At 62.4% G+C, this 53,750-nt stretch carries 60 protein-coding genes and 3 tRNA genes (1 of these 63 only partly in view); 22 read left to right on the top strand and 41 right to left on the bottom strand.

Annotation, left to right across the window (positions count from 1 at the left end; all coding sequences use genetic code 11):
• The 8 genes in view from pseC to pseI are tightly spaced (at most 53 nt apart) and all read left to right on the top strand, a layout consistent with a single transcriptional unit that may run on beyond the window.
• Positions 1–295 carry the end of a UDP-4-amino-4,6-dideoxy-N-acetyl-beta-L-altrosamine transaminase gene (gene pseC / locus PVT67_RS05695; protein ID WP_301498751.1) on the top strand. It extends 845 nt beyond the left edge of the window, so 295 of the gene's 1,140 nt are visible here — the last part of the coding sequence; the start codon falls outside the window, past its left edge; it ends in the stop codon at positions 293–295.
• Complete coding sequence (locus PVT67_RS05690; RefSeq protein WP_301498749.1) at positions 292–1,137, top strand: aldo/keto reductase; 846 nt, start codon at positions 292–294, stop codon at positions 1,135–1,137. The genes pseC and PVT67_RS05690 overlap by 4 nt, the downstream gene beginning before the upstream one ends.
• On the top strand, positions 1,127–1,681 hold the full coding sequence (locus tag PVT67_RS05685) for a GNAT family N-acetyltransferase (RefSeq protein ID WP_301498747.1): 555 nt from the start codon (positions 1,127–1,129) through the stop codon (positions 1,679–1,681). Before PVT67_RS05690 ends, PVT67_RS05685 begins: the two co-directional genes overlap by 11 nt.
• Positions 1,678–2,415 (top strand): cytidylyltransferase domain-containing protein, encoded by a 738-nt coding sequence (locus PVT67_RS05680; protein ID WP_301498745.1) that lies wholly within the window; start codon positions 1,678–1,680, stop codon positions 2,413–2,415. Before PVT67_RS05685 ends, PVT67_RS05680 begins: the two co-directional genes overlap by 4 nt.
• Before the next feature lie 4 nt (positions 2,416–2,419).
• On the top strand, positions 2,420–3,703 hold the full coding sequence (locus tag PVT67_RS05675) for an aminotransferase class III-fold pyridoxal phosphate-dependent enzyme (RefSeq protein ID WP_301498743.1): 1,284 nt from the start codon (positions 2,420–2,422) through the stop codon (positions 3,701–3,703).
• A 53-nt stretch (positions 3,704–3,756) separates the two neighbouring features.
• Complete coding sequence (gene pseG, locus PVT67_RS05670; protein ID WP_301498741.1) at positions 3,757–4,755, top strand: UDP-2,4-diacetamido-2,4,6-trideoxy-beta-L-altropyranose hydrolase; 999 nt, start codon at positions 3,757–3,759, stop codon at positions 4,753–4,755.
• Positions 4,745–5,380 carry a formyltransferase family protein gene (locus tag PVT67_RS05665; RefSeq protein ID WP_301498739.1) on the top strand — a complete coding sequence of 212 codons (636 nt, stop codon included), beginning with the start codon at positions 4,745–4,747 and terminating at the stop codon, positions 5,378–5,380. The genes pseG and PVT67_RS05665 overlap by 11 nt, the downstream gene beginning before the upstream one ends.
• Entirely contained in the window at positions 5,377–6,426 is a 1,050-nt protein-coding gene (gene pseI, locus PVT67_RS05660; protein WP_301498737.1) for a pseudaminic acid synthase, read from the top strand. The genes PVT67_RS05665 and pseI overlap by 4 nt, the downstream gene beginning before the upstream one ends.
• A 45-nt stretch (positions 6,427–6,471) precedes the next feature.
• Here the strand turns inward: pseI and PVT67_RS05655 are convergent, their stop codons facing one another.
• The 24 genes from PVT67_RS05655 to PVT67_RS05540 all read right to left on the bottom strand — a co-directional run bounded on the left by PVT67_RS05655 (position 6,472) and on the right by PVT67_RS05540 (position 28,845).
• Positions 6,472–6,732, bottom strand: a complete 261-nt coding sequence (locus PVT67_RS05655; RefSeq protein ID WP_301498735.1) for a hypothetical protein — start codon at positions 6,730–6,732, stop codon at positions 6,472–6,474.
• A complete protein-coding gene (locus PVT67_RS05650; protein ID WP_301498733.1) occupies positions 6,729–8,027 on the bottom strand; it encodes a motility associated factor glycosyltransferase family protein in 1,299 nt (432 codons plus the stop codon). The genes PVT67_RS05655 and PVT67_RS05650 overlap by 4 nt, the downstream gene beginning before the upstream one ends.
• Positions 8,028–8,138: 111 nt before the next feature.
• Positions 8,139–9,077 carry a GNAT family N-acetyltransferase gene (locus PVT67_RS05645; protein ID WP_301498731.1) on the bottom strand — a complete coding sequence of 313 codons (939 nt, stop codon included), beginning with the start codon at positions 9,075–9,077 and terminating at the stop codon, positions 8,139–8,141.
• 42 nt (positions 9,078–9,119) lie between these two features.
• Positions 9,120–9,803 carry a class I SAM-dependent methyltransferase gene (locus PVT67_RS05640; protein ID WP_301498729.1) on the bottom strand — a complete coding sequence of 228 codons (684 nt, stop codon included), beginning with the start codon at positions 9,801–9,803 and terminating at the stop codon, positions 9,120–9,122.
• Between the two features lie 23 nt (positions 9,804–9,826).
• Entirely contained in the window at positions 9,827–11,995 is a 2,169-nt protein-coding gene (locus tag PVT67_RS05635; RefSeq protein ID WP_301498726.1) for a motility associated factor glycosyltransferase family protein, read from the bottom strand.
• A 12-nt stretch (positions 11,996–12,007) separates the two neighbouring features.
• On the bottom strand, positions 12,008–12,331 hold the full coding sequence (gene fliT, locus PVT67_RS05630; protein ID WP_301498724.1) for a flagellar protein FliT: 324 nt from the start codon (positions 12,329–12,331) through the stop codon (positions 12,008–12,010).
• 2 nt (positions 12,332–12,333) lie between these two features.
• Positions 12,334–12,756: a flagellar export chaperone FliS gene (gene fliS, locus PVT67_RS05625; RefSeq protein ID WP_301498722.1), complete on the bottom strand. Its 423-nt coding sequence runs from the start codon at positions 12,754–12,756 to the stop codon at positions 12,334–12,336.
• A gap of 30 nt (positions 12,757–12,786) precedes the next feature.
• Positions 12,787–14,163: a flagellar filament capping protein FliD gene (fliD, locus tag PVT67_RS05620; protein WP_301498720.1), complete on the bottom strand. Its 1,377-nt coding sequence runs from the start codon at positions 14,161–14,163 to the stop codon at positions 12,787–12,789.
• Positions 14,164–14,189: 26 nt separating this feature from the next.
• Positions 14,190–14,591 carry a flagellar protein FlaG gene (locus PVT67_RS05615; RefSeq protein ID WP_301498718.1) on the bottom strand — a complete coding sequence of 134 codons (402 nt, stop codon included), beginning with the start codon at positions 14,589–14,591 and terminating at the stop codon, positions 14,190–14,192.
• Between the two features lie 73 nt (positions 14,592–14,664).
• Positions 14,665–15,480 (bottom strand): flagellin N-terminal helical domain-containing protein, encoded by an 816-nt coding sequence (locus PVT67_RS05610; protein ID WP_301498716.1) that lies wholly within the window; start codon positions 15,478–15,480, stop codon positions 14,665–14,667.
• A 186-nt stretch (positions 15,481–15,666) separates the two neighbouring features.
• Complete coding sequence (locus tag PVT67_RS05605) at positions 15,667–16,485, bottom strand: flagellin N-terminal helical domain-containing protein (RefSeq protein WP_301498714.1); 819 nt, start codon at positions 16,483–16,485, stop codon at positions 15,667–15,669.
• An 80-nt stretch (positions 16,486–16,565) separates the two neighbouring features.
• A complete protein-coding gene (flgL, locus tag PVT67_RS05600; protein ID WP_301498712.1) occupies positions 16,566–17,783 on the bottom strand; it encodes a flagellar hook-associated protein FlgL in 1,218 nt (405 codons plus the stop codon).
• A gap of 3 nt (positions 17,784–17,786) precedes the next feature.
• Complete coding sequence (flgK, locus tag PVT67_RS05595) at positions 17,787–19,790, bottom strand: flagellar hook-associated protein FlgK (protein ID WP_301498709.1); 2,004 nt, start codon at positions 19,788–19,790, stop codon at positions 17,787–17,789.
• Positions 19,790–20,737 (bottom strand): flagellar assembly peptidoglycan hydrolase FlgJ, encoded by a 948-nt coding sequence (flgJ, locus tag PVT67_RS05590; RefSeq protein WP_301498707.1) that lies wholly within the window; start codon positions 20,735–20,737, stop codon positions 19,790–19,792. The genes flgK and flgJ overlap by 1 nt, the downstream gene beginning before the upstream one ends.
• Positions 20,734–21,819: a flagellar basal body P-ring protein FlgI gene (locus PVT67_RS05585; RefSeq protein WP_336407808.1), complete on the bottom strand. Its 1,086-nt coding sequence runs from the start codon at positions 21,817–21,819 to the stop codon at positions 20,734–20,736. Before PVT67_RS05585 ends, flgJ begins: the two co-directional genes overlap by 4 nt.
• Positions 21,820–21,827: 8 nt before the next feature.
• Complete coding sequence (gene flgH / locus PVT67_RS05580; RefSeq protein ID WP_301498705.1) at positions 21,828–22,499, bottom strand: flagellar basal body L-ring protein FlgH; 672 nt, start codon at positions 22,497–22,499, stop codon at positions 21,828–21,830.
• A gap of 9 nt (positions 22,500–22,508) precedes the next feature.
• Positions 22,509–23,297 carry a flagellar basal-body rod protein FlgG gene (gene flgG, locus PVT67_RS05575; protein ID WP_301498703.1) on the bottom strand — a complete coding sequence of 263 codons (789 nt, stop codon included), beginning with the start codon at positions 23,295–23,297 and terminating at the stop codon, positions 22,509–22,511.
• Positions 23,298–23,307: 10 nt separating this feature from the next.
• Positions 23,308–24,054, bottom strand: a complete 747-nt coding sequence (gene flgF / locus PVT67_RS05570) for a flagellar basal-body rod protein FlgF (RefSeq protein ID WP_301498701.1) — start codon at positions 24,052–24,054, stop codon at positions 23,308–23,310.
• 107 nt (positions 24,055–24,161) lie between these two features.
• Positions 24,162–25,478: a flagellar hook protein FlgE gene (gene flgE / locus PVT67_RS05565; RefSeq protein ID WP_301498698.1), complete on the bottom strand. Its 1,317-nt coding sequence runs from the start codon at positions 25,476–25,478 to the stop codon at positions 24,162–24,164.
• Between the two features lie 17 nt (positions 25,479–25,495).
• Positions 25,496–26,191 carry a flagellar hook assembly protein FlgD gene (locus PVT67_RS05560; RefSeq protein WP_301498696.1) on the bottom strand — a complete coding sequence of 232 codons (696 nt, stop codon included), beginning with the start codon at positions 26,189–26,191 and terminating at the stop codon, positions 25,496–25,498.
• 19 nt (positions 26,192–26,210) lie between these two features.
• Positions 26,211–26,627: a flagellar basal body rod protein FlgC gene (gene flgC / locus PVT67_RS05555; RefSeq protein ID WP_301498694.1), complete on the bottom strand. Its 417-nt coding sequence runs from the start codon at positions 26,625–26,627 to the stop codon at positions 26,211–26,213.
• Between the two features lie 2 nt (positions 26,628–26,629).
• A complete protein-coding gene (gene flgB, locus PVT67_RS05550) occupies positions 26,630–27,031 on the bottom strand; it encodes a flagellar basal body rod protein FlgB (RefSeq protein WP_301498692.1) in 402 nt (133 codons plus the stop codon).
• 47 nt (positions 27,032–27,078) lie between these two features.
• Positions 27,079–27,915: a CheR family methyltransferase gene (locus tag PVT67_RS05545; RefSeq protein WP_301498691.1), complete on the bottom strand. Its 837-nt coding sequence runs from the start codon at positions 27,913–27,915 to the stop codon at positions 27,079–27,081.
• The gene (locus PVT67_RS05540; RefSeq protein ID WP_301498690.1) at positions 27,916–28,845 is read right to left on the bottom strand and encodes a chemotaxis protein CheV; all 930 of its coding nucleotides are present in this window, start codon (positions 28,843–28,845) and stop codon (positions 27,916–27,918) included.
• Positions 28,846–29,045: 200 nt separating this feature from the next.
• Between PVT67_RS05540 and flgA the strand changes: the two genes are divergently transcribed.
• The 3 genes from flgA to flgN all read left to right on the top strand — a co-directional run bounded on the left by flgA (position 29,046) and on the right by flgN (position 30,533).
• Complete coding sequence (flgA, locus tag PVT67_RS05535) at positions 29,046–29,660, top strand: flagellar basal body P-ring formation chaperone FlgA (RefSeq protein WP_301498689.1); 615 nt, start codon at positions 29,046–29,048, stop codon at positions 29,658–29,660.
• 95 nt (positions 29,661–29,755) lie between these two features.
• Positions 29,756–30,079: a flagellar biosynthesis anti-sigma factor FlgM gene (gene flgM / locus PVT67_RS05530; RefSeq protein ID WP_301498688.1), complete on the top strand. Its 324-nt coding sequence runs from the start codon at positions 29,756–29,758 to the stop codon at positions 30,077–30,079.
• A 10-nt stretch (positions 30,080–30,089) separates the two neighbouring features.
• Positions 30,090–30,533: a flagellar export chaperone FlgN gene (gene flgN, locus PVT67_RS05525; protein ID WP_301498686.1), complete on the top strand. Its 444-nt coding sequence runs from the start codon at positions 30,090–30,092 to the stop codon at positions 30,531–30,533.
• Positions 30,534–30,584: 51 nt separating this feature from the next.
• Here flgN and PVT67_RS05520 read toward each other — a convergent pair whose 3' ends face one another.
• Entirely contained in the window at positions 30,585–31,019 is a 435-nt protein-coding gene (locus PVT67_RS05520) for an LPP20 family lipoprotein (RefSeq protein ID WP_301498684.1), read from the bottom strand.
• A 10-nt stretch (positions 31,020–31,029) separates the two neighbouring features.
• Positions 31,030–31,590, bottom strand: a complete 561-nt coding sequence (locus PVT67_RS05515; protein WP_301498682.1) for a FlgO family outer membrane protein — start codon at positions 31,588–31,590, stop codon at positions 31,030–31,032.
• A 112-nt stretch (positions 31,591–31,702) separates the two neighbouring features.
• On the opposite strand from PVT67_RS05515, the gene PVT67_RS05510 reads away from it, so the two are divergent.
• From PVT67_RS05510 to luxS, 4 genes are all read left to right on the top strand, one after another.
• On the top strand, positions 31,703–32,779 hold the full coding sequence (locus tag PVT67_RS05510) for a flagellar assembly protein T N-terminal domain-containing protein (RefSeq protein WP_301498678.1): 1,077 nt from the start codon (positions 31,703–31,705) through the stop codon (positions 32,777–32,779).
• Positions 32,780–32,851: 72 nt separating this feature from the next.
• Positions 32,852–32,927, top strand: a tRNA-Arg gene (locus tag PVT67_RS05505).
• A 382-nt stretch (positions 32,928–33,309) separates the two neighbouring features.
• Positions 33,310–33,795 carry an FKBP-type peptidyl-prolyl cis-trans isomerase gene (locus PVT67_RS05500; protein WP_301498674.1) on the top strand — a complete coding sequence of 162 codons (486 nt, stop codon included), beginning with the start codon at positions 33,310–33,312 and terminating at the stop codon, positions 33,793–33,795.
• A gap of 54 nt (positions 33,796–33,849) precedes the next feature.
• Positions 33,850–34,362, top strand: a complete 513-nt coding sequence (luxS, locus tag PVT67_RS05495; RefSeq protein WP_301498670.1) for an S-ribosylhomocysteine lyase — start codon at positions 33,850–33,852, stop codon at positions 34,360–34,362.
• Positions 34,363–34,416: 54 nt separating this feature from the next.
• Here the strand turns inward: luxS and PVT67_RS05490 are convergent, their stop codons facing one another.
• Positions 34,417–35,019 (bottom strand): hypothetical protein, encoded by a 603-nt coding sequence (locus PVT67_RS05490; RefSeq protein ID WP_301498668.1) that lies wholly within the window; start codon positions 35,017–35,019, stop codon positions 34,417–34,419.
• A gap of 59 nt (positions 35,020–35,078) precedes the next feature.
• Between PVT67_RS05490 and PVT67_RS05485 the strand changes: the two genes are divergently transcribed.
• Positions 35,079–35,732, top strand: a complete 654-nt coding sequence (locus PVT67_RS05485) for a DUF2982 domain-containing protein (RefSeq protein ID WP_301498666.1) — start codon at positions 35,079–35,081, stop codon at positions 35,730–35,732.
• Here PVT67_RS05485 and PVT67_RS05480 read toward each other — a convergent pair.
• Positions 35,723–36,556, bottom strand: a complete 834-nt coding sequence (locus tag PVT67_RS05480) for an EamA/DMT transporter family protein (RefSeq protein WP_301498664.1) — start codon at positions 36,554–36,556, stop codon at positions 35,723–35,725. The two genes, PVT67_RS05485 and PVT67_RS05480, sit on opposite strands and share 10 nt — an antisense overlap.
• A 1-nt stretch (position 36,557) precedes the next feature.
• Positions 36,558–37,055 (bottom strand): GNAT family N-acetyltransferase, encoded by a 498-nt coding sequence (locus PVT67_RS05475; protein ID WP_301498661.1) that lies wholly within the window; start codon positions 37,053–37,055, stop codon positions 36,558–36,560.
• 88 nt (positions 37,056–37,143) lie between these two features.
• On the opposite strand from PVT67_RS05475, the gene PVT67_RS05470 reads away from it, so the two are divergent.
• Positions 37,144–37,539 carry a DUF3634 family protein gene (locus tag PVT67_RS05470; RefSeq protein ID WP_301498660.1) on the top strand — a complete coding sequence of 132 codons (396 nt, stop codon included), beginning with the start codon at positions 37,144–37,146 and terminating at the stop codon, positions 37,537–37,539.
• Between the two features lie 39 nt (positions 37,540–37,578).
• Here PVT67_RS05470 and PVT67_RS05465 read toward each other — a convergent pair whose 3' ends face one another.
• Entirely contained in the window at positions 37,579–40,431 is a 2,853-nt protein-coding gene (locus tag PVT67_RS05465; protein WP_301498659.1) for an ExeM/NucH family extracellular endonuclease, read from the bottom strand.
• Positions 40,432–40,707: 276 nt separating this feature from the next.
• On the opposite strand from PVT67_RS05465, the gene slyD reads away from it, so the two are divergent.
• The 3 genes from slyD (at position 40,708) to PVT67_RS05450 (ending at position 43,168) form a co-directional block, all read left to right on the top strand.
• On the top strand, positions 40,708–41,190 hold the full coding sequence (gene slyD, locus PVT67_RS05460; protein WP_301498657.1) for a peptidylprolyl isomerase: 483 nt from the start codon (positions 40,708–40,710) through the stop codon (positions 41,188–41,190).
• A 317-nt stretch (positions 41,191–41,507) separates the two neighbouring features.
• Positions 41,508–42,371: a TraB/GumN family protein gene (locus tag PVT67_RS05455; RefSeq protein ID WP_301498655.1), complete on the top strand. Its 864-nt coding sequence runs from the start codon at positions 41,508–41,510 to the stop codon at positions 42,369–42,371.
• Positions 42,368–43,168, top strand: a complete 801-nt coding sequence (locus PVT67_RS05450) for a hypothetical protein (protein ID WP_301498653.1) — start codon at positions 42,368–42,370, stop codon at positions 43,166–43,168. Before PVT67_RS05455 ends, PVT67_RS05450 begins: the two co-directional genes overlap by 4 nt.
• A 296-nt stretch (positions 43,169–43,464) precedes the next feature.
• Here PVT67_RS05450 and PVT67_RS05445 read toward each other — a convergent pair whose 3' ends face one another.
• The 3 genes from PVT67_RS05445 to PVT67_RS05435 all read right to left on the bottom strand — a co-directional run bounded on the left by PVT67_RS05445 (position 43,465) and on the right by PVT67_RS05435 (position 44,657).
• Positions 43,465–44,418, bottom strand: coding sequence for an alpha/beta fold hydrolase (locus PVT67_RS05445; protein WP_301498651.1), 954 nt, complete (start codon positions 44,416–44,418; stop codon positions 43,465–43,467).
• Positions 44,419–44,467: 49 nt separating this feature from the next.
• A tRNA-Pro gene (locus PVT67_RS05440) sits at positions 44,468–44,544 on the bottom strand.
• A gap of 36 nt (positions 44,545–44,580) precedes the next feature.
• Positions 44,581–44,657 (bottom strand) — tRNA-Pro (locus PVT67_RS05435).
• A gap of 604 nt (positions 44,658–45,261) precedes the next feature.
• Between PVT67_RS05435 and PVT67_RS05430 the strand changes: the two genes are divergently transcribed.
• The gene (locus PVT67_RS05430) at positions 45,262–46,116 is read left to right on the top strand and encodes a glycosyltransferase family 9 protein (RefSeq protein WP_301498649.1); all 855 of its coding nucleotides are present in this window, start codon (positions 45,262–45,264) and stop codon (positions 46,114–46,116) included.
• On the opposite strand, the gene PVT67_RS05425 is transcribed toward PVT67_RS05430, so the two are convergent.
• The gene (locus PVT67_RS05425) at positions 46,103–47,152 is read right to left on the bottom strand and encodes a DUF418 domain-containing protein (protein WP_301498647.1); all 1,050 of its coding nucleotides are present in this window, start codon (positions 47,150–47,152) and stop codon (positions 46,103–46,105) included. The genes PVT67_RS05430 and PVT67_RS05425 overlap by 14 nt on opposite strands.
• A gap of 59 nt (positions 47,153–47,211) precedes the next feature.
• Here PVT67_RS05425 and smrA point away from each other — a divergent pair, with 59 nt between their 5' ends.
• Complete coding sequence (gene smrA, locus PVT67_RS05420; protein ID WP_301498645.1) at positions 47,212–47,751, top strand: DNA endonuclease SmrA; 540 nt, start codon at positions 47,212–47,214, stop codon at positions 47,749–47,751.
• Positions 47,752–47,796: 45 nt separating this feature from the next.
• On the opposite strand, the gene PVT67_RS05415 is transcribed toward smrA, so the two are convergent.
• From PVT67_RS05415 to cydP, 7 genes are all read right to left on the bottom strand, one after another.
• Positions 47,797–49,662 (bottom strand): transglycosylase SLT domain-containing protein, encoded by a 1,866-nt coding sequence (locus PVT67_RS05415; RefSeq protein ID WP_301498643.1) that lies wholly within the window; start codon positions 49,660–49,662, stop codon positions 47,797–47,799.
• Between the two features lie 17 nt (positions 49,663–49,679).
• Entirely contained in the window at positions 49,680–50,189 is a 510-nt protein-coding gene (gene msrA / locus PVT67_RS05410; RefSeq protein WP_301498640.1) for a peptide-methionine (S)-S-oxide reductase MsrA, read from the bottom strand.
• A gap of 236 nt (positions 50,190–50,425) precedes the next feature.
• The gene (locus PVT67_RS05405) at positions 50,426–50,677 is read right to left on the bottom strand and encodes a hypothetical protein (protein WP_301498637.1); all 252 of its coding nucleotides are present in this window, start codon (positions 50,675–50,677) and stop codon (positions 50,426–50,428) included.
• Positions 50,678–50,690: 13 nt separating this feature from the next.
• Positions 50,691–50,804: a cytochrome bd-I oxidase subunit CydX gene (gene cydX / locus PVT67_RS05400; RefSeq protein WP_301498635.1), complete on the bottom strand. Its 114-nt coding sequence runs from the start codon at positions 50,802–50,804 to the stop codon at positions 50,691–50,693.
• Positions 50,805–50,813: 9 nt separating this feature from the next.
• Positions 50,814–51,953, bottom strand: a complete 1,140-nt coding sequence (gene cydB, locus PVT67_RS05395) for a cytochrome d ubiquinol oxidase subunit II (RefSeq protein WP_301499649.1) — start codon at positions 51,951–51,953, stop codon at positions 50,814–50,816.
• Positions 51,953–53,515, bottom strand: coding sequence for a cytochrome ubiquinol oxidase subunit I (locus PVT67_RS05390; RefSeq protein ID WP_301498633.1), 1,563 nt, complete (start codon positions 53,513–53,515; stop codon positions 51,953–51,955). The genes cydB and PVT67_RS05390 overlap by 1 nt, the downstream gene beginning before the upstream one ends.
• Positions 53,505–53,690: a cytochrome oxidase putative small subunit CydP gene (cydP, locus tag PVT67_RS05385; protein WP_301498631.1), complete on the bottom strand. Its 186-nt coding sequence runs from the start codon at positions 53,688–53,690 to the stop codon at positions 53,505–53,507. The genes PVT67_RS05390 and cydP overlap by 11 nt, the downstream gene beginning before the upstream one ends.
• Between the last annotated feature and the right edge of the window lie 60 nt (positions 53,691–53,750).

Genomic DNA, 53,750 nt, shown 5'->3' with positions numbered 1-53,750 from the left:
GCGGCCGCTGAGAATAGCCAGGCCCGAACACTGCGCCTACCACCTCTACGTGGCCCAGCTTCCCGGCATCAGCCTTGGGGACAAGGCAGCGCTCTTCCACAGCCTGCGTGAAAAAGGCATAGGGGTGAACCTTCATTACATCCCCATCCCCAACCAGCCTTATTACCAGGCCCTGGGGCAGAGGCCGGGGGACTACCCAGGCGCCCAGCAGTATTACCGCGAGAGCCTGACACTGCCGCTCTTTGCCGACATGACGGATGAACAGCTCAAGGCCGTGCTGGAGGCGCTGCGGTGAAACTGGTGCTAGGCACTGTGCAGTTCGGCCTGGACTACGGCATAGCCCACGACCATTCACGCCTGAGCGATGAGGCCCTGGCCGCCCTGCTCGAAGAGGCCTATAGCGCCGGCATTCACTGCCTGGATACAGCCCAGCTTTACGGCGATGCCGAAGCCCGCCTGGGCCGCTTGATGACCCGGCCTTTTGCCCTGGTCACCAAGATCCCCGGATGGACAGCCCCAGGCCAGGCAGAGACGCTGCTGCGCCAATCCCTGTCCAGCCTTCGGCGGCCTCAGGTAGAGGCCGTGCTCTTGCACCGGCCAGAGATCTTGCTGGCCAACCCGGCCTCCTATACCGAACTGACCCGCCTCAAGGATGTGGGACTTTGCGGCGCCATAGGCGTATCCGTCTACGAGCCGGCCCAGTTGGAAGCGATCCTTAGCCGTTATCCCATCGATTGGGTGCAACTGCCGCTCAACCCATTGGACCAAAGGTTTCTGCCGCTGCTGCCGATATTGAAGGACAGAGGGATCAGGGTGCATGCCCGCTCCCTTTACCTGCAGGGCCTGTTGTTGATGCCCCCCGCCGCACGCCCGGCTTGGGTCCGCCAGCATCCGGCCTTGGCCGCCTGGGACGCCCAGCCCGGCGCACCATTGCAAAAAGCCCTGGATTTCGCCGCCGGCCAGCCCCAGGTGGACGGCTGGGTGCTGGGGGTTCAAAACCTTGCTCAACTCCAAGGCGTGCTGGAAGCCGCCTCTCAGGCCAGGCCACAGTCCCTGGCAGCGCTGGCCTGCAATGATGGCCAGCTGCTCAATCCATCCCTTTGGCCAAAGGAAAAGGATGCTAACGATGGACAATAACTATTTTCTGACCAGCCCCCGCATCGGCCTTCGCGAGATCCTCCCGAGCGATCTGGGGCCGCGTTACCAGGGCTGGTTGCATGACCCCGAGGTCAACCGTTTCCTGGAGACCCGCTATCATCCCTGGTCGCTCCAGGCCATGAACCGTTTCGTCGAACGCCTCGACGGCCAGCTTGACGAACAGCTCTTTGCCATCTGCTGGCGAGAGACCGATCTGCACATCGGCAACATCAAACTTGGCCCCATTAATTGGCAGCACAGGCGCGCCGACATCAGTCTGTTCATCGGCGACAAGGAGCATTGGGGCAAAGGGGTGGCCACGGAAACCATAGCCTTGATATGCGAGCATGCCTTCATCACCCTCAACCTCAACAGGGTACAAGCCGGCGCCTACTGCGAGAATCACGCTTCCATCAAGGCCTTCGAAAAATGCGGTTTCCTTCTCGAAGGCCGACGCAGCCAGTATGTGCAGGTGGCAGGCAAAGGCATGGACTTGGTACTGCTGGGACTGACAGCCGACGGGTTTTGGGAGCGCTGCCGATGATCCTCGCCATTTTGCAGGCCCGCATGAGTTCGAGCCGACTGCCCGGCAAGGTGATGGCGGATATCCTCGGCATGCCCATGATAGGGCGGCAATTGGAACGTCTGGCCCGCTGCCGCAACATAGACAAACTGCTGGTGGCCACCAGCACCGACGAGAGCGACGATCCCTTGGCGGATTGGCTAGCGCATGAGGGCATTGCCTTTTACCGCGGCGACCTCAAGGACGTGCTGGGCCGCTTTGCGGCGGCGGCGCGCCCCTACCAGCCCAGCCAAGTAGTGAGGCTGACCGCCGATTGTCCCTTGGCCGACCCCCAGGTGATAGACCAGCTGATCGCCCAACATCTGGCTGGCGGCTTCGACTACTCCAGCAACTGCTGGGACCCGAGCTTCCCAGACGGCCTGGATGCGGAAATACTCAGCTACGACTGGCTCAAACGCCTCGATGCCCAGGCCCAGGCGCCCATGGAGCGCGAACATGTCACCTACTATTTCCGCAGCCATGAGCAGGAGATCCACAGGGGCGAGCTCAGGCGGGAGCCCCCCCGGGCCGAACTGCGGCTGACGGTGGACAACCCGGAAGATCTGGCGCTGGTACGCGCCATCTACCAGGCCCTCTACCCGGGCAATCCCCAGTTCACCACCGAGGATGTGGTCGCCTTTCTCGACGCCCACCCCGCCTTGGCACAGAGTAACCAACATCTGGAACGTAACGCCGGCAGCCAGACCAAGGAGTAGAAGCATGCGTAGTTTTCATGAGTCCCAGGCCTGGTTGACCCGGGCCGAGCAGAGCATCCCCCTGGGTACCCAGACCTTCTCCAAAAGCCGCCTGGCCCTGCCCCAGGGCGTGGCACCGCTGTTCCTGAAAAAGGGCCTGGGCTGCCAGGTCTGGGATCTGGACGGCAACCAGTACACCGACTTCATCTCCAGCCTGCTCTGTATCAGCCTGGGTTATGCCGACCCCGAGGTAAACCAAGCCGTGGTGGAGCAACTGGCCGAAGGCAGCATCCTTTCTTTGCCCCATCCCCTGGAAGCGGAGGTGGCTGAAGAACTGGTGAGGCTGATCCCCTGCGCCGACCAGGTGCGTTTTGGCAAGAACGGCACCGACGCCACCTCTGCCGCCATCCGCCTGGCCCGGGCCCATACCGGCCGCGAGCGGGTAGCGGTGTGCGGTTATCATGGCTGGCAGGACTGGTACATCGGCGCCACCAGCCGCGACCTCGGGGTGCCCAAGGCGGTCAAGGCCCTGACCCATCCCTTCACCTACAACGATCTGGACAGCCTGAAGGCCCTGCTGGACGCCCATCCGGGCGAGTTCGCCGCCGTGATCCTCGAACCCATGAACGTCCAGTACCCCAAAGCCGGCTTCCTGGAAGGGGTCGCCGAACTGAGCCGCCGCCACGGCGCCCTCTTGGTCTTCGACGAGACCATCACCGGCTTTCGCTTCCACCTGGGCGGCGCCCAGGCGCTGTTCGGGGTGACCCCGGATCTGGCCACCTTCGGCAAGGGCATGGCCAACGGCTTTCCCTTGTCGGCCATCGTCGGCAAGGCCGAGGTCATGGCCCGCATGCACGACATCTTCTTCTCAGGCACCTTCGGCGGCGAAACCCTGTCCCTGGCCGCCGCCAAGGCCACCATCGGCAAGCTGGAGCGCCTGGACGGGCCGGCGCGCCTGGCCAGCCTGGGACAAAGGCTGCTCGACGGCCTTGAAGGGCTGATCGCCGAGCACCGCCTCGAAGGGCTGGTGTCCACCAGCGGCCACCCCAGTTGGTCCTTCCTGCACCTGACACCCAAGCGCTACAGCGTGCTGGAACTCAAGAGCCTGCTGCTCCAGGAGCTTATCGAGCGCGGCTTCCTCACCCTCGGCACCCACAACCTCAACCTCTGCCACACCGAAGCCGACATCGACGCCCTACTGGCGGCCTATGCCGAGGTGTTGCCGCTGCTGGCGGAGGTGGAAGCCAAGGGCACCCTCGAACGCCACTTCCGCGGCCAGTTTCTGGAGCCGGTGTTCAAGGTCCGCTGATGGAGATAGGGTTTCGCTGCGATGCCAACCCCAGGATGGGGACAGGACACGTCATGCGTTGCTTGGCTTTGGCTCAGCATTTGACCATGCTCGGCCACCGCTGCACCTTCTATGTCGCCGCAACAGAAGGTAATTTAGCCGAATGGATACAGAGCCAAGGCATACCTCTGGTACTCCTCCCTCAAAGCCCTGCCCCTATTTCTTCCAATCCGGCAAATGAGGCATGGTTAAGCTGCAGCCTTGAGCAAGAGATTGCACGTTTTCAAAAGGCACTGGGGCAGCACCGTCTGGACTGGCTGGTGTTAGATCATTACGGGCTGGATAAAACATGGATAGAAGCCACCCGTTCCTTGTACCGTCACATTCTAGCCATAGACGATCTGGCTGACCGTTCCCTGCCCTGCGATGGCGTGCTGAATCCCAGTGCGAGCTCCGACGACTACCAATCCTTGCTCAAGCCATCGACTGCAAAATTACTGGGTGGAGAGTTTGCCCTGTTACGCAGCGAATTTTCCCAATACCGAGAACTATCCCTAACCAGACCACGCCAACAGCTCCAACGACTGTTGCTGAATCTTGGGGGGGCCGACAACGATAATCTGACTCTGGCCCTAGCGGAGATACTTGAACATGCCCTCCCCCCACAAATTCGTCTTGATATCCTGACTGGCCCAACCTACCGCCATGGAGCCAGTCTAGCCCCCTTGCTGGCCCGGAAAAGTAATTGGTGTCACTGGCACGCCCAAGCCTCAGTGGCACCATTGTTGTGTGACATCGATCTAGCGATAGGGGCTGCGGGTAGTAGCGCTTGGGAAAGGTGCTGTTTAGGCATACCCAGTTTAATGATGATTCAAGCCGATAACCAGATTGCAATCTGTCATTACCTGGAGGCAGCGGGGGCCGCAATGATTTTTTCACCACCGACATTGGAAACACAATTGTCCAAGGCCGTACAAATACTGCCCAGCATGGCCAGTCAAGCAGCTACCTTAGTAGATGGACGGGGTTGTGCACGGGTGAGTCAATGGATGGAACAACGTCATGCCATATGACATCAGCCTTCTCTGCACTGATAAAACACACCCCGTACTGCAAGAACTGCAACAATGGGCGGAACAGAGCACACACCACGTCCAAGTCTACACAGACAAAAAGGAGTTACCTGGAGGGGATGTGCTGTTCTTAGTATCTTGCAGCCAGTTAATTAATGATCTAGACAGACAGCGCTACCGCCAGTGCCTAACATTGCATGCCTCAGCCTTGCCTGAAGGCAGAGGCTGGAGTCCCCATATATGGCAATTACTCGAAGGCAAATCAACGCTGGTTGTTAGCCTGATTAGCGCCGCCGATCCTGTCGACTCTGGAGATATCTGGCTGCAGGAGGACCTCGTTTTCGAAGGTCATGAGTTGTGTGACGAGATTAACCAAAGCCTATTTGCCGCCGAATTGAAGCTGATGGACCGTTTTCTCGCCCTTTGGCCGACACTAAAACCACAGCCGCAGCAAGGCAAAGGTAGTTATTATCGAAAACGCACTCCTCAAGATAGCCGTCTTGATCCCAAGCTAAGCCTTGCCAGCCAATTCGATCTGTTGAGGGTCGCCGATCCTGTACGCTATCCCGCCTTTTTTGAATGGAGGGGACATAGGTACCGAATCTATTTGGAGAAAGAAACATGACCAGCACTTTTCGTATATGGGACCATCTGATCGGCCCTGGCCAGCCACCATTCGTTATCGCCGAACTATCCTGCAACCACAGCGGTTCCCTGGACAAGGCCCTGGCCCACATCGACGCCGCCGCCGACGCCGGGGTACAGGCCATCAAGTTGCAGACCTACACGGCCGACACCATGACCCTGGATCTGGACCTGCCGGATTTTCGTATCCAGGGCGGGCTCTGGGACGGCTACAGCCTCTACGAGCTCTACGAAAAGGCGTATACGCCCTGGGATTGGCACTCGGCCCTCTTCGCTCGGGCCCGCCAGCATGGCCTGGTGATCTTTTCCTCCCCCTTCGATGAGACGGCGGTGGATTTCCTGGAGTCCCTGGACGTACCCGCTTACAAGGTTGCCTCCTTCGAAGCCACGGATCTGCCCTTGGTGGCCAAGATGGCCAGCACCGGCAAGCCGCTGATCATCTCCACCGGCATGAGCAACTTCGAGGAGATAGCCGAGACCCTGGCCTGTGCCCGGGACAACGGCGCCCGCGACATCGCCCTGCTGCACTGCATCAGCTCTTACCCCACTCCCCTCAAGGACGCCAACCTCAAGCGCATGCAGGCCTTGGCCGAGCGTTTCAAGGTGGTGGTGGGATTGTCCGATCACAGCCTCGGCACCCTGGCAGCCAGTGCCGCCGTCGCGCTGGGGGCCAGTATTGTCGAGAAGCATTTCATCCTCTCCAGGGACGACGACAGCCCGGACGCGGCCTTTTCCCTGGAGCCGGCCGAGCTGGCGCAACTGGCCCGTGACTGCCGCGACACCTGGGAAGCCCTCGGCAGCGGCGAGGACAAACGCAGCGAAGGGGAAAAGGCCAACCTGCGCTTTCGCCGCTCCCTCTATTTCGTCGCCGATCTCCCCGCCGGCACCGAGATAAGGCCTGAACACCTGCGCCGTATCCGCCCCGGTTTCGGCTTGGCTCCCAAACACCAGGATGCGGTCATAGGCCGGCGCACCCGCCAGGCGGTAACCGCCGGCACAGCCGTCGCCTGGGAACTGCTGGACTGAGCGGCCGGACATGAAAAAACCGGCCTTGGCCGGTTTTTTTTCAGGTCAGCGGCTGGCGCCGAGCAGTTCCTGCAACTCGAACTCCAGGTAGTCCGCCAGTCCCAGCCAATCCTGGCGTTCCTGGCAGCGCAGCATCTCACCGAAAACCTGCACCAACTGCGGTTGCGGCTGGCCGCTCTTGCTCACAAGGCCAATGATCTCTTCGAGCAGGGTCACCATCTCGAGGGCAGCCTCGGTGTTCATACCCAGGCGGAACAGCCGGGCTTGGGTCAGGCAGGCTTGCTGGCAGTCGGCAAGGGTCTTCATGATGTCACCAATTCGGGGTGAAAGTGGGCCCCCTGGATCAGGGCGCCGGCCTTGGAGCTGTTGTAGAAGGCCACCTGGGGGTGCTTGGCGATATAGCGCTCCACCCCGCACAGGTAGCTGCGAAAATTGCGCAACGTCTTGACCCTGTTACCGTAGCCGTCCAGGGTCCACTCGACGCTCTGGCCCGGGGCCAGCCCCAGTTCGCCGTTCTGCCAACCGGCATGGCTCTTGTCGCCAGGAAAGGCGAAATCTGCGCCGAACAGCACCACTTCCTTGCCCCCCATCTGAACGGCCAGATCCAGGGCCGGGTGGATCACAGAGCCGGCGTTGTTGAGCAGGCCCCTGTCCAATTCCCGGCGCAGCCTTTCGAAGAAGGGGCTGGTGGTAAAAGCCAGGTAACGGGGCCCCTGCCAGGCGGCCAGCAGCTCGCTGTTGGTGGTAGGGAAATAGACCAGGCCTATGCCGGCACTGTCCTGGCAAGGTAACTCAGCTTCGGTGATGCCGTAATCCAGGGTCACCACCAGATCCGGTCTGATGCCATTGGCCTGCAGCGGCTTTAGGGCCGTGTCCACGGCGATCAGCAGTGGACCGTCCTGTTGCTGGCGGCGCTGGCGCAGATAGCCGTAATGCCGCTCCAGGGAAGGCCCTGTCGCCACCACCAGCACTTCCCGGCCGGGAGCAGTGCCAAAGAGCACCCGCACGTCCTGGTCCTTGGCAAAGAAGGGACTGTTGGCCTCGATGCGCGCCAGGCGCGCCGGGGCATCGGCCAGGAAACGCCTGTTGTTGAAAGGCTGGTCCAGCTCGCTGATCAGGCGGTCGCGGATCTTGGCGTTGGCATCGCTGACCAGCACCAGTTCGGCAGGGTTGACCAGGAAGGGCAACTGGATCTCCGGGCTGTCGGCGGCCTGGTGCAGCACCACACGAGGGTCGGCCAGCCACTGGCGCTGATCAAGGAGTTGCAGCACCAACAGGAACAGCGACTCGTTGAGGATGTAGACGTCCAGGCGCTCCAGCGCCGTCCGGGCCAGCAGAACCTGCTGCAGGTCGCCAAGGCCGGTGCCGTACAGGTGTGCCCTGGGAGCATCGGCCGCCAGGTTGTCGGCCTGTGTTCTAGCCTCTCGGGTGCGGTCGTGGCGGCTGGTCAGCTGTATGCCCTTGACCAGCAAGGTGCTGTCCAAGCCCTCAGCCAGCTGTACCTCTTCCAGGGGCAGAGGCGAGGCCTGGCTCAGGCTGGCCATCAGGCCGGGCCAGCGCTGGGCGATCACCGCCAGGTTGGCATCGATATATTCACTCATGGATCCCACCAAGCATCGAAAATGATCCCGGCGGCACAGTGGCCGCCTTCAGGGTGCCCGTCCAGGCAGGAGCAAAGTTAACATCTTTCCGGGCATAAGGGGCATTACGACTCAGCGGGCCAGTGCCAGGCAAAGCCAAGGCTGCAACTCTCCGCCGAAGCCGCGTTTGAACAGCCCTATCTGCGCCAGCTTGGCGTCACCTTCGCCGGCAAAGGCGATGGGCCCCATGTCCATGGTCTGGCAGCCACGGGCCATGGCCTGCTGCAGCCCCAGGTACAGAGGATAGTGGGAAATGGGCTGGCTGAACCGTTCCCTGTCGTAAACACCGACCCCGTAGTAAGCGCTGGCGGCACCACAAAGGAACAGGGAGGCGGCCACCAATTGGCCGTCGAGGTCGGCGAAGATGGCAAAGGCCTCATCCGCCGCGATCAGCTGCTGCTGGGCCTGCCAGGACAGCTTGGAACGGGTGGCGCGCCCGGCGACTTGCTCGTGGAAGAGGCGAAAGCGCTCCATATCGCCTTCGGCGAGGCTGGTCGCATCCACCAGCCGTGTCGCCAGGTGTTGCTGCCCCCAGCGGATGGCCTGGCGGTAGCTCTTGCGCACCCCGGCCCAGAGCGCCCCTTCGTCGCTGAGGACTATGCCTTGTTCGAACTGCAGCCGGGGCTTGGCGCCGGCATCGAGCAGCGCCGTAGCGATGGGATCCGGATCCGCTGCCGGCTGCTGGTAATCCACTGTCCTGGCCTGTGCCATCAGTATCAGGAAGGCCTTGGTCAGCAGCCGCTCAGCCTCTTGACGCCGGGCAGGAGCCAACCCCGGGGCCAACAGCAACCGGGCACTACCGCCGAAGTAGCCAAGGGCGCCGTCGTCCATTGTCGCCAGCAAGACCCCGGCCAGTTGGCCCTGGTGCAGCACTGCCTGGCTGTGTTCGATGAAGGGGCGCTGGAAATAATGGCGATAGTAGAGGCGATGCCCCGACGACCAGAGTGACGAGCAGGCCGGCCAGGCCCGCAGTGCCGGCCAATGGTCCTCGGTCAGGGGGATCAGTTCCACGGTCCCCTCCTGGTTCGGGGCTCTGGGTTGGACAACAGCATGTCAGCCCTTGCTGGCCGTCAGCACCAGGTATTCCACCTGCTGGGCCTGCTGGCCATAACTGCGGACGACCTTGTCAACGGCGATATCCACTAGGCCAGCCTGTGCCGCCAGCAGGGCATACCCGTCGGCGCTGAGGAAAGCGGTTTGGCCGTTGCTCGCCAGGGGATAGCCGGCGGGAACCTCGGTCAGGGTCACCCCATCCAGGCGCGGTACCTCGGCGGCGAAGGCGCTGGAACCCTGGCCCAGATGGTAGGAGAAGAAATGGCCGCCGGGCTTGAGGCAGCGCTTTACTTCCGCCAAGACCTGGGCGTGTTGGGCCAGGGTCAGGTGCTGCATCGACACCACATCGAAGATGGCATCGAAGCTGGCGTTTTCATAGGGCAGCGCCGTCATGTCCCCCTGATCCAACCTGGCCGACACCCCCCAATCATCGAGCACCTGGCGACAAAGGGCCAAACCGGAGGGTGCGTAGTCCAAGCCGTAGGCATCGAAACCTTCCCGGGCGACCATCCAAAGGTTGGCGCCAGAGCCACAGCCCAGCTCCAGCACCTTCACCTGGCTACGTTCAGCAGCCGGCAGCCGGAAAAAACGACCAGCCAAAAAACCGATCAGGGCGTCGTTGGGATAACGGCGCTGGGACTGCAGGCCTTTGGCCTGGTAAAGGTTCTCAAACACATTGGCCATCACGGATCCTCGCTGTGCCCCCCTCAGGAGGCTTCCCCTTCGTCGGTCACCAGCCAGTCGTTATATCCCTCCTCCAGTGACAGGCTGTTGGGACGCTGGTAATGGGCCTTGTAGTGGCCGGGAATGGCCCTAATATAGTCCAGGTAGATCTGCTTGAGTTCGTTATAGGCGGCCACGCAGCGCTGATCCTCGGTGGGCGTGTAGAGCACCCGCACCAGCACCGCATGGTAGTAGAGCATGCTGCCTTCGAACAGCGAGTTCAGATAGGGGCGCCCGGCGCGGATCTCGTCCCGCAGGCGCTCCATCACGCTTTCCATCTGCAGCGAGCCGGCCCTGCGGCTCGTCACGTCTGGCTCGAGGATAGCCAACAAGGCCTCGCACAGGGGCTCCACCCATTGCGGAGACAGGTACTCCCAGTAGGGCTTTTCGAAGCGCCGCGCGCCCTCGCCATCGACGTTGAAGCTAGCAGCAAAATCCAACACTCCGGCCTTGTCGAGGTTGTCAGCCAGCAGCACATCCTCTTGATGGCAAGGGATGGCGCCGCGGATCAAGGCCCCCTCGCCGAGGTTGAAGCACATCAACTCCGGGCGGCGCTTGAGCAGCCGTTCGATACAGATGCGCGACAGGTTGAAAAAGGCGTTGGTGATCACCTCGCCGCCGAAGTTCCCCGGCACCACGTAGTCGTCGGTCTCCTGGTAGATACCGCGGTCGTCGCCGTTGGCCTTGTAATAGACGCTGTGCACCGAGTGGTGGTTGCCTGAGCGCTGGTGGCCAAGGTCGACACCGAACAGGTAGAGGGTCCTGAAACCCAGGGCATGGGCCATGTATACGGCGGTATTGGCCACCGTCGGGTTGATATGCAGGGCGGCCTCGAACCGATCGGTGAAGCCAGGAATGCTCTCCAGGGCATCGGTAGCCGGCTCGCCGTGCTTGGGCGCCATTATCGCCTTGCGGAACTTCTTGAACACCTCGGGATGCACTGTGCCGGGGGCCAGCAGGACGCGCTCCCGCAGGAACTCCGGGTCCTTGATATCATCCAGCAGGCCGGCGATGGGATAGGTCCTTTCCTGCTCGCAGTGGAAGTCCGGCTTGATGCCGTACTTTTTCAGGGCGCGCAGAGAGGTACCGCAGGAGATGACGATGGCCTTGTCCTGATGCTGGCGGATGAAGTCGGCATGGCGGTCCAGGGAAGGACCGTTACCGCAGATGAACACAGGGACGTTCCTGAGCTTGCCATCGGTCTTACCGGCTATCTTGACGAAAGGAATGTCGCCGTGGAGGTTGTGTCCCTGGTGGGCTATGGACATGACGGCGTCATCATAAAAGCCCCAGCCCATGCTCAACTCGTAATAGCGGTGCTTGTAATGTTCCAGCAGTTCGGCGATGGCCTTGGTCTGGTAATGGACAAAGCCATAGGTGGAGATGATGTTGTAGCGACCCCGGATGGTGCTGTCGTTGAGATGGGCTTCGAAGAACTCTTCGGCCTCTATCCCCAGGTTGAGCTGCAGCGTTCCGCCCCGGGCATCGATCAGCGGCAGTATATGGAACCAGGCAGTGGTGAAGAGGCTGGCATAGAAGATGTCCAGATCCGGCTCGATGATATAGAGGTGGTGGATGTCGTGGTTGGTGGCGAACAACTCCACGTGAAAGCCCAACCCCATGCCGAAGATCAGCAACATGCCGATATCCTTGGGCAGGCGTTCACCGCCGACATTGTCGTCGACGAACTTGTCGGAGGCGGTCACCAACTGGTTCAGAAACTCCACATGCATGAAGCCCATGGGGTTTTCGTCGGTGTACTGGATCCGCGAGCTGGACAGTTTGGGGGCGAGGCAATACTCCTCGTACTGGCACAGGGCTGTGGTGAAGGCCGCCTGGGGATAGACCAGGGCCCCGGACTCGATATCCCTAAGGTTGGGCAGGCCGTCGACGATGTCGATATGGTAACGAACAGGCTGGTAATCCAACATCGCCTGGTGAACATCGGGGAAATAGTGTTCAAGGATGGCCATGTTGCGATGGTAATGGCCCAGCAGGTAGTCGTCGTCACAGCCAAGCAGGCAGAGCCTGTCGGCGACCTTCTCGTAGCTGGTCGAATTCTCCTGCTGCCTGTCGACAATCCCCTTGAGATGGCTGATTTTCTCTTCCAGGTCGCGGATCGTCTCTTCAATCAATGGCAAAGTGTCGGACATGTTCCACCCTGTTCATCTAAACTGCGTCAGATTTTTCATGTACTTCTTGATCGCCTTGGAACTGCGGCTCTGCCTTTGCAGTTGGACCTCGACGGCGTCTTTCGCCTGCCTCAGAGCCTGCTCTATGGCCTCATCGGCAGCCAGCAAGCGCTCGGCCAAGACGCGGAAATCCGTCACGCGGTCTTCAGTCAGTGCCGCCTGGTGAAGCTGTTCTAGAAGTGATTGTCTTTTTGCCAGCAGCTCGGAATGCTGCTGCCACTGCTCACCCTGGAAACTGGCTGACAACAGCGTTTCCAGGGTGCAGATCTCGGAATGCAGGGCGTCGAAAGCCGCCATGGTCAGGAAGAGGCTTTCTGACGCAGCTTTTCCAGTCCCTCTTGCTTGTGCTCCTGGGGCATGTCACGCCAGGCATTTCGCAAGGGAGTGAAGAGTTCAGTCAATTCGTCGAAGGCCGCAATCTCACGGGAAGCGCTGGCTTCAAGGAGTTTTCGGGACATCAGATCGTAGAAGTTGGAGAAGACTTGGGAAACCTCAGGCTCGCTGTCGAAGTCCAACACCCCCTGCAGGCCGCTGATCAGGGAGACGGCGCTGTTGATGGCCTTGGACTTGCCCTGGATATCATTGCGCTCAATACATCCTTTGGCGACCGCCATCTTCTCCAGGACGCCATTCATCAGCATCAGGATCACCTGGTGCGGATCGGCCTCCAACAGACGTGCGTCCATGTCTGCACCCTGGTACTGCCGGATGTTCGTTCTCATGGGGTATCCCCTTTCACGTTGTCAGCTTGATTAACCGCTGCTGGACACCGACGGTAAGGACTTGAGCGCGCTGGTCAAATAGTCCCCGGTTGACTTGTATTGGGCCACTACCTGATCCAGGCCGTTGAACTTCTCTCTCAGGGTCTGCTCAAGGTCAGCCATCCGTTGAGTCAAGTCATCGCGCTGTGTGCTGATGTTGGCCAGGGTGTCGTTCAAGGACGTCTGCCGCTGGTCAATAGCGCCATTGGATTCAGTATAGGTAGTCAACACGCCGTCAAGCGTCGTGGCAAGACCATTCGAACCTGCAAAAAGCTGGCCAAGTTGGGAGATGTTGTTGTTGATGGCGTCGCTCAGGCGCTTTTCCCCGGAGGGGCCGCTGCCAAGACCATAGGAGAGGATCTCCAGGTGGCCATCGTTACTAAAAGTGACACCGGCCTGGTAGAGGTTGTTCAGGCTGTCGGGCTGGCCGCTGACAACGCCCCCCAGCAGCCCCTGCACCTGGGAGCCCAACTGGCGAACCAGGGGGTCGAAAGCCAGCTCACCGTTCTTCGGATCACCAACGCTATTGAGGGTGTCCTTGAGGCTGTTGTAGCCGTCGACGAATTCCTTGACCAGATCGGTCACGGCGCCGGTGTCGCGGCTGATATCCAGGGTATTGGCACCGGTAGTCTGCTTGGTAGCCGTAATGGTGACGCCCTGGATGGCATTCTCGTAGGTATTGGTGGAGTTGGTGATCACAGCGCCATTGACGGTGATCTGACCGTTCTGGGCAGCCTGTGCCGTCGTCAGGTTGGTGGACAGATCCGCCAAACTGGCGTCGCCACTGGAGGTCACCGTCAATTGATTGGCACTGCCGGTGGTGGCAGAGGACAGTACCAGCTGAGAGCCAGCATCGCTGTTGATGATGTTGGCAGTGACCCCGATGCTGCCTGTCGCGGAATTGATCTTGTCGCGGATGTCGGCCAGGGTGTCGGTCGACGTGACCGCCACATCGACACTGTTGCTGCCCACAGCGAAACTCAGAGTACCGCCGGTACCGAAGGTGGTGGAGGAACTGGCGAAATTGGTGGAGTCCAATCGGCTCCCCTGGGCCAACTGCTGAACCTCTACCTGGAAGCTGCCGTTGCTGGCATTGCTGGTCGTGACCGAGAAAGCACCGGTGTCAGGGCCGCTGATATTGACGGAAGACTGGTCGAAAGACTTGAGGTCGGCGAGCTTCTTCACCGTCGCCTGGAAGCTGGCCAAGGCGGACTTCAGTTTACCGATGCCGGACAATTCGGTATTGGTATCAGCCTCCTTGTTGTTAAGGATGGCCTCCTGGGGCGCCTGTTCCGCATTGACGTAGACTTGGATGATACTTTCCAGGTTAAGGCCCGAGCCTATACCTGCGTTGGTGATCGTAGTCATTACCTGGCCTCCTTCTTTTCGACCGCTCAGGCCTTCTTATCAAGAAATATGCCGATCTTCTGGCCTAACTCGTCTTGCAGTTCCTTGATCTTCTCTGCGGTTTTCAGGACTTCCTCGGCCGGGATCTGGCGAATGACATCCTTGGTCTCGGAGTCAATCACTTTGACAACCATGGCTCCCGAGGATTCATCCACTGAGAAGTTCAAGTTGTAGTTACGGAAGTTCACGAAATCGGCAAGGGTTTGCACCGCTTCGGACACAGTCTTCCCCTGATCCTTTTGTGACGGGTTAGCTTGCGCCTGGGCGTTGCCCTTGTCCTTCGTCTGCGGTTGCAGCTGCGGCTGAACCGGCAGGCCATCGCCTGAAAGCGCCGGAGCCTTGGGGGTATCCTGTGGGGCGACCGGCGTGATGCTAGTGAGATTGGTCATCAATTTAACTCCCTCTCAAGCACAAAAGGATGGTACCAGAAGGCACCATCCTTTATTCAGCTTACGTCACGAATTAACGCAGCAGGGACAGGGCGATCTGAGGCTGCTGGTTGGCTTGGCTCAGCATGGAGCTGGCGGCCTGTTGCAGCACGCTGTTACGAGCCAGAGTAGCAGTTTCTGCCGCGTAGTCAGCATCCTGGATACGTGAACGGGAAGCGCTCAGGTTCTGGGAAGTGTTGGTCTGTGAACGGATCACCGAGCTGAAGCGGTTCTGGGTGGCACCCAGGGTAGCCCTGTTGGTGTTGACGATGTTCAGTGCACAGTCCACAGCGGCGATCTGGCTCTGAGCGGCATCAAAGTTGGCAATGCCGGTACCCAGGCCCACACCGGAGTGGCCGAAGCTCTGGGTGATGGAGATGGAGATGGTCTGGGAGACGTTGGCACCGATCTGGAAGTTGGCAGAATAGCTACCGTCCAGCAGGTTCACACCGGCGAACTGGGTCTGGCCGGAGATACGGTCCAATTCGGTGGACAGCTGGCCATATTCGTTGCTCAGTGCTGTACTGTCAGCGGTGCTGTTGGAGCCGTTGGAGGCCTGCACAGCCAGGGTCCGCATCCGCTGCAGGATGTTGGTATACTCATCCAGGGCGCCTTCAGCGGTCTGGGCCAGAGAGATACCGTCGTTGGCGTTACGTACACCCTGGTTCAGACCGTTGATCTGAGCGGTCAGACGGCTGGAGATCTGCAGACCGGCGGCGTCGTCCTTGGCGCTGTTGATGCGCAGGCCTGAGGACAGACGCTCGTAGCTGGTGCTCAGCTCGTCAGTGGAACGAGCCATTACGCGCTGTGAGTTCAGGGATGAGATATTGCTGTTAACGAACAGAGCCATGGTTAAGTCTCCTCGGTAATTCAAGATAGGCGTAGTGACTTGGCTTTTGCCCTGGCTCACCGGCCCGACACATTTTGTTCACCTCCTGTATCGTCGTCGCCGCAAGAAACTTTTAGAACGTTTAGTTATAAAAAACTCAGAAAAAAACAAAACCGCCAAAAGGCGGTTTGTTTCAAATGGTTAGACTTAACCTTTGAGCAAGGAAAGTGCCATTTGCGGCTGCTGATTAGCCTGGCTCAGCATGGAACTGGCGGCTTGTTGCAGCACTGTGTTCTTGGCCAGCATAGCAGTTTCGGCGGCGTAGTCCGCATCTTGGATACGTGACCGGGAAGCGCTCAAGTTCTGGGAAGTGTTGGTCTGTGAACGGATCACCGAACTGAAGCGGTTCTGAGTGGCACCCAGGTTCGCCCTGGTGGTGTTGACGACGTTCAGGGCGCTGTCGATGGCCGCCAGCTGGCTCTGGGCCGCGTCGAAGTTGGCGATGGAAGTCCCCAGGCCGACACCGGTGTGACCGAAGCTCTGGGTGATGGAGATGCTGATGGTCTGGGAGACGTTGGCACCGATCTGGAAGTTGGCAGAATAACTGCCGTCCAGCAAGTTCACACCGGCAAACTGGGTTTGGCTGGAGATACGGTCCAGTTCGTCTGAGAGCTGACCGTATTCCTGGCTCAGCGCCGTACTGTCGGCGGTGCTATTGGAGCCGTTGGAGGCCTGAACCGCCAGGGTCCGCATCCGCTGCAGTATGTTGGTGTACTCGTCCAGCGCCCCTTCGGCGGTCTGTGCCAGGGAAATGCCGTCGTTGGCGTTGCGGACAGCCTGGTTGAGGCCGTTGATCTGGGCCGTCAGACGGCTGGAGATCTGCAGGCCAGCGGCGTCGTCTTTGGCGCTGTTGATGCGCAGGCCGGAAGACAGGCGTTCGTAGCTGGTTTGCAGTTCATCGGTTGAACGTGACATCACTCGTTGCGAGTTCAGTGAGGCCACGTTGGTGTTCACAAATAGTGCCATGATCCTCTCCTTCAAATATTGCTTGACTGATCAGCGCAACGAACTGCGCCACGATCTTTCAAAAGCAAACACTGTGCCAATTAATTTACGTAGTTGAACAAACTCAAAGAATTCACCAGGTGGAAGCCGGAATAAGCTGCTTGCATCACCGTCTGCTGCTGGGCCAGCTTCGAAACCGCTTCACCTATGTCCACTTCTGCTATGTCAGCCCGGGTTTGCTTGGTGTTGACCTCGGCTGCTTCGGCGGCGCTCTGCAAGGTGTCGATGACATTGACCCTACCGCCTATGGTTGCCTGGCCTCCTACCACGCTGTCGTAGGTCTGCTGGGCACCCCCCTGCACGGCGGCGGCAGCCGCTTGCCGCTGATCCGGCGTCAGACTGTTGTCACGCAGGCTGGCGGCATAGCTGGTCAGGGCGTTGAGGATGTTGTCCTTGACCGGCGGTTGCAGTGTGATGTCTGCCGCCGCGCCAGCGGCGCCGCTCAAGGTGATGTCCATGCCGTTGAAGTTGATGGCCTGGCCCGGCACGTAGTTGCCGCTGGCCAGCACAGTGCCGCCGCTGTCGGTTACCTGATAGCTGTCGGGCGCGCCGGCAACGGTGGTGACGCTAAAGGTATTGCCAGGGGCGTTATTGGGGTCGTAGTTGGCTCGATAGAAGGCCTCGAACTGGCCGCTGTCAACGACCTGAGTACTGACGGTGCCGGCCCCCGCCGTCAAAGTTCCGACGGCACTCAGGGTCGGCGCCAAATTGTCGAAGAGGTCATAACCGGGGAAGTTGGCGTCGATGGCCACGGCCCCAGCCACTTGGACCTGCTGTTTGCCCTGATCTCCCTGGTAGACGTAGCTGCCGTTGATCAGCTGGTAAGGCGGTGTGCCTCCCTCGTTGCCGGAGAAGATGTAGTCGCCATTGGCATCGCGGGTGTTCATGGCGTCCATCAGCTGGTCGCGCAGCCCTTCCAGCTGCTGGGCCAGGGCATCTCGATCGTCTGGGCCGTTGGTGCCGTTGTTGGCCTGTACCAGGAGGGTACGGATGCTATTGAGGGTATCGGTCATGCCGGACAGGGTGGTCTCGGCAATCCCCAAACGCGACTTCAGGCTATCGCCGTTGTTGCGGTACTGCTCCGAGGTGGTCAGCTGCTCGTTGAGGCGCAGCACTGTGCCGGCACCGGCCGGGTCATCCGACGGTTGCAGTATCCGCTGTTGGGTGCTGACCTGGTCCCTTAGCTTCACCAGGGACTCCTGGCTGCCCAGGATGCTGGTCAGCCCCGATTGGAAGATCATCTGGGTCGATACACGCATGGCTTAACCTATGGCTTTCAGCAGGTTGTCGAAAACGCTCTGGGCGGTGGACAGGATCCGCGCCGTGGCACTGTAGGCTTGCTGGAACTGGATGAGGTTGGCGGCTTCTTCGTCCAAGTTGACCCCAGACACGGCCTGCAGCCGCCCCTGGCTCTCGTCATGCAAGGCCTGGGCAGCCTCCTGCTTGACCTTCATGGAGCCGGTCTTGTCCCCCACGTCCGTGACCATGGCGGCAAAGGCCGCCCCCAGGCTTTGGCCGTCGACGGTCGCGGCGCCGGCGGCGCTGGTGCGCACCAGGTCAGCATTCTGCAGCGCCGCCAGTTTGAGGCCGTTGCTGTTATCGGACTTGGCGGTCATGACGCCGGTGGCGCTGTCGAGGTTGGCGTTGAGGCTGAAACTGTCCCCTGCCGCCGGTACCCCGCTCAGCTTCATCGAGAAGCCGTAGTCCAGGGGCGGTGCCGGTATGGCGGTATTGGGATCGTAGGCAGTGGGGCCGCCAATGGTGGCACCGCTCTGGTCATAGAGCTGGTACTGGCTGGCGCTCAGGAAGACGATCTTGCCCGGCGCCGTGCTGTCCAGCAGGGGCGGCGGCGTGGCGCTGAAGCCTGAAGTGGCGGCGTCGGTATTGGTCACGCTTAGGGAAGACAGCTTGGCGGTGCCCAGGTTGTCGGTGCCTTCGTCGACACGGATAGGCGATGCCAAGGCCAGTTCCTGGGGCCTTTCCATGAGCATCTGGATCTGGGAGGCTGCGTCCCGGGTCGGCTTGAGTTCGAAGGTATCGCCGGCGGCAAAGGCGCCAGGAGGCGTGGCCGCCGCCAGGTTCAGCTGCAGGCCGTCAATCACCGGCGGCTGGGCCGGCAAGGTGCCTGTGACCGAGGTGCCGCTCAGCTTGCCGTTCTCGTCCAGGGGCTGGATCTCGTAGTCGGTGGCGCTGGTAAAGACGATGCGGTAATCCTGGGAAGTCAACTGGGTACCGTCGGCAACGGTGGCCGTCACCTGGTGGTTGGGACTGGAGTTGCCGGCAAAACCGTAGGCGGTAGCGGTAGGCAAGCTGAAGATGTCCCCCCCCAGGTTGCCGTTGAGATCCAGGCCCAGGTGTTGCTGCTTGTTGAAGGCGTCACACATGCTCAGGGCCATCTGCCCCAACTGGCGCTGGGCCGGCTCCAGCAGATCCCGGCGGAACTGGCCAAGTCCCCCCAGCTTGCCGCCGACGCTGTCAGCATCGACGTCAAAACTCTGGGTGCCCAGGGTGACCGACAGCTCCAGGCGGCGCTGCTCGGGGTCGCCGGGAATGGCCTGCACTGTGGCGCGGCTATCAGGCAATACCAGGGCCTGGCCGTTGGCCATGGTAACGTTGACGGCGTCACCGTTGGCCGGAGTCACCTGCACGTCCATCAGCTCGGAGAGCTGGCGGATATAGTCGTCCCGCTGGTCCAGCAAGGTAGAGCGCTGGCTGTCGTTCTGGTTGTTGCCAACGGCGCCCAGTTTCTGGTTCAGGGAATAGATGTTACCGATCAGACCGTTGGCCTGGTCGGCATAGGTGCTGATCTGTTTGTTGACTTCGTCCTGCTGGGAGGCGAACTGGTCGGCCTGGCGCTGGTAGGTGGCCAGCATGTTGCTCATCTCGGACAGGGCCAGGCTGCGGTTGGGCAGGTTGCTGGCCTCGTCGTTCATGCTGTTGACGCGGGAAAAAAGGGTGGCGATGCCGGTGCCAATGCTGGTGCTGGCATCCCCCAGCAGCTTGTCGGTGCGGTTGGCCTGATCCAGGTAGGACTGGGCAAAACCCAGGTTGCTGGAGTCCTTGCGCAGTTGGCTCTGGGCGAACTGGTCCATCAAGCGGTTGACGGTAACCTGATCGACGCCCCCCATCACCTCGGCCGTAAACTCCACCCGCTGGCGTGAATAGCCCTGGGTGTTGACGTTGGTGATGTTGTTGCCTGTGGTGTTCAGGGCGATCTGGTTGGCGTAGATCCCCGACACACCTATGCGCATCATTTCATTGGACATTACCGGCTTCCTTCACTCAGCGCGGGGTGTTGGAGTACCTGGAGGATCTTCCTGGCGTACTGGGGATCCGTGGCATAACCCGCACCCTGCAGCTCTTGCAGGAAGCGTGCCGGTTCTTTGGCCCACTTGAGGGCATCTTGGTAACGGGGCGAGGCCTTCAGCAGCTTGGCGTAGTCGCTGAAGCTGGCGGCCAGGTCCGGATAGGCCTTGAACTGCGCGGTCTCACGCTTGGGTTGGCCACCGTCGTATTCCAGGGTGCTGGCCTGGACCTTGGCGCCCTGCCAGTCGTCGCTGGCCTTGATGTTGAAGAGGTTAAGGCTGCTCTTGCCGTCGCTGCCCTTGAGGATCTTCTGGCCCCAGCCGGTCTCCAGGGCCGCCTGGGCCACCAGCACGGCCGGGCTGACCCCCAGGGCGGAGGCCGCTTGCCGGGCATAAGGCAGCAGGCTGCTGACAAAAGCGGTGGGGCTGTCAAAATTCAGACGCGCCGGCGCGCCCTTGGCGTCCGCCGCCGTAGTGTCGGCGCTGCTGGCTTCCGGGGACTGGGTCTTGGCCGCTGCGGCATCGCCGGCCTTGCTTGCATCGGCCGGTGCCGCCGGCGTTTCCACATGGCGACTGACCCCTATGGCCGAGGCCGGCATCAGGGTCTTGCCGTCGGGCTTGAGCTGCTTGGCGATGAGTTTCGCCAGGCCCAGGCCACCTTCGGAGGACAGCTGCAGGGCCAGCTGCTGGTCCTGCATGTCGCGGTAGAAGGACATGGTGGAGGAATTGAAGGGGCTGTCTTTCTCGAAGACGGCGTTGGCCTCACGCATGCTTTTGAGCAGTTGGCGCACGAAGATGGACTCGAACTGCTTGGCCGTCTCCATCAGCGCCTTGTCGTCGTTCTTCTGGGCGCCCTGGCGCAGCTTGTCCAGCCCCGCTATGTCGGTAAAGAGCCCAGGCCCGTTCATATGACGATCAACTCCCCGGACAGGGCGCCGGCCTGCTTGAGGGCCTCGAGGATGGCCATGACGTCAGAGGGAGCCGCCCCCACCTGATTCACGGCCCGCACCAGATCCTGCAGCGTGACGCCGGGGTCGAAGTAGAACATCCGGCCCTGGTTCTCGGTGACCTGCACATTGGAATTGGGCACCACCACCGTCTGGCCCTGGCTCAGGGCGTTGGGCTGGCTGACCTGGGGGTTCTCGGAAATGGTGATGGTCAGGCCGCCGTGGGTGATGGCCGCCGGTTTGAGCCGTACCTCGGCCCCCACCACTATGGTGCCGGTCCGGGAATTGACGATGATCTTGGCCGCTTCGGTAGCCGGGTTGAACTCCAGGTTCTCCAGGGTGGACAGGTAGCTGACCCGTTGGTCCACGTCGCGGGGCGCCCGCACCTGTACCGATGCGGCGCCCAGGGCCTTGGCCACGCCTGGGCCCAACAGGTTGTTGATGGCGTCTTCCATGCGCTTGGCGGTGGTGAAGTCGGCTCTGTGCAGGTTGAAGGTGATGAAATCGGAGTTGGCGAAGGGCGAGGCCACTTCCCGTTCCACTATGGCGCCGCCAGGGATACGGCCGGCGGTGGGGGTATTGCCCACTATCTTGGAGCCGTCGGCCCCTTCGGCGCTGAAGCCGGAGACCAGCAGGTTGCCCTGGGCCAGGGCATAGACCTGGCCATCCACCCCTTTGAGGAAGGTCTGCAGCAGGGTGCCGCCGCGCAGGCTCTTGGCCGAGCCCACGGAGGAGACGGTGATGTCGATCTCCTGGCCAGGCTTGGAAAAGGGCGGCAAGGTGGCACTGACCGCCACCGCCGCCACGTTCTTGATGTTGGGGCGCTGGCCGGTCGGCATCTGGATGCCGAAATTGCGCAGCATGGAGGCGAAGGACTGCTCGGTGAAGGGGCTCTGCTCACCGGTGCCGGGCAGGCCCACCACCAGGCCATAGCCGATCAGCTGGTTGTCCCGCACCCCGGCCACCGAGGCCAGATCCTTGATCCTTTCGGCCTGGACGGAAGCGGTCAGCAGCAATGCCAAAAACCACAGGCGTTTCATCATCTTGCTCCTCAGAAGGGCCAGAGCGGCGAGTTGAAGAAGCGGGTCAGCCAGCCCTGCTGCTGGATGTCGGCAAAGGCGCCGGTGCCGGAGTATTGGATACGGGCATTGGCCACTCGGGTGGAAGAGACGGTGTTGTCGGCGCTGACGTCATCGGCGCGTACCAGGCCGGTAAGGCGGATGAACTCCTCGCCGTTGTTGAGGGTGATCCACTTCTCGCCGCGCACCATCAGGGCACCGTTGGGCAGCACCCGGATCACGTTCACCGAGATGGAGCCGGACAGCTGGTTGGCCTGGTCGGCGTCGGACTGGCCCTTGAACTCGTTCTTGCCATCGATGCCCACCCCCAGGGTCTTGCCCTTGATGGTGATGGGGGCACCCAGCACTTCCGGGGCAGGCAGATCCACCTTGGAGTTGCGCTTGAGGTCGGTATTGGCGGACTTCTTGGCGCTGGTGCTTTCCTGCAGCAGTATGGTGATGATGTCCCCTACCCTGGCGGCCTTGCGGTCGGCATAGAGGTTCTGGGCGCCGGCGTCGTAGAACATGGAGCCGGTGGCCGCCAGCGGCTTCTCGTCGTAGGCCGGCAGCACAGGGGCATAGTCCGGATCGTCGGGGATAGGCTTGGTGCCATAGCTGGCACAGCCCCCGAGCATCAGCAACACCATCAAAGCCAGGCTACGCATGAGGCCTCCTTACAGCTGGTTGTTCACGTAACCCATCATGTCGTTCACGGCGGAGATGACCTTGGAGTTCATCTCGTAGACGCGCTGGGTCTGGATCAGGTTGACCAGTTCTTCGGTCACGTTGACGTTGGAGGTCTCGAGGGCCCCCTGCTGTATGGTGCCGAGGCCATCGAGGCCGGCCACGCCCTGCTGGGGGGCACCTGAAGCGCCGGTTTCCTGGAACAGGTTCTGGCCCACCGGCTCCAGGCCCTGGGGATTGACGAAGTTGGAAATGTTGAGCTGGCCCACCACTGTGGCCTGGGCTTGGCCGGGCAGCTGCACCGACACTTCGCCGTCCGTGCCGACCGTGATGGACTCGGCGTTCTGGGGAATGCTGATGGCCGGCTGCACCTCATAACCGGAGCCGGCGGTGACCAGGGTGCCCTGGTCGTTCAAGGCGAACTGGCCGTTGCGGGTGTAGGCGATGTTGCCGTCGGGTTTGAGCACCTGAAAGAAGCCGGGGCCTTCGATCATCATGTCCAGGCTGTTGTCTGTGGTCAGGCGGTTGCCCTGGCTGAAGGTCTTCTGGGTGGCGGACACCTTGACGCCCGTGCCCAGCATCAGGCCGGAGGGCATCTGTGTGTTCTGGGAAGACTGGCCGCCGGGCTGGTGGATCTTCTGGTACAGCAGATCCTCGAACACGGCCCGGCCCTTCTTGAAACCGACGGTGGAGGCGTTGGCCAGGTTGTTGGAGATCACCGAGATGTCGGTCTGCTGGGCATCGAGGCCGCTCTTGGATATCCACAGGGCAGAATTCATGGGTTACTCCTTAGCTCAAACGCAAGAGGTTGTTGTCGGACGCGTCCATGTCTTCGGCGGTCTTCATCATCTTCATCTGCAGCTCGAACTGGCGCTGCAGGTCGATGAGGGCAGTCATCTCTTCCACCGGGTTGACGTTGGAACCTTCCAGGGCGCCCTGTACCAGCCGCACGTTGGCGTCGGCCTGGGCCTGGGTGCCATCTTTTTGACGAAAGAGACCGTCTTCCCCCTTGTCGAGGTTGCGCACATCGGGGTTGACCAGCTTGATGCGGCCCACCACTTCCATGGCATTGGACGGTGCCCCCTGGGGCAAGACGCTGACAGTACCGTCGCCGCCGATCTCCAGCTTGTTGTAGGGCAGCGGCACGGCGATGGGGGCGTTGTTGTCACCCAGCACCAGTTCGCCCTTGGCGGTTTCCAGCAGGCCGGTCTCGGACAGCTTCAGGTTGCCGGCACGGGTATAACCCTCGGTGCCCTTGGCACCTTGCACCGCCAGCCAACCGTCACCTGCCACCGCCACATCCAGGGCGCGGTCCGTGGTCTGCAGAGGACCGGCCTCGAAGCGTTGGCCTGGCCTTTCACTCATGGCGAAGACGCGGGTCGGCAGGCCTTCGCCGTAGGCCTGCATGGCGCGGGCCTGGGCAAAGTCGGCCTTGAAGCCGGTGGTCGTGGCGTTGGCCAGGTTGTTGGCGCGGGCCGTCAGGGAGTTCATGTCCTGGTTGGCACCGCTCATGGCCAGGTAAAGCAGCCGGTCCATCTGTCGGTCCTCTGTCACCTCGGGGTCTATGGCTTAACCAAATGCAATTGCAGTGCCAAAAAAGAAAGCCCGCCGGATGGCGGGCCTTTTCAGCGCTAGGAGGGGCCTTAGCGGATCTGCAGTATGTTCTGCTGCAGGGTGTTGGCCACGTCGATGGCGCGGCTGTTGGCCTGGAAGTTGCGCTGGGCGCTGATGAGGTCCACCAGCTCCTGGGTCAGATCCACGTTGGAGGATTCCAGGGCGCCGGAACGGATGTTGCCGAAGGTGCCGGTACCGGCCTCACCGGCCAGGGGATCGCCGGACTCGGTGCTGGCTTTCCAGTCGGTGTTGCCGGCCTGGCTCAGGCCCTGTTCGTTGGCAAAGCGCACCATGGTCACCCGCCCCAGGGGCTCGGTGGTGCCGTTGGAGTAGGAGGCGCGCACCAGGCCGTCGGCCCCCACTTCCACCCCGGTCAGGCGGCCCACTGTCAGGCCATCCTGGTCGATGGAGTTGACGGTGAAGGCGTCGGCGTACTGGGTCTGGTTCTGGTAGTTGATGTCGATGGTCTGGTTGGCATCGGCACCGTTGGTCAGCACGCTGCCGAGGGCGGCGGTGGTGATGGTGGAAGGCACAGTCGGCGGCGTGCCGGGCTGGCCAGAGGTGTCGAAATTCAGCTGGTAGCCGTTGTAGCTGGTGCCGCCTGCGTCAGTGTAGGTGTAAGGCGGGGCACCGGCGTTGGCGATGCTGGTGGGCTGGCCGTCGACGAAGGCAAAGGCGGCCCAGGTGTTGGGGGCTGCAGCCGCCGCGTCCTTGACGTAGTAGGTGGTCATGGTGTGGGACTGGCCCAGGGAGTCGTACACCGTCACGGAAGTGGCGTTGTTATAGGTACTGGAGTCCTTGGGATCGAACTTGGTGACGTCGTAGCCGCTGTCGCCGGCCGGCAGGTTCAGGTTGATGTTGACCTTGGAGGTGGCCAGGGGCGTACCTACGGAGTCCGGTACCTGCAGCGACTGGGCGGTGGACAGGGCGGCGGAGGCGGAGGTGCCGTCGGGGTTGACCGGGAACACCTTCAGGTAGTTGCCCTGGTTGTCCACCACGTAGTTGTCTTTGTTGAGCTTGAAGTTACCGGCGCGGGTGTAGACCAGGTCGCTGCTGTTGACGTCGCTGCTCAGGGCAAAGAAGCCGTTGCCGTTGATGGCCAGATCGAAGGTGTTGTTGGTGAACTGCATGGCCCCCTGGTGGAACTGCTGGGCCACGCTGGAGGTCACGGCGCCGTCACCCACTTTGGTCTTGGGGTTGGAGAAGATGGAGCTGGCATAGACGTCGGCAAACTCGGCACGGGACTCCTTGAAGCCATAGGTGTTGGCGTTGGAGATGTTGTTACTGGTGACGTCCAGGTCTTTCTGGGCCGCGTTCAGGCCGCTCAGGGAAATATTGAATGACATGACTCTTTCCTCTCAGATCAGGCTTTGGCTACTTCAAGGACATCGCTCAGCTTGATGCCCCCCATGCCCTGCAGGTTCAATACAACGCCGCCCGAGGACGCCGAGCCCAGGGTGACAGATTCCACATTGGCGTAAGCCGCCACTGGGAGGTCGACGCGGTCCTGGCCCACCAGGGCCTGGGCCTTGATCACATAGTTGCCGGCCGGCATGGCTTTGCCGGACGAGTCGGTGCCGTCCCAGTCGATCTTGACGTTGCCGGCGCTCTGGTCGCCCAGATCGAGGGTCTTGATCAGCTGGCCGTTCTGGTCCTCGATGCGCACTGTGACGTTCTTCATGTTGTCACTGGAGGTGAGCATGCCGCTCATGCCACTGCCATTGCCGTCCAGGTAGCCGGTGTCGGTAGGCACCAGTACCTTCTGCCCCACCAGGGTGGAGGCCTGCAATGCCTGGCTTGACGTCATCACCTCGTTGAGGGAGCCGAACTGGTCTGAGACCGAGTTGATGCCGTCGACGGTGGCAAAGGAGGCCATCTGCGAGATCATCTGGTCGTTGTCGGCGGGCTTGAAAGGATCCTGGTAGGCCAGCTGTTTGGTCAGCAGCGCCAGGAAGTCCTTCTGGTCCAGGCCGGTCTTTTTGGTGGTGCCCGTGGTATCCGTGGTGTCCCAACGAGAGTTGGCCAAGGGATCCGTGGAACTGGTGGATGAAATGGTCATCTAGTGCCCCTCTTCCTCTTTACTGACCCAGCTGCAAAGTGCGGGCCAACATCTGCTTGGCGGTGTCCGCAACCTGCACATTGGTCTGGTAGCTGCGGGAGGCGGAGATCATGTTGGTCATCTCCTCCACCACGTTGACGTTCGGCTTGTAGATAAAGCCGTCCTTGTCTGCCATGGGGTGATCGGGATGGTATTCCTTCACCAGCGGCTTCTGGGATTCCACCACCCCCAGTACCTTGACCCCAACCCCCTGCTGCTGGTCGGCCTGGGCCTCGCTCAGGGCGGCGGCAAAGACCGGCTGGCGGGCCCTGTAGGTGGTGCCGGCGGAGCTGGACACCGAATCGGCGTTGGCCAGGTTGGAGGCGGTGGTGTTGAGGCGCACCGACTGGGCGCTCATGGCGCTGCCGGCGATGTCAAAGATCCGATAGAGGCTCATGGTTATTCTCCTTTGATCGCGGACATCAGGCCTTTGATCCGGCCGCTAAGGAACTGCAATGAGGTCTGGTATTCCATGGCGTTTTGCATGAAAAGGCTGCGCTCGACCTGCACGTCGACGGTGTTGCCGTCGCCGGTGTCAGGCTGGTTGGGGTTGCGGTAACCCACTGCCGGGTCGAGGCCAAGACTTGCCGCCAGGTGCCGATCGTTGGTGCGCACCAGGGACTGGCCCCCCTGCTGGCCGGACTGGGCTTCGGCCAGGGCGGCCTTGAAGTCCAGATCCTTTGCCTTGTATCCGGGGGTGTCGGCGTTGGCCAGGTTGCTCGCCAACAGCTCGGCGCGCTCCTGGCGCACCTGGACCGCGTATTGGGAGATACCGAATGCCTTGTCGAAACTGATTGCCATGGTCTTGCCTCCGTTGACTAGTCAAACAGAGGCAAGATATGTGCCAATCAGATGTTTTCTTTGCGGCGGTAAAGGATGCCGGGGTTGCAGCGCACCATCTCGAACTGGGTGGCGGCGGTGGGCATGGATTCGGAGGCGCCGAGGAAGAGGTAGCCACCGGGATTGAGGGTGCGGGCTATGCCTTCGAGGATCTTCAGCTTGTTCTCCTGGGAGAAATAGATGAGGACGTTGCGGCAAAACACCAAGTCGAACTTGCCCAGCAACGCATAGCTGGACAAGAGGTTGAAGTGGCGGAAGGTCACCAGGCGCTTGACGTTACCCTTGACCTTCCAGGTGCCATCGGGGGTTTCGTCAAAATACAGGCGCCGACGCTCGTCGCTCATGCCGCGGCCCAGGGCCAGGCTGTCGTACTCCCCCACCTGGCATTGGCTGAGCATGCCCTGAGAGATGTCGGTGGCCAGGATCTGCACCCCGCCCGGCAAGGTGCCGGGTTTCTTGACCTGGTGCTCCAAGGCCTTGATGGCGATGGAGTATGGTTCCTGCCCGGAGGAACAGGCGGCGGACCAGATCCGCACCGTCTTGCCGCCCTTGCCCAGCTCCGGGAACAGTTTTTCCGTGAGCAGCTCGAAAGGGTAGCTGTCGCGGAACCAGAGGGTTTCGTTGGTGGTCATGGCGTCGATGACGGCCGTCTGCAATTCGCGATCGCGGCCGTTGATCACCATCTGGATCAGCTGACCCAGGGACTCCTGCTTGTAGCGCCCCAACAAGGGCGTCAGTCGGCTCTTGACCAGATACTGCTTGTTGTCACCCAGCACTATGCCGCACTGGCCTTCGAGATACCGCCGAAAGGTGCCGTAATCCTGCTCGCTTAACGCTTTATCCACTTAACCCGCCTCTATCATCAGGCATTCCTTGACGGCATTGGCCAGTTCATCGGGATTGAATTTGGCAATGAATTTGTTGGCGCCCACCTTCTGGACCATGGCCTGGTTGAAGACGCCGGACAGGGAGGTATGGAGTATGACCTGCAGATCCTTGAGCTTGGGATCGGCCTTCACTTCCGCCGTCAGGGTATAGCCGTCCATCTCCGGCATCTCCACGTCGGAGATCAGCAGGCAGACCATCTCGGTGACGGACTTCTGGCAGCGCTCGGCCATGTCCTTGAGGAAGTTGAGGCCCTCACGGCCGTCCTTGACCAGCTCAATGGGGATCCCCAAGGGCTCCAGGGCACGCTTGATCTGGGCACGGGCCACGGAGGAGTCGTCGGCCACCAGCAGCAGCCTGTTGCGTTGCAGGCTCTCGGTGCCCTCGAAGGTACTGGCACTGGCCATGGCATTGGCGGGGCTGATCTCGTCGAGGATCTTCTCCACGTCCAGCAGCTCCACCATGTCGCCGTCCACTTCGGTGACGGCGGTCAGGTAGCTGTGACGCCCCGCCCCTTTCGGCGGCGGCTGGACGTCTTCCCAGTTGCAGTTGACGATGCGGTCCACAGAGTGCACCAGGAAGCCCTGCACCGAGCGGTTGTACTCGGTGATGATCACGAAGCAGTTGGAGACGTCTTCGGTAGGCCGGCCGCCCATGGCCTGGCGCAGATCGATGACCGACAACGTCTGGCCGCGGATATGGGCCACACCGCGGATGCTGGACTTGCGCTTGGGCAAGGCGGTCAGGGGCGGGCACTGCAACACTTCCCGCACCTTGAAGACGTTGATGCCGAAACGCTGCCGGCCCCCCAGCTTGAACATCAGCAGCTCAAGGCGGTTTTGCCCCACCATCTGGGTACGCTGGTTGACCGTGTCGAGAATGCCCGCCATACCTTACCTCTTAATATCGTTGTGCAGATGGGCACAGCTTTTGCGTGCCATCTTAGCACAGCCTTATGTGACTGATTATCGACGTGAACCAGCTCAGACCTAAAATTCTCGCCGCTGCCAGGGTCTTTTTCGGCCAGGCCCCGGCTTTCTTTATCGCCCTGGTCCTATTTTGGCCCAGTTTGACCTCGGCCGCGCAGCCCATGGCGCTGGACGCCCTCAAGGCCAAGGCCGAACAGGCCGTCAAAGACGCCTTGCAAGCCCAGCCCGGCGCCAGGGTCAGTGTCAAGGCCAGCGACCCCGACAACCGGCTGCGGCTACCCTTCTGTGCCGAGCTCCAGGCCAGCCTGCCGGCCAACCAGAGCCCAGGGGCCAATATTACCGTCAAGCTCTGGTGCGCCAAGCCCAAGTGGCAGTACTACCTGCCGGTCAGCACTGTGGTCACTGTGCCCATGCTGGTGGCCAGCCGCGCCCTGCCTGCCGGCCTCACCCTGGCCGATAACGACCTGGTGACCGACTGGCAACCCCAGAACCAACTCCAAGGTCGCACCTTCACCGATAAAGGCGTCATCACAGGCGCCAAACTCAAACGCGGCATCCAAGCCGGCTCCCCCATCAGCGCCGATAACCTCTGCCTGGTCTGCCGCGGCGACAAGGTAATGGTCAGGGCCGGCAGCGGCGGCCTGAGCATCACCGCCACAGGCACAGCCTTGTCAGACGGCACTTTTGGCGATACTGTCAGGGTCAGAAACAGCGGCTCAGGCAGGGTGGTTGATGCCAAGGTCGAAGCCCAGGGCCAAGTGACGGTCACATACTAAAAATTATTGCTAAAGTGTTCCGCATGGGCGCCGATACAGGTTCCGACGGAGCGCTTTTTTGTGTTCGTCAAAAACTTGACAGTTGCGAGGACAGCATGGCAATCAACAAGGTCAATCAAGGGCAGACGCAGGACTTGACCCCTGCCCGCCTGAACCAGGCCAAGCAGGCCGGGGAGCAGGCCAAGACCCAGTCCGCAGCGCCCCAAACCAGCGCCAAGCTGGCCCAGGACGCTGTCTCCATCACCCCTCAGGCCGCCGGCCTGGACAAGATGCAACGGAACATGAGCTCACAAGCCCCCTTCGACAAGGAAAAGGTCGAGAGCCTGAAGAAAGCCATTTCTTCCGGCCAATACAAGGTGGACCATCAAAAATTGGCAGATAAATTGCTTCAGTTCGAGGACGACCTCTTCGGCAACTAAGGCAAAGGCCATGACCCAAGCAACTGGTCAAGCGCATCCCGGGGAGACTCTGGATGCGCTTTTGTTTACCCAGGACAACCAACTCCAAGCCATGCTGGCCCTGCTGCTGGAGGAACGGCAGCTGCTGACCGGCCGGGATCACCACCGCCTGGCGACGGTGGCCGACAACAAGGCCGAACTGGCACTGCGCCTGCAAAACCTGGATCAGCAGATCGCCACCCACCCTGGCCGCGAGGCACCGGAAAAGCAGGAGCTGCTGCGCGCCCTCAAGGCCAAGGCCGTGGAATGCAGCCAAAGCAATGCCGTCAACGGCGAGATGATAGTGCAGCTGCAGCGCCGCCAAACCGAGCAAAGCGAGCTGCTGCTACGGGCCCTTGGCCGCAGCAACAGGACCTACAACAGCAAGGGCGTGGCCAGCAGCAGGCCCCGCCTGCTGGGGGATGTCCAGGCCTGAAGACAGCCGCCTGTCCATAACAAAACGCCGGCAATCGCCGGCGTTCTTGCATCAGTAACCCCTGATGGTCCTGGCCTTGGGCCCATGAGCGGTGCTGATCGGAACCTCGTCGTCCCCCTTGAGGTCCGCCAGGCGGCGAGTATCGAGCCGCAGTTCGGTGATGTAGCGGCCGTCCAACTGGTAGCTGCGCAGCACCTCGGCGCCCTTGACCACCCCCTGGACCCGCACCAGGCTGGACTCGTTGCTCAGCTGGCCACCCTTGAGCTGGCTCTGGCCACTGATGGTCACCCCGTAGAGCTGCTGGGCCAGCTCTTGGTAGGCCAGCAGCTTGGAGGCCTCCATGGCCTGGCGCTGGCGCTCGGCGTCGGTCTTGCCGGGCTGCTCCGCCACCAGGGCGATGCCGACCCCGTTCAACACCGGCTCGGTGCCAGACCACTGGGCGCAGGCCGGCAATGCCAGCACCAGCGTCAATACAAGACTTCGCATTCAATCCTCCTCAGGGCCGCGCCGCTTCCCGCTCCAGGTAGCCATCCTTGAGGCTGACCTGGCGCTGCTGTCCTTCGTCTTTACCCAACGCCTTCCTCGGCAAGAAGCCCTGGGCCGTGGCCACCACTATCTTGGACTGGATGCCGATGATCCGTACATTGACGTCCACCCCATCGGGGCGGCTGTCGAGGGTGCCGGCCAACACGAAGTCCACCGGCAGCTTGCGGTTCTTCTGCTGGGCGTCGCGGCTCAGGAAAAGCTCCCCCTTGGGGCTCACCTGCACCGAACCCAGGCTCTTCAAATCCACCAGGGTGTAACCAATCTGGTGCAGGTGGCTGGTGAAGCTCTCGGCCAGCGCCAGCCCCAGGGGGCTGGTCTGCAGGGAGCCGGCATCCACCAGGCTGCTCACCACCAGAGGGGTGCGGTAATCGATATAGCGGGCGTTGGCCATCAACTGCTGGCTCAGCCCCGCCACGAACTCGTCCAGGGGGGAATGGGCAGGCTCAAACCAACTGTCGGCGCGGGCCATGGGGACCATGAGCACCAGGGCCAGGATCCAATGTCGTAACATAAGGCATGTCCTCTTGACCGTTATCCGGCTTATCGGCATCACGGGGCCAGGCTTTATACTTTTGGAACGGCTTTTGCAAAATCTTCGCCAAGTCCACCACCTTTTGACGCCCATGAAACTGCTCGCCATTCTCTGCGCCCTGCTGGCCCTGCCCACCCAGGCCAGCTGGTATCAAGTTACGGGCCAGGCCAGCCTTGACCAGGACAATGCCCGCCAGCACGCCATCGACGACGCCCTGGCCCAGGCCCGCTTTTATGGCGGCCTGAGGGACGACGAGGGCCAGAGCGGCAGCGCCGTCCGCCAAAGCCAACTGGTCAGCGAACGCGAGGAAGGCGGCCAGCAAAAGGTCACCTTGCTGGTGGAGCTGGACGACAGCCCAGGCCGGCAATGCTGGCAGCGCCAGCCCATCAGCCTGCATCGCTTCAGTTGGGCCAGCCCTGACCAGGCCATCAGCGGCCTGGTCGGCGATCCGGGGCAAGGCATTGCCATGGAGGCGGCAAGGTTGCTCCGCGAGCGCCAAGGCGCGCTGGTGCCGGTGGGCGACATAGGCGCCACCCTGGACCAGCCCCAGGCCAAGGACAACAACAACCTTCAGCTGGTGGCCGAAAGGCAGGGGGCCCGCTGGTTGCTGGGAGGGCGCCTGGTACGGCTGCGCGACCAGCTCCAGGCCGCCTCCTGGTACAACCCCTGGGGCCAGGACAAGCACCAGCTGACCCTGGCCATGGACGCCTGGCTCATCGACAGCTTCTCCGGCAAGCGCATCTTCGAGCGCCGCTACCTGGCAGACGCCGAACTGTCCACCAGCACCCTGCTGGACACCCAGGATCCCAGCTTCTGGCTGAGCCCCTTCGGGCAAAAACTGCAGCGCAGCCTGCAGGAGATGGTCCAAGACGTGGAAGCCGCCCTGCCCTGCCAGGCCAGCCAATGGCCCATACTGTCGGTCTCCAGCGACGGCCTGCTGATCGACGCCGGCCTCAAGGCCGGCCTGGGCCCTGACGACAGCTTCACCGTGCTGCAAAAGCGCACCCTGCTGACTGCCACCGGCGAGCGCCGCCAGGTGCTGGTCCCGTCCGAGACGGAACTGCACATCAGCTGGCAGTCCGACAACCAGAGTCTGCTCAAGGCCGAAGGCGCCACCCAGAACGGCAACATCCAACCCGGGGACTTCGTGCTCAAGACCTTGAATTGAACAGTAAATCGGCAGATGAACCTGTGCGGCTTTTCATCCTGGCCAGGCTGGGTATAATCGGCTGGTCCTTGGGTCTCCATAGCTCAACAGGATAGAGCACCCGCCTCCTAAGCGGGCGATCCAGGTTCGAGTCCTGGTGGGGACGCCATTTAACATCAAGCCTCGCTGACGCGGGGCTTTTTGTTATCCACATCCCTCATACGGACTGCCAGGCGCCTTGCATAGCCCGGCGCCGCTACGGCGGGTCGAGCAGCGCGCGACTGTACCCGCCTCCGGTCAGGCGCCTTGCCCAGTCCGGCGCCGCTACGGCGGGTCGAGCAGCGCGCGACTGTACCCGCCTCCGCCCTGGTGGGGACGCATCGACATCAAGCCTCGCTGACGCGGGGCTTTTTGTTATCCGCATCCCTCATACGGACTGCCAGGCGCCTTGCATAGCCCGGCGGCGACATAGCCCCTCATCGCTTTGACTACCCTACCCCGCCCACCTCGGCTATGATCCCCGCTTTTCCGACCATCTCCAGGACTTCAGGATGCAGATCAGCGACGACAAAGTAGTGCAGTTCCACTACGTGCTCAAAGACGACCAGGGCCAACAGCTGGAAAGCAGCAAGGGCCACGATCCCCTGGCCTACCTGCACGGCCACGACAACATGATGCCGGGCCTGGAAAAAGCCATGGCCGGCAAGGCCAAGGGCGACAGCTTCTCCGTGACCCTGGCCCCGGAAGAGGCCTACGGCCAGCGCCAGGAGGGCCTGAGCCAGCGTATCCCCGTCAAGCACCTGCAGGGCGCCAAGAAATGGGCACCCGGCATGGTGGCCGTGGTCAACACCGACCAGGGCCAGCGCCAGGTGACCATCGTCAAGGTGGGCCGCTTCATGGCCGACGTGGACCTCAACCATCCCCTGGCCGGCCAGACCCTGACCTTCGACGTCGAAGTGCTGGACGTACGTGACGCCACCGACGAAGAGATAGCCCACGGCCACGCCCATGGCGTTGGCGGTCACCACCATCACTAAGGCGCTCGCCCTTCTGCTAAGATGGCCTGAAAGGCCCTGATTGAGGACTACAGCATGCCCCTTCTCGACAGCTTTACCGTCGACCACACCCGCATGAAGGCCCCGGCCGTGCGCGTGGCCAAGACCATGAAAACCCCCGGCGGCGACACCATCACCGTCTTCGACCTGCGCTTCTGCCTGCCCAACCAGGAGATCCTCTCCGAGAAGGGCATCCACACCCTGGAGCACCTCTTCGCCGGCTTCATGCGCGACCACCTCAACGGCGACAAGGTGGAGATCATCGACATCTCCCCCATGGGTTGCCGTACCGGCTTCTACATGAGCCTCATCGGCGCTCCCAGCGAGCAGCAGGTGGCGGACGCCTGGCTGGCGGCCATGGACGACGTGGAAAAGGTCCAGGACCAGTCCCAGATCCCGGAACTGAACCTCTACCAGTGCGGCACCGCCGCCATGCACTCCCTGGCCGAAGCTCAGGAGATAGCCCACAAGATCAAGAGCCGTGGCGTCACCGTTAACCTCAACGACGAGCTGGCCCTGAGCGACGACTTCCTCAAGAAGCATTCCTGAGGCAGCAAAAAGCCCGCGCTAAGCGGGCTTTTTTGTGGCCGGCATCCAAGCGGCTCAGAACACCGAGCGGTAGTAGAAGCCCCACTGGTTGCCGTCGCCCTTGGTGCCACCCGGCATGGAGACGCCGTTGTACTTGTCCAGCTCGTACTCCACCCACTGGTAGCGCACCCCCACCCAGTTGTGCTGGTCGAGCTGGTAGTCGTACTGGACTATGGCGCCCAGGGCGTCCTTGAACTTGAATTTCTCGTGGTTGCCGTCCAGCTTGATGTCGCTCTTGACGTCGAAATGCCAGGAAGGCCCCACCGAGAACTTGTGGCGGCCCATCTGGTAAAAGGGCAGCAGCTCCAAGGTGTAGCGCTTGAGGTTGAGGTCGCCGTCATTGTTGAACTGGTAGCCGACGTTAAAGGCGGCGCCGAAGCTATCCTTCTCCCACTGGGCTCCCAGCCCCAGGTGGTAACGGCTGCCGAAACGGACCTTTTCCGAGCCGCCGCTGTAGTTATCCACCACGAAGCTATCGCCGCCACCGGTGTAGCCGGCAAAGAAGCTGAAGGCCAGGCCCTGATCCTGGCCAAGTTTGCCGCCCTGTTGAACATAGGCATTGTCGGCGGCCATGGCCGGCAGGGCCAGGACAGACGCAAGCAGCAGGTAAGGTCGCATATCACCCTCCATGGGTATGGTGCGTTATTATGATCCCCAACAATCTTAGACGTAACTTAATGAACGCCCAAGAATTATCCAGCCACCGTCATCGCAACGGCCTGACCTTCACCCTGGCGGGGCTGCTGCTGCTGGCCCTGGGCCCCTTTTGCCTGGTCAAGGGCTGGTACGGTCCCGGCATGGTGCTGCTGCTGGCCTGCCCCGTGCTGCTGGCGCTGGGCATCGGCAAGCTCACCGAGCCCAAGGTGAGCCTGTCCATCAACAGCCAGAGCCTGTCGCTGCACCACAGGCGCGGCGGCTGGAGCCTGCGCTGGCGGGACATACAGCGCATCGACCAACTCCGTATCGGCAGCGGCTTCGAGATGCGCGAACTCCCCTACATCGGCTTTCGCCTCAAGCACCCCGAGCCGCTGCTGGACACCATCAGCCCGCGCCTGGCGGTGGGGCTGCTCACCGAACAGCGCAACATACTGCTGCTGGCCCTCGGCAGCCAGCCTACCGCCAGTGCCGAGGATCTCTTCGAACCCCACCAATACCAGGCCCCGTCAGGCAAGCACTACCAGGGTGTCACCGCCATGCTGGGCCAGCGCATGAAACGGCTGCGGGAGTTGACCGGCTTCGACCTCATCATCAACGAAGAGCTGGCCGGGCAGGACGGCCTGGCCGTGCTGCGCCGCTACTGGGCCCAGGGCCAGCAGGACGATCAGCCCTGACGTCGGCAGAGATAAAGCGCTGCCGCCATCAGCAGGCTGCCCAGCGCCAGCCGCCCCCAGTCGGCGTGGCCGCCCCAAATGGTCACGTTCACCACTATGCCGGCGGGGATCAGCATGTTGTTCATCACCGCCAGCTGCTGGGCATTGACCTTGGTGGAACCAAAGCTCCAGCCGAGGTAGCCCAGGCCCGAGGCCACTATCCCCAACCACAGCAGCACGCCCCATTGCAGCGTCGTCTGGGGTGGTTTCTGCCAATCCCCCAGCAGCCACGCCGCCAGCAAGGTCACCAGCAGCGCGCCTAAAAAGAACCAGGCGAAGCGGGCCCTGTGGCTCAAGGGGCTGGCCTGGCTCTGGTGGCGGTACCAGACCTGGCCGAAGGCAAAGCAGGCGTTGGCGGCCTGGATGAGGGCAAAGCCGTGCCAGTAATCACTGCTCAGTTCTGTCCAGCGGATAACGCCGGCCCCGGCCACCGCCAGCAGCGCCGGTGCCCAGAAATGGCGTGGCCAGCGCCGGTTAAAGAGATCCGCGAAGAGGCTGACGTAGAGAGGGGTGAAAATGGTGAACAGCAGCAGCTCCGGCACCGACAGGTAACGGTAGCTGTGGTAGAGAAAGAGGTACATCACCCCTATCTCCACCGCCCCCGTCGCCATCAGCACCAGGGCCTGGCGCCAGGGCAAGGGCCGCCAGAACGGCAGGAACACCAGCAATGCCAGGGCCATGCGCGAGGCGACCGCCAGGTAGGCGTCCACCTGGCCGGCCAGGTAGGCGCCTATCAGCGAGAAGGAAAAGGCCCAGAGGGCCGTTATCAGCCAGAGCAGCCCCACCTCAGCGCACCGAGGCGTAGAGCCAGACCGGCATGCCGCCGTACTGGGCCAACTCACCCCGCACCATGCCGAGCTTCTCGGCGACCCGGATGGATCCGTTGTTGTCGGGGTGGATAAGGGCCAGGATATGGGGCAGCCCCAGCTCCGCGTGGCCGTGCTCGAGCACCACCTTGGCCGCTTCAGTGATCAGCCCCTGGCCCCAAAACGCGGGCAGCAGCCGGTAGCCCAGCTCCGGCAGGCCGAATTCCGGCAGGAATTTGATGCCGCAAAAGCCGATCACCTGGCCGCTGGCCTTGTCCACCACCGCCAGGCGGCCGTAGCCGTATCGTGCATAGTCGGCAAGAGGCGCGGCCTTGAGCCAGGCCTCGGCTTCCTCGAGGCTGACAAGGGGCTGCTGGCCCGTGTAGCGAACTATCTCGGGGTCGGCATTCATGGCCAGGAAGGCCGGCACGTCCTCCAGGGTGAAGTGGCGCAGCAACAGTCGGGGTGTTTCCAACACGGCAAGGTTCCTTCGGGTAAAAAGCCAGCATAACCAAAGGCCTCCCTCCTGGGCTATAAAGAATAGGGTGCCAATGAAATGACGGGAGATGCCTGTGGAGCTCTTCGGCCTTACCATCAACACCGAGGCGGTGTCGGCCTTTGCCGTGCTGGCACTGGTGGGATACCTGCTGCTCAAACAATATTCCTGCGTCTTTTCGGTCCAGTTCAAGAGCGGCAAGGTCAAGGTGACCAAGGGCACAGTGCCGCCGGACTTCCTGACTGCCTGCCAGCGCCTGGCCGCCAACCGCAACGTCAAGGGCAGCGTCTTCGGCTACAAGACCCGGCTGGGGGTGCAGCTGGAGTTCTCCGCCAACTTCCCGCCCCTGGCCAAGGACAAACTGCTGTCCGCCTTCCCCTTCCAGCGCCTCGACAAGAGCTTCTTCCGCCGCAAGGCCCCCAAGCACAAGCTGCGCCGCTCCCCTCACAAGGAAGAGGACGAATAAAAAAAGGAGGCCTGAGCCTCCCTTTTCAATGTCTCGGCTTTAACCGAACAGCTGGGCCTTCAGCCATTTCAGGAAGATAAGCCAGGCCGGCACGGGCCTGGTGTCGTCCACTATGGTCACCGGGATCACCTGGTCGTGGCCGTCGTCAAAATGCAGCACCAGCTCCAGCTTCTCCGGCTGCTCCATGGGCCTGTCGGCCTTGACGTCCAGCACCAGGGCCTTCTCGCCGTCTTCACCGTCGGCGAAGCGCAGCTGAGGCTGGGGCAGGCTGATGTCGCGGCTGTCGGCATAGTGGTGGCCATGGCGGCTCTTGCCGAGGAAGCGCAGCTCGGCGGTGAGGCCCAGCTCGCCGTCGGCGCCGCCCTCACGCTTGATCACCAGGCCGGCGGGGCCCTGGCTCTCGAAGAGGGTCAGACTGTCCTGCTCGGCGCTCAGTTTGCCCTTGAGGGGCCAGTTCAGGGACACCACTACAGGGTCGTGATCCGAGGAGCTAAAGGGGCCGTCGGATTTCACCAGGGCGCCGGTGTACTGGCTGGAGTAGGTGAAGAGGTTGCTCTCGGCGGCGTTGATATGCCAGTCGGTGATGGCGGCGACCTTGGTGGCCAGATCCGGGGTGGCCAGGGCCTGGTCCAGGCGGCCGACCATGCCGCCGTACTGGTAGGAGTAGGCGTGGTCTTCGGCCAGTTTGACGAAGCCGTAGCCTTTGCTGATCACCCGGGCCGGGCCGTCCAGCTGGGGCGCTTGGGTGTTGTCACCGAGGTAGGTGTCGTGGGCTGTCTTCAGCTCGCGGTCCAGGGCCGGGATCTGGGTCAGCACCAGCAGGGGATCTTCGTTGCCGTAGGCATTGAAGTCGCCCAGCATCAGGGTCGGGGTGGCGCTGGCCTCGATCTTGTCGGCGATCAGGGCCACTTCGCTGTTGCGCAGCTCGTTACAGCTGCCCTGGCCGTCGTCGGCCTTGCCTTCCTCGTCCTCGGCGCAGCTGCTGCCCTTGGAGCGCAGGTGGTTGAGGGCGAACTGGAAACTCTCCCCTTCGGCCTGGCCTTCATAGACCCGCTTGAAGCGCTGCAGCAGACTGGGGCGGCCACCGTGGTGGATGTTCTCGCTGCCGTCCGCGTTGAGGGTGATCTGGTTGGGCATCTCCAGGAGCTGCACCTCGCCCTGGGGCGCGACCTTGGCCGGACGGTAGATCATGGCGGCCATGATGGCGTCGCTGCCGACGAAACCGTCCTGGGCCGGCTTGATGATGGCGTATTGCTTGTCTTGGGGCAGCTCGGCGTTCAGAGCCGTCACCAGGCTCTGGATGGCGGAATCGTCGCCGAAGCCGTTGTTCTCCACTTCCAGCAGGCCCAGGATGTCGGCGTCGATGGCCAGCAGGGCGTGGACAATCTTCGCCTGTTGCAGGGCAAAATCCGCCGCCGTCTTGGCGCCGCGGTTCACACCCAGGGGGTTGGTGCCGCCGCCCACAGCCTCGTTGAAGTAGTTGAGCACGTTGAAGCTGGCGATACGGACCTGGCCGTCGGCGGCCAGCACGGGGGCGCTGGTGCGGTCATCCAGGTGCACGAAATCGCCGGCGCCTACTTGGTTGCCCGCCAGCAGGCGGTAGTTGCCGTAGGAATAGGTCATGACCCCTTCGAGGTTCTGCACCCGGTCGCCGACCCGGATATAGCCCTGCTCGGCATCCAGCCCCGGGAAATAAGGGATGACGCCGTCGGCAGGCTTGTTGTCGGTGTCGATGTAGAGGCTGCGGGCCTGGTTGGCGGCCGCCAGGGCCTTGGCGTCGTCGCTGAGCGCCGGGTAGAGCTGGGTGGGCATCAGCAGCGGGCCACCGTGGGCCAGCATCATGTTGTTGCGGGACGCGGCGTAGTCGTAGCTGAAGGGGCGGGTCACCTGCATGTCACTGTCCTGGGTGAGGCGCACTTCCATGCCCTCGACCCGCTCCAGGGAGGCGGGCACGTCGTCACCCACCTCGAGATCCACGGGCTGGACAGGGGCCAAGTCCAGAGGACTCTGGGCGAAGTGGTCCATGGCGATCTCGGTCAGGCCGTAGTACTCCTTGACCAGGCCCTCCACGCAAAGGGCCATGCCGGGCTTGATGCTGGGATCCGGCGCCTTGCCGGTGAACACGAAGATGCCGTCTGAGGTGGCCGGGTCGCCGTCACCGGCGCCGTCTTGCAGGAAGAAGCCCTTGAAGAGGCCGCTGACCACCTGGGTGACACGGCCCTGGGTGACAACGGGATCGCTGCTCTGGTAGCTGCCGGCCGGCACCAGGGGCGAGCTGGCGCCGGGACCCTGGATGCTGGGAATGCTCTGCCATTCTTGGGGGCACTGCCAGGCGGTGGGCGGCTCGCTATCGGCGCCGCAGTCGCTAAGGCCGGTGCAGCCCAGGCCGCCGAAGCTGTCCTTGGCAAAGGCCTGCCACTGGCTGAAGTCGAAATCGCCGGCAGGGCTGCCGGGCAGGCGGCGCAACGTCATGTCCTTGGTGGACTTGCCGGGAGCTGTGAACTCGGAGCCCGGGTCGACGCCGATGATGCCGACCTTGTCCAGGGCCACGCCGTTCCTTTCCAGGGCCAGGGCATCGTCACCGTTGAAGTTGATGGTGCCGGAACGGATGTCGGCCTTGATGTCGGCACTGGCGCTGGCGTGGGCCAGCACCAGGCTGGCGCCGGGAGCCAGGGTGCCGGAGAGCGGCACGCGGGCCGTGGTGGTGCTGGCGCCGTTGAAATAGACGGCCAGGGCCACGCCATCGAGGTTCTCTTCGGTGGTGCCGGTGTTGCTTATCTCCACCGCCTTGTTGTAGCTGCTGCCTTCCACATATTCGCTGATCAACAGATCGGCAAAAGTCGGCTGACTGGTGAGCGCCAAGGCCACCAGTAAGGTTTTCTTCTTAAGCATGTTGTTCATCCTGTTGTTCGTTATGTCCCTTTCCGGGGCGACCATTGTCGGCAAACCAACTTTTTGTTAACAGGGCACGGTTTTTCCAACTCATTGCCCAGGCTGGCTTTTTGACCAGTCATTTCCTGGCCTGCCGAACAAGGCACGCTTTTTTAACAAATGGATGTGACAAAGGCGCGACAAGGCGCCAGAAAGCCAAAAGGGGCGGGTTTGAGAATGGCCTTGGCCCTGTGCTAGGCTCAGCGCCTTACTTGCACCGACAAAAGGGGTCACCTCATGACCATCAGCAAAGACAAGGTAGTGACTATCCACTACACCCTGAAAGACGACGCGGGCACCGTTCTCGACACTTCCGCCGGTGGCGAGCCGCTGGTCTACCTCCATGGTCACGGTAACCTGATCCCGGGTCTGGAAAGCGAGCTGGAAGGCAAGGCCGCAGGCGACGCCCTGGACGTCACCGTTGCCCCCGAACACGGCTACGGCCCCTACCACCAGGAGCTGGTGCAGGAAGTGCCCCGCAGCGCCTTCCAAGGCGTTGACGCCATCGAAGCCGGCATGCGCTTCACCGCCCAGACCGACGCCGGCCCCCGCACCGTCGTCGTGCGTGACGTCACCGACGAGACCGTCACCGTCGACGGTAACCACCCCCTGGCCGGCCAGTTCCTGCATTTCAGCGTGGAAATCGTCGAACTGCGCGACGCCGAGGAAGAAGAGCTCGCCCATGGCCACGTCCATGGCGCCGGTGGCCACCACCACTGAGCCCTGAAAAAGCCCGCACCCGCGGGCTTTTTTGATCCAGCACAGCAAAGCCCTCAGGCCCCTGCCCCAGCCTTGATCCCGATCAGGGTATCCCCGCCCCTCAGTGCCTACTTTTTGTCCTGCAAGGATTAAGACAAGGAGGCTGCCATCTGGACCCAACTGCTTTTCGGCGGTGCCGCCTAGGCGACGCCGTCGGTATCGCCAGCCTGCTCACCCTGGTGGGGGCCCTGGGGGTGATCGGCTACTGCGCCGGGCTCTCCGTTTACAAAGCCATCAAAGACGGTGACGGAAAATAAGCATTGGGCTAATATCGGCCCATGCTTAAACGAACTATCTTCCTGATACTGCTTGCCATTTCAGTCCGGCCCGCCCTGGCGGAGCCGGCCTTGTGGCAAGTGGACACCCCCCAGGGCCGCCTCTGGCTGCTGGGCTCCATCCATGTCGGCAAGCGCGACTCCAGCGACCAGCTCAAGGCGGTGGCTGACCGCCTGCCCCAGGTCCATACCCTGGTCCAGGAACTGGCCCCGGAGCAGATGACCCTCCAGCCCATGCAGGCCGCCATCATGGCCTATGGGGTGATCAAGGACGGCAGCCTCAAGGATCAGCTCTCTCCCAAGGCCTACCAGCAAATCGCCCAGATGGCCGGCGACTACCAGTTGCCCATGGCCCAGTTGGACCGGATGCGGCCCTGGTTCGTGATGATGACCCTGATGCAGAGCGCCCTGGCCCGCCACCATTTCGATCCCAGGCTCGGCATCGACAACCAGATGCTGGCCATAGCCCGGCAGCGCGGCTGGCAGCTCCATGGCCTGGAGTCGGTGGACCGCCAGTTCCAGGCCCTGAGCAGTACCGACAGCTACGCCGACCAGATGGTGCAGGACAGCGCCAAGGAGATGGACGGCCTGGACGATACCCTGACCCCCATGCTGGCGGCCTGGGGCCAAGGGCAACTGGGCAAGCTGGGGGATCTCTGCCCCCTGAGCCAGGGCCAGGGCCCTGCCTACCAGGCCATGCACGACGCCACCCTCAAGGCCCGCAACCACGAATGGCTGCCCAAGCTCGCCGACATCGCCAAGGGCTCCGACAGCCTGGTGGTGGTGGGTCTCGGCCATATCATCTGCCAGGACGGCCTGCTCAAACTGCTGGCCGCCCAGGGCGACAAGGTGGTCAGGCTGCAATGAGCGAAAGGCTGAGGCTGCTGAGCGAATACCGGGCCCTCTGGGCGGCGCCGCCCAGCGCCTGGAAAGACGACTACCCTGTGCTCTACCACCTGGTGCAGCAGGAAGCCCGCCATCCCCTCTTGCACCAGAACCAGGTACGGACCACGCCCTTCCTGGACGAACTGCCCTGGCTGGCGCGCCTCAACCGCCAGCTCTGCGCCGAAAACCCCCGCCTGGCCGATCTCGGTGAAGCCGTGCCGCCGTTGCTCCAGCCCAGCCCCAAGACCCTGGTGGAATGGGGCTGGGTGCTGCCCAAGCCCCTGGCCGGTTACCAGGCCATCGCCATAGGCCCAAGGGCCCTGGCAACCAGTGAGGAACGTCAGTGGTTCGAAGCGGACAGGAACAGCAGCGAAGCCCTGGAGCCCATCCGTGGCCAGCGCCAATTGCTGGCCCTGGGCCTGGGCCTGGAAGAAGCCCAGCAACTGCTGCAAAAAGGGTGTGAAAGGGGCCTGCCGGCCATGGTGCTGGGGCTGAGCGGCTACCACCTGGTCAACACCTCCAGCTACCAGCCCCTGGAGCTGGAGCTGCCGGACATCCCCATGAGCAGCCTGCGCCTGCTGTCCATGACGGTAGACGAAGCCGCCAAGGACTGGCCCAACCGGCTGCTGCGCTGGCTGTTCAGGCCGGCCCTGCGCCAAGCCATATTGGAAGACCTGGCCAGCTTTGCCCGCAAGGAAGGCTACCAGGCCGAGCTGCAGCCCTTGCCGGCCATCAATGGCCGCCAGGTCCACGCCTTGGTGCTCACCAAGAAAGCCTGAACAAGGCCCCTGCCGACTGCCCCATAACAATGGCCGCCAGGTCCACGCCTTGGTGCTCACCAAGAAAGCCTGAACAAGGCCCCTGCCGACTGCCCCATAACAATGGCCGCCAGGTCCACGCCTTGGTGCTCACCAAGAAAGCCTGAACAAGGCCCTGCCGACTGACCCATAACAACGGCCGCCAGGTCCACGCCTTGGTGCTCACCAAGAAAGCCTGAACAAGGCCCCTGCCGACTGACCCATGACAACGCCGCCAAGCGGCGAACCCGGAAAGCCTGGACAGGGTCCTGCCTCAATCAGCCTTGGAAGAATTGCCAGATAAGGTCGAGGGTGGGTTGGCGGTAGGCGTCGCTCTCCAGCAGCAGTTCGTGCCAGGCTCCCGCCATCTGGTGCAGCTCCCCTAGGGGCAGGGCATCGACAAAGGCCCTTTGGCCACCCAGGCTCACCACCTTGTCTTCCCCTGCCGCCACCACCAGCACCGGCACCTGTATGGCACCGGCCCCGGCCACGGCTTCATCCATGGCCTGGAAGGCGGCATGGAGCCACTGGGCAGAGGGACCGCCGAGGCGGGCATCGGGCATCACTTCCAGCCAGTGCTGACAGAGGTCGAAACGCAGCCGTGAATGGCTGACGCCGTTTTCGTCGAAGGCCGGTTTTTTGAAAGGACCAGCCGTGGGCACGTAGCGGTGGCGGCCCTTGCGCTTGTCCTGCTGGCTTTGCCAGCGGGCCATGCCCCTGGCCACCCAAAGTGGAAAGGGCGCCGTGTTGATGCTGAACATGGGGGAGGTCATGGCCACCTTCTCGAAGGGATGGCCATGGCGCTCGAGGTAAAGGGCGGCGACACAGCCCCCCATGGAGTGGGCCAGCAGCCAGTGGCGCTTGAAGCCCAGGGGCAGCACCAGCTGGTCAACGAACTGCTTGAGATCCTCGGCGTAGTGCTGGAAGTCTTCCACGAAGCCGAGGTGGGGATCCTCGGTCTGGCGGCCTGACAGGCCCTGGCCCCGGTGATCCAGGGCCGCCACCGCTATGCCCTGGCGCTGCAATTCGAAGATCAGTTCCTGGTATTTGAAGACGCTCTCGGTACGGCCGGTGCAGAGCAGCACCAGGGTCTCGGCGCCTTTGGGAATGAAGAGGCGGTAATGCAAAGGCACGCCGTCCAAGGCCAGCATGCTGCCTTCGGCGCCGCCCTCGAAGCAGGGCTTGATGTCGGTGCTGTAGCGGTTGCCAAGCTCCGCTTCGGTCAGCCACATGGGCCATCTCCCTGAAATGCAAAAGGCAGCCCTTAGGCTGCCTCGCAATTGGTCGGAAAGACAGGATTTGAACCTGCGACCCCTACGTCCCGAACGTAGTGCTCTACCAAGCTGAGCTACTTTCCGTTGCCTGCCCGTGGGCACTGCAAAATCGGTAATTCATGGTCGGAAAGACAGGATTTGAACCTGCGACCCCTACGTCCCGAACGTAGTGCTCTACCAAGCTGAGCTACTTTCCGATACAACGGCGTGCATTATAGCGATCTGCTATAGGCATTCAAGCAAAAGCCGCAGGCCGCAGCCAGACTGGTGTTTTTTCACCCAAAGGCATCAAAAGCAACAAGAAAAAGCCCCGCCAAGGCGGGGCAAAAAGTCATGATGTCAGTATTGAGCATGGCTTGGAGGCGAGCCCCCAGGCCACCGCCGGTACTGGCGACCGGCGCTACCACCCAAAGGTGAGGTAGTCGTGAAGGACGGCCGTCGCCATCCCCTTGCCATCAACTGCTGCTCTGGCCCCCGCCCTTGCCACCAAAGCCTTGTCCTCGTGCGTCCCGTCATGGCCATCCTTATTGTTATTCGGCCACCCGGAGTTGACTTTTCAGGTCAGGGAGAAAGTCTCAGTTGATGCTTTTTCGAACGCCTCTTGCCCTGATATGGTAGTTATCGTGGTTGGGCTATGCGCTGTAACCGCAGCAGCGCGAAGCAGACTATAAACAAGACGAAAACCAAAACTCAAGCAAAATGAAACATTCTGGAAACATTTAAAAGGGAAAGGCCATGGCCAGGCGCCTACTTTGCTTTCTGGATCAGGAAGATAACCTCAGTCTGCCTTGGGCTTTGCCCATGCTGGGCAGTTTGAGCAGGGCTCACGAAGTGCAGGTGCTTTGCCGACCAGAGCACCAGCCCCTGCTGGCCGCCCTGCCCTGGCTGCCGCCTCCCCTGGTGGTAGGAGGGCCCGGCAGCTGGCCAGCCCTGCTCTGGCGGCTGCGCCGCCAACCTTGGGACAGCATCTGGGACCTCAGCCAGGCTCCCCTGACACCCTGGCGCCAGAGCCTGCCCTTCCTGATCCCAAGCCCCCACCGGTTGCTGCTGGCCGGCAGCTCCCCCTTCAAGGCCCAGCGCCTGGAACCTGGCCAGCACCAGGCCCAGCGTTTCAGCGGGGCCCTGGCCACCTTGGGACTGTGGCTGGACCACCAGTGGCTGCCGGCGCCGGATCCCGAGGCCCAGCGGCTGCTCGAGGCCATAGGCGAGCGCCCCTTGGTGGCCATCAACCTGCTGGACGACGACGGCCAGCCCTTCATGCCCCTGGTGGAACAGTTCCGCGCCCTGCTCCAGGGCCTGCCCAAGGCCGCCCTGGTACTGCTGCACCCCCTGCCCGAGGCCCTGGCGGAGCTGCGCTCGCCGCGCCTGTTCAGCCTGGACAAGCCTTCAGGACTCAGCGGCTGGCAGTTACTGGCCCGGGCCCAGAGCCTGCTGGGGGTGGACTCGGCCTGGGTGCAGCGGGCGGCCGTGCTGGGGGTGGCGCAGCTGGCCATATTCCCGGAGGACAGGAAGTACCTTGAGGACTGGCACCCCAACGATCTCAAGGCCCTGGTCTGGCGCTACCAGGATGGCGAGCCTCTGCCCCTGGCCGAGCTGCTGGCCAAGCTGCGCAAGCTCCACAAGAGCCTGGCCGAGCCCAGCCTCAACCTGGTGTGACGGGTCTAACGGCCAGGCGCCGCCAGAGCCGCTCCAAGGGGCCCTGGCCGAGGCGGCGCAAAAGGAAGGGGGACAGGTAGAGGGCGACGGCGCTGTAGCCCAGCGCCAGCAGCAGCAAGGCTCCCCTTGACCACTGGCCGTAGAAGCCAAGGCCATAGAAGAAGGCCGTCATCACCAGGCTCTGCAGCAGGTAATGGCTCAGCGCCATCTTGCCCGCCGCCTGCAAGGCCCGCCAGCGCTGCCCAAACCTCAGCACCAACCCCAGGTAACCCATGGCCTGCAGCGGCGCGAACAGCAGCAGCCAGCCGTGGCCGAAGCGGGGACTGGCCAGCAACACCAACAGCGACGGCAGCAGCCCAGCCAGCAGCCAGGCGGGCCAGCGGCGGACCAGGGAGGACTGCCAGTCAGGCCTCTGGGCGAGCGCAGTGCCGGCCAACATCAGCCCCCCGACCATGGGCAGGATGAACAGCGGCCAGGACGCCACCGTGTAGCCGAAGCTTTGCAGCCGGTACTGGACCTGCGCCAGGTAACTGCCCTGGTTGTAGAGCTGCAATGGGCCTGTATCCACGGGAGCGTCGGCCGGGGACAGGGCCAGCAGGCCCACATAGACAAGGCCGGCCAGCACCACCAGCACCGCCGCCCAGATCAGCCGCGCCGTTGGGGTGCCGCGCCGGGCAAAGGGCAGCACCACCATGGCGGTCAGGGCGTAGAGCAGCAAGATGTCGCCGTCCCAGATCAAGACGCCGTGGACGGCGCCGAACAGCGCCAGCCAGCGCAGCCGCCGGTACTGGTAGTTGAGGCCGGCCTTGGCCAGCCACACCAGCCCCATACCGAACAGTACCGACAACAGGCTGATGAACTTGCCGTCGGCCAGCAGCATGTTCAGCCACCAGACGCCCTGACTGAGGGTGCCGGGCTCGGCGAAGCGGTCGTAGCGGTATTCATCCAGTTGGCCAAAGGACTGGATATTGACGAGGAGGATGCCGAAAATAGCCAATCCCCTGGCACTGTCGATAGCGGCGAGTCGGGTGTTCATCTGAAGCCGGAGTGGAGGTCAGGATGCACGATGATGACAAGACTCTGTTTGAAAAGGAAATGCAAGATGTCCGCCGGATAGCGGCCGCGGACAAGGTGCAGAAGCTCAAGGCCGGCAACCCCAATGCCCTCGCCCGCCAGGCCGCCGCCGAGGCGGAACTGGCCGAGGACATCAACTACCTGTCCAGCGAAGCGGTGGAGCTGGTGGAACCCCATGAGGTGCTGTCCTACCAGAAACCCGGGGTCCAGGACGGCGTCTTCCGCCAGCTGCGCCTGGGCCATTACGAGATCCAAGGGGCCCTGGATCTGCACAAGAAGCGTTTCATCCAGGCCAGGGCCGAGGTATTCGCCTTCATCCGTGACAGCCACCGCATTGGCCTGCGCACCCTGCTCATCTCCCACGGCCGTGGCGAGCACGGCAAACCTGTGCCGGCGTTATTGAAAAGCTACTGCGCCAAGTGGCTCAAAGAGATGCCAGAGGTGCTGGCCTACCACAGCGCCCAGCGCCACCACGGTTCCACCGGCGCCCTTTACGTCCTGCTGCGCAAGAATGCCGAGCAGAAACGTGAGAACTTCGAGCGCCATGCCAAACGTTGGTAAGGGCCAAGAATTGAAAAGGCGCCACCAGGGCGCCTTTTCCTTTGCTCAGTAGCGGTACTTCCGCTCCCCCTGGGTCAGCATCCTGGGCTTGTCCTTGCCCAGTTTCTGCTGGTAGATGACGTTGAAGGCCAGCACGTTCTGCACATAGTTGCGGGTCTCCCTGAAGGGGATGGACTCGACGAAGGCGTCGAAGGGCAAGTCCTTGCCCACCCAGCGGTCCACCCGCTCAGGCCCGGCGTTGTAGGCCGCCGCCGCCAGGATGCGGTTGTTGTCGAAGCGCTCGAGCATCTCTTTCAGGTACTGGCTGCCGAGGCGGATATTGACTTCGGGGTCGAAGAGATCCCCCGCCTGCTTGTCCCCCAGGTGGCGGGCCGTGAGCCTGGCCGTCTTCGGCATCAGCTGCATCAGGCCACGGGCCCCCACCGGCGAGCGGGCTTTGGGATCCAGGGCGCTCTCCTGGCGGCTCAGGGCCAGCAGCAGGCTTTGGGGCAACGCCACCTCCTTGCCAAAGCGTTCGAACTCGTCAGCAAAGGCCACGGGGAAGCGCAGGGACACCAGATCCCAGCCGTCGCCGCGGATGGCCGCCAGTATGGCCAGGTTCTCGAAGCCCTGCTCATGGGCCCAGCCGGCCAGGGCCTGGCGCTGGGGCCCCGACAAGGGGGTCAGGAGGTGGTACCACTCCATGCGGGCCAGTTGGTTCTCCCCCATGTCCAGCAGCAAGGGGATGCGTTTGAGGGCGCCCATGTCCGCCAGGCCTGGCGTCATGGGGGGCACCTGGGTCTCGTTGAGCTGGAAAGGCAGGCCCAGATCTTCGGCGGCCAGGAAGCCGTAATAAGAGCGGTTCTGGGCGGCGACCTTGAGCAGCTCGGCCTTCTTGGCCGCATCCGGCTCGGTGCGGGCCAGCCAGTACTGCCAGCGTTCGTCGGCCTGTTCCTCCTGGCTAAGCACACCTATCCAGTCCCGGGCATCCATCAGGGCCCCCTGGCTCAAGGCGTAGCGGATGCGCCGCTCCGTCATCTCATCGTCCCGGTAATAGCGCACCGCCTCGTCCCGCCAGGCCACGGCCTTGGGGTTGTCGGTGTCGTAGAGCCGGGCCGTCAGGAAGCGGGCCAGCTGTTGGCGCTGGGGCGCGGTGAAGGCCACATGGTCCCTGGCCTGCATCCAGAGGCGCCAGCCCTTGACCGGATCGCGCCTGGCCGCCCTTTCCACCGCCAACACCATCAGCCGGCGGCTGCGCTCGGGGTCCACCCCCAGGGGCCTTTGATGGGCGACCCGGGCCGGGTCGCTGAACAGGGCCAGGATCTCCTTGCCGGCCTCGGCATGACCGGCGTGCAGCTGGCGGGCCAGGTAACCCAGCAGGCCGCCCTGGCCGCTGGCAAAGGCCAGCTCCATGCGGGACAACACCAGTTCCTGGGTGAGGTGCCCTGTCTTCTGCCAGGCATTGAAGAGGGGATCGCAGCCCTTGGGCAGGGAATGGCCCACCAGGTAGAGCTGCTCTGCCCCCTGCCAGGCCTCCTCCTGGGCGCCGCTTTCGAGCTTGGCCAGGAAGTAGAAGCAGCGGCGTTCTTCGTCGCTGGGGGCCTTGGCCGTCACCGCCAGCAGCGACTGCCAATCCTTGCGGCGGGCCGCTTCGTCGATAAAGCGCTGCACCAGGAAAGCGCCCAGGGGGGAATCGGGGTAGCGGTTCTCGAAGTCGCGCACCTCCTTGGCCTGGACCTTCTGGATATGGTCTTTCAGGAAGTAGTAGTCGAGGTAGCTGGCCAGCGGATGCTTGTCCAGCTGTTGGCGCAGCTTGAGGTAGGCCTTGTCGTCGCCGTTCTGCTGGGCCTTGCGCGCCGCCAGGTAGGGGTCGTCGGCCCAGGCGGCGCCAAAGAGGAAAAGGGACAGCAGCGCGATACGTCTTAAGCGCATATTCCTTCCTTAATCCGTCAGATTGCCTTGAGTTGCAGTTTCCCGAGTTTGGGTTGGATCACCCATTGGCAGTAAGGCTGGGATCTGTGCCTGTTGTAATAGTCTTGGTGTTCCAACTCGGCCGGGTAAAAGGTGTCGAGGGGTGCCAGCTCAGTGACCAGCGGCATGGAAAACCGGCTGCGAACCCTGGCCAGGGCGGCCTTGGCCGCGGCCAGTTGGTTGTCGTCACGGTAGAGGATGATGGATCTGTACTGGGGACCCACGTCGTTGCCCTGGCGGTTCAGGGTGGTGGGATCGTGGGCCTGGAAGAAGAGATCCAGCACCCTGTCCAGGCTGATGACGGCCGGGTCAAAGCGGATATCCACCACCTCGGCATGGCCGCTGTCGCCTCGGCAGACGGCGCTGTAAGTCGGGTCGGGAACCTGGCCGCCGGCGTAGCCGGAGATCACCTCGAGTACGCCCTGGATCCGCTGGAAGACCGCTTCCAGGCACCAAAAACAACCGCCCCCCAGGGTTATCTGCTCCATCTGTCCCTCCTTTGCTTGGCAGGCCCGTCCAGGTTGGGCCCCTTTGCTAGCCTTTATGGTGTCTGGGAAAAGCCCATTTCGCCAGTCAGAGTGTCAAAAAATTGCCCCTCAGACGACACAGCCTAGCTCAAGCGCATGAATACAAGGCCAACGGCCTGAATCTCCCAGCTATTTGCTGAAGGGCAATAACAAAAAGGCCACCCCAAGGGTGGCCTTTCATAAAGTCGCAGGGCCGTTCAGGCGCATAGGAACAAGGCCAGCAGCCAAAGCAACCAAGGCAGAGGCGGCTGGAACAGCCAGCGCTCCCATTGGGCCCGGCACTGCCAGCCGACGGCGTGAACGACACAGAGGGCCACGGCCAGCAGCATCAGGGACAGGCCACCGTGGCCCGGGCTCTGGCCCATGGCGACACGGACCCAGATGAAGGCCACCCCCGCCAGGGCGAGGGTGGCCGATAGCACACGAAGCAGGTTGTTGCTGAGGGTCATCTCGGTGAGGGGCCTAGTTCCGGCCCTTCTCCTCCTTGCTGTACTCGACCACTTCCAGCCACATGGCGTTGAGGATACCGAAGGCACAGGCCAGCAGCACTCCCAGGATCCAAGCGAAATACCACATAGTGCCTCCTTAATAGCTGCCGACGGAATTCTGTTCGATGTGCTGGCTGTCCACCTTGCCCCAGAGCTTGTAGTAACACCAAAAGGTGTAACCCAGCACTATGGGCACAAAGACGCAGGCCACGCCAAACATGATGCTCATGGTCTTGTAGCTGGATACCACGTCCCACAGGGTCAGGCTGTGGTCAGGCACCAGGCTGGAGGGCATCACGAAAGGGAACATGCTGCCGCCGGCGGTGAAGATGATGCCGGCACAGGCCAGGGCGCTGAACAGGAAGGCCCAGCCGGGGCGGCCCTTGGCGGCCAGCAGTACGCTCAAAAGCCCAGCCACTATGCCCAGCAAGGGCGCAATCCACAGCAGCGGCACCTTGTCGTAGTTGGCCATCCAGGCACCGCTTTTGACCGAGACGCTCTTGTTGAGGATGTTGAGGGCGCTGTTGGTGTCGCCGATGCGGTCGATGACATAGCCGTCGATGCCGAAGTTGAGCCAGAGCCCGGCCAGCACGAAGCAGGCCACCATCACCAGGCCGGCAATGACAGACGCTGTCCTGGCCCGCTGGCCGACGGCGCCGGCGGCACGCATCTGCAGGTAGTTGCCACCGTGCAGCACCAGCATGGCGACGCTCACCAATCCGCAGAGGATGCCGAAGGGGTTGAGCAGCTGGAAGAAGTTGCCGGTGTAGGTGGAGTACATCAGGTTATCCAGCTTGAAGGGGACCCCTTGCAGCAGGTTGCCGAAGGCCACACCGAACACCAGGGCCGGCACGGCGGAGCCGGCGAAGATGCCCCAGTCCCAGGCGTTGCGCCAGCGCGGGTCCTTGACCTTGGAGCGGTACTCGAAGCCGACCGGGCGGAAGAAGAGCGCGAACAGCACCAGCAGCAGCGCCCAGTAGAAGCCGGAGAAGGCCACGGAGTAGACCACCGGCCAGGCGGCGAAGATGGCGCCGCCGGCGGTGATGAACCAGACCTGGTTACCGTCCCAGTGGGGGCCCAGGGTGTTGATGGCGATGCGCCGCTCGGTGTCGGTCTTACCGACGAAGGGCAGCAAGGCCCCGGCGCCCATGTCGAAACCGGCGGTGACGGCAAAGCCGATCAGCAGCACCCCGATGAGCGCCCACCAGATGAGTTTGAGGACTTCGTAATCCATGATCAGGCCTCCTGCGCCTTGGTTTCGAAGTGGTAGCGGCCTGTCTCCAACACGCTGGGGCCACGGCGGGCATAGCGGATCATCAGGTACATCTCGGCGATGAGCAGCACAGTGTAGAAGAAGACGAAGCCGGCGATGCTGCCCATGACGTCACCCTTGGTCAGGGTGGACACCGACAGATGGGTGGGCAGCACTTCGGCGATGGACCAGGGCTGGCGGCCGTATTCGGCCACGAACCAACCCACCTCACAGCTGATCCAGGGGGCCGGCAGGGCGAGCAGGGCGAACTTGAGCAGCCAGCGCTTCTTGCCGATGCGGTGACGGGCGCTCTCGTAGAAGGCCAGGGCGAACAGCAGCAGCATCAGCATGCCCAGGCCCACCATGATGCGGAAGGTCCAGAACATGGGCGCCACCTTGGGAATGGAGCTGTCCACGGCCTTTTTGATATCCGCGTCTGTGGCGTCCACCACCTTGGGGGCGAAGCGCTTGACCAGCAGGCCATAGCCCAGATCCTGCTTCAGCTCGTTGAAACGGGCCCGGTTGGCGGGGGTGTCTTCGCCGTTCTTGAGCTTCTCCAGCTCGCCGTAGGCCAGGATGCCGTTACGGATGCGCTGCTCGTGCTCCTTCTTCAGCTCCTTGATGCCCACCACGGGCTCGTCGATGGAGCGGGTGGCGATGATGCCCAGCAGGTAGGGGATCTTGACGGCGTAGTCGGTGTGCTGGGTTTCCTGGTTGGGGAAGCCGAACAGGGTGAAGTCCGCCGGCGGCGCCTGGGTTTCCCATTCGGCTTCGATGGCGGCCAACTTGGCCTTCTGCACGTCGCCCACCTCGTAGCCGGATTCGTCACCCAGCAGTATCACGGACAGCACGGCGGCCAGGCCGAAGCTGGAGGCGATGGCGAAGGAGCGTTTGGCGAAGGGGATGTCGCGGCCCTTGAGCAGGAAGTAGCTGGACACCGCCAACACGAAGACGGCGCCGGTCACGTAGCCTGCTGAGACGGTGTGCACGAACTTGACCTGGGCGACGGGGTTGAAAATGAGGTCACTGAAAGAGCTCATCTCCATGCGCATGGTCTCGAAGTTGAAATCGGCGCCCACCGGGTTCTGCATCCAGCCGTTGGCGATGAGGATCCACAGCGCCGACAGGTTGGAGCCCAGGGCCACCAGCCAGGTCACCGCCAGGTGCTGCACCTTGTTGAGGCGGTCCCAACCGAAGAAGAAGAGGCCGATGAAGGTGGATTCCAGGAAGAAGGCCATCAGGCCCTCGATGGCCAGGGGCGCACCGAAGATGTCCCCCACGTAGTGGGAGTAGTAGGCCCAGTTGGTGCCGAACTGGAACTCCATGGTGAGGCCAGTGGTGACCCCCAGGGCGAAGTTGATCCCGAACAGTTTGCCCCAGAATTTGACCATGTCCTTGTAGATCTGTTTACCGGTCATCACATAGACCGATTCCATGATCGCCAGCATAAAGGACAGGCCCAGGGTCAAGGGCACGAACAGGAAATGGTAAAGGGCGGTTATTGCAAATTGCAGCCGCGACAAATCAACGACTTCATCACCGATCATTATCGGCCTCCTTGGATGTTGAAGGCTTAGCGCTTAGGAATTGTTGTTCGATGGCAGCGGCTCCCTGATCGGCCGGGGCGCTGAAATAGAGCACCTTGATGGTGACGATCAGCGCCAGCTTGACGACCAGGATGGCCAGGATTTCTTTTTTCAGGGAAGGGTTTCTTATGCCCATGGGGGCTCTCCTTCGTGAACCGCAGCTGAAGTATGCCCTCGACCCGAAAGCCGGATTTTG

The organism is Gallaecimonas kandeliae, from assembly GCF_030450055.1.
In the GTDB taxonomy this organism is placed as follows: Bacteria; Pseudomonadota; Gammaproteobacteria; order Enterobacterales; family Gallaecimonadaceae; genus Gallaecimonas; species Gallaecimonas kandeliae.
Note: the sequence above shows the minus strand (reverse complement) of the source record. Positions and strands in the feature narration are given on the sequence as shown.

Excerpts from the sequence above, each read along its gene's own strand:
- luxS (WP_301498670.1), top strand. The coding sequence starts at position 33,850 with ATGCCCCTTCTCGACAGCTTTACCGTCGACCACACCCGCATGAAGGCC.
- flgC (WP_301498694.1), bottom strand. The coding sequence starts at position 26,627 with ATGAGCCTCTATCGGATCTTTGACATCGCCGGCAGCGCCATGAGCGCC.
- PVT67_RS05655 (WP_301498735.1), bottom strand. The coding sequence starts at position 6,732 with ATGAAGACCCTTGCCGACTGCCAGCAAGCCTGCCTGACCCAAGCCCGG.
- PVT67_RS05415 (WP_301498643.1), bottom strand. The coding sequence starts at position 49,662 with ATGCGCTTAAGACGTATCGCGCTGCTGTCCCTTTTCCTCTTTGGCGCC.
- PVT67_RS05465 (WP_301498659.1), bottom strand. The coding sequence starts at position 40,431 with ATGCTTAAGAAGAAAACCTTACTGGTGGCCTTGGCGCTCACCAGTCAG.
- flgG (WP_301498703.1), bottom strand. The coding sequence starts at position 23,297 with ATGAATTCTGCCCTGTGGATATCCAAGAGCGGCCTCGATGCCCAGCAG.
- PVT67_RS05390 (WP_301498633.1), bottom strand. The coding sequence starts at position 53,515 with ATGATCGGTGATGAAGTCGTTGATTTGTCGCGGCTGCAATTTGCAATA.
- PVT67_RS05675 (WP_301498743.1), top strand. The coding sequence starts at position 2,420 with ATGCGTAGTTTTCATGAGTCCCAGGCCTGGTTGACCCGGGCCGAGCAG.
- PVT67_RS05405 (WP_301498637.1), bottom strand. The coding sequence starts at position 50,677 with ATGACCCTCAGCAACAACCTGCTTCGTGTGCTATCGGCCACCCTCGCC.
- slyD (WP_301498657.1), top strand. The coding sequence starts at position 40,708 with ATGACCATCAGCAAAGACAAGGTAGTGACTATCCACTACACCCTGAAA.
- PVT67_RS05490 (WP_301498668.1), bottom strand. The coding sequence starts at position 35,019 with ATGCGACCTTACCTGCTGCTTGCGTCTGTCCTGGCCCTGCCGGCCATG.
- PVT67_RS05515 (WP_301498682.1), bottom strand. The coding sequence starts at position 31,590 with ATGTTACGACATTGGATCCTGGCCCTGGTGCTCATGGTCCCCATGGCC.
- PVT67_RS05635 (WP_301498726.1), bottom strand. The coding sequence starts at position 11,995 with ATGTCCGACACTTTGCCATTGATTGAAGAGACGATCCGCGACCTGGAA.
- PVT67_RS05485 (WP_301498666.1), top strand. The coding sequence starts at position 35,079 with ATGAACGCCCAAGAATTATCCAGCCACCGTCATCGCAACGGCCTGACC.
- fliD (WP_301498720.1), bottom strand. The coding sequence starts at position 14,163 with ATGACTACGATCACCAACGCAGGTATAGGCTCGGGCCTTAACCTGGAA.
- flgB (WP_301498692.1), bottom strand. The coding sequence starts at position 27,031 with ATGGCAATCAGTTTCGACAAGGCATTCGGTATCTCCCAATACGCGGTC.
- PVT67_RS05425 (WP_301498647.1), bottom strand. The coding sequence starts at position 47,152 with ATGAACACCCGACTCGCCGCTATCGACAGTGCCAGGGGATTGGCTATT.
- PVT67_RS05455 (WP_301498655.1), top strand. The coding sequence starts at position 41,508 with ATGCTTAAACGAACTATCTTCCTGATACTGCTTGCCATTTCAGTCCGG.
- PVT67_RS05540 (WP_301498690.1), bottom strand. The coding sequence starts at position 28,845 with ATGGCGGGCATTCTCGACACGGTCAACCAGCGTACCCAGATGGTGGGG.
- PVT67_RS05615 (WP_301498718.1), bottom strand. The coding sequence starts at position 14,591 with ATGACCAATCTCACTAGCATCACGCCGGTCGCCCCACAGGATACCCCC.
- pseI (WP_301498737.1), top strand. The coding sequence starts at position 5,377 with ATGACCAGCACTTTTCGTATATGGGACCATCTGATCGGCCCTGGCCAG.
- flgA (WP_301498689.1), top strand. The coding sequence starts at position 29,046 with ATGGCGCTGGACGCCCTCAAGGCCAAGGCCGAACAGGCCGTCAAAGAC.
- cydX (WP_301498635.1), bottom strand. The coding sequence starts at position 50,804 with ATGTGGTATTTCGCTTGGATCCTGGGAGTGCTGCTGGCCTGTGCCTTC.
- cydP (WP_301498631.1), bottom strand. The coding sequence starts at position 53,690 with ATGGGCATAAGAAACCCTTCCCTGAAAAAAGAAATCCTGGCCATCCTG.
- PVT67_RS05450 (WP_301498653.1), top strand. The coding sequence starts at position 42,368 with ATGAGCGAAAGGCTGAGGCTGCTGAGCGAATACCGGGCCCTCTGGGCG.
- fliS (WP_301498722.1), bottom strand. The coding sequence starts at position 12,756 with ATGAGAACGAACATCCGGCAGTACCAGGGTGCAGACATGGACGCACGT.
- flgJ (WP_301498707.1), bottom strand. The coding sequence starts at position 20,737 with ATGAACGGGCCTGGGCTCTTTACCGACATAGCGGGGCTGGACAAGCTG.
- flgE (WP_301498698.1), bottom strand. The coding sequence starts at position 25,478 with ATGTCATTCAATATTTCCCTGAGCGGCCTGAACGCGGCCCAGAAAGAC.
- PVT67_RS05665 (WP_301498739.1), top strand. The coding sequence starts at position 4,745 with ATGCCATATGACATCAGCCTTCTCTGCACTGATAAAACACACCCCGTA.
- PVT67_RS05510 (WP_301498678.1), top strand. The coding sequence starts at position 31,703 with ATGAAACTGCTCGCCATTCTCTGCGCCCTGCTGGCCCTGCCCACCCAG.
- flgM (WP_301498688.1), top strand. The coding sequence starts at position 29,756 with ATGGCAATCAACAAGGTCAATCAAGGGCAGACGCAGGACTTGACCCCT.
- PVT67_RS05610 (WP_301498716.1), bottom strand. The coding sequence starts at position 15,480 with ATGGCTCTGTTCGTTAACAGCAATATCTCATCCCTGAACTCACAGCGC.
- PVT67_RS05585 (WP_336407808.1), bottom strand. The coding sequence starts at position 21,819 with ATGATGAAACGCCTGTGGTTTTTGGCATTGCTGCTGACCGCTTCCGTC.
- flgF (WP_301498701.1), bottom strand. The coding sequence starts at position 24,054 with ATGGACCGGCTGCTTTACCTGGCCATGAGCGGTGCCAACCAGGACATG.
- PVT67_RS05680 (WP_301498745.1), top strand. The coding sequence starts at position 1,678 with ATGATCCTCGCCATTTTGCAGGCCCGCATGAGTTCGAGCCGACTGCCC.
- PVT67_RS05560 (WP_301498696.1), bottom strand. The coding sequence starts at position 26,191 with ATGACCATTTCATCCACCAGTTCCACGGATCCCTTGGCCAACTCTCGT.
- PVT67_RS05470 (WP_301498660.1), top strand. The coding sequence starts at position 37,144 with ATGCCTGTGGAGCTCTTCGGCCTTACCATCAACACCGAGGCGGTGTCG.
- flgL (WP_301498712.1), bottom strand. The coding sequence starts at position 17,783 with ATGCGTGTATCGACCCAGATGATCTTCCAATCGGGGCTGACCAGCATC.
- PVT67_RS05650 (WP_301498733.1), bottom strand. The coding sequence starts at position 8,027 with ATGAGTGAATATATCGATGCCAACCTGGCGGTGATCGCCCAGCGCTGG.
- flgK (WP_301498709.1), bottom strand. The coding sequence starts at position 19,790 with ATGTCCAATGAAATGATGCGCATAGGTGTGTCGGGGATCTACGCCAAC.
- flgN (WP_301498686.1), top strand. The coding sequence starts at position 30,090 with ATGACCCAAGCAACTGGTCAAGCGCATCCCGGGGAGACTCTGGATGCG.
- flgH (WP_301498705.1), bottom strand. The coding sequence starts at position 22,499 with ATGCGTAGCCTGGCTTTGATGGTGTTGCTGATGCTCGGGGGCTGTGCC.
- smrA (WP_301498645.1), top strand. The coding sequence starts at position 47,212 with ATGCAAGATGTCCGCCGGATAGCGGCCGCGGACAAGGTGCAGAAGCTC.
- PVT67_RS05605 (WP_301498714.1), bottom strand. The coding sequence starts at position 16,485 with ATGGCACTATTTGTGAACACCAACGTGGCCTCACTGAACTCGCAACGA.
- msrA (WP_301498640.1), bottom strand. The coding sequence starts at position 50,189 with ATGGAGCAGATAACCCTGGGGGGCGGTTGTTTTTGGTGCCTGGAAGCG.
- pseG (WP_301498741.1), top strand. The coding sequence starts at position 3,757 with ATGCGTTGCTTGGCTTTGGCTCAGCATTTGACCATGCTCGGCCACCGC.
- PVT67_RS05640 (WP_301498729.1), bottom strand. The coding sequence starts at position 9,803 with ATGGCCAATGTGTTTGAGAACCTTTACCAGGCCAAAGGCCTGCAGTCC.
- PVT67_RS05500 (WP_301498674.1), top strand. The coding sequence starts at position 33,310 with ATGCAGATCAGCGACGACAAAGTAGTGCAGTTCCACTACGTGCTCAAA.
- PVT67_RS05520 (WP_301498684.1), bottom strand. The coding sequence starts at position 31,019 with ATGCGAAGTCTTGTATTGACGCTGGTGCTGGCATTGCCGGCCTGCGCC.
- PVT67_RS05685 (WP_301498747.1), top strand. The coding sequence starts at position 1,127 with ATGGACAATAACTATTTTCTGACCAGCCCCCGCATCGGCCTTCGCGAG.
- PVT67_RS05445 (WP_301498651.1), bottom strand. The coding sequence starts at position 44,418 with ATGTGGCTGACCGAAGCGGAGCTTGGCAACCGCTACAGCACCGACATC.
- PVT67_RS05430 (WP_301498649.1), top strand. The coding sequence starts at position 45,262 with ATGCTGGGCAGTTTGAGCAGGGCTCACGAAGTGCAGGTGCTTTGCCGA.
- fliT (WP_301498724.1), bottom strand. The coding sequence starts at position 12,331 with ATGGCGGCTTTCGACGCCCTGCATTCCGAGATCTGCACCCTGGAAACG.